52 protein-coding genes and 1 pseudogene (1 of these 53 running past the window's edge) are annotated in these 57,671 nt (G+C 29.3%); 40 read left to right on the top strand and 13 right to left on the bottom strand.

The window, feature by feature from the left end:
- Positions 1–3,354: the 3' portion of a BREX system P-loop protein BrxC gene (gene brxC, locus ACTNBA_RS09880; protein WP_441073779.1), read on the top strand. Its footprint begins 177 nt before the window's first position; 3,354 of the gene's 3,531 nt are visible here — the last part of the coding sequence; the start codon falls outside the window, past its left edge; its stop codon occupies positions 3,352–3,354.
- 38 nt (positions 3,355–3,392) lie between these two features.
- Here the strand turns inward: brxC and ACTNBA_RS09875 are convergent, their stop codons facing one another.
- The 4 genes from ACTNBA_RS09875 to ACTNBA_RS09860 form a co-directional block, all read right to left on the bottom strand.
- Positions 3,393–3,533, bottom strand: coding sequence for a FeoB-associated Cys-rich membrane protein (locus ACTNBA_RS09875; protein WP_346884983.1), 141 nt, complete (start codon positions 3,531–3,533; stop codon positions 3,393–3,395).
- 13 nt (positions 3,534–3,546) lie between these two features.
- A complete protein-coding gene (feoB, locus tag ACTNBA_RS09870; protein WP_441073777.1) occupies positions 3,547–5,571 on the bottom strand; it encodes a ferrous iron transport protein B in 2,025 nt (674 codons plus the stop codon).
- Positions 5,572–5,658: 87 nt separating this feature from the next.
- Complete coding sequence (locus ACTNBA_RS09865; protein WP_035131429.1) at positions 5,659–5,880, bottom strand: FeoA family protein; 222 nt, start codon at positions 5,878–5,880, stop codon at positions 5,659–5,661.
- 21 nt (positions 5,881–5,901) lie between these two features.
- Positions 5,902–6,111, bottom strand: a complete 210-nt coding sequence (locus ACTNBA_RS09860; protein WP_035131427.1) for a FeoA family protein — start codon at positions 6,109–6,111, stop codon at positions 5,902–5,904.
- Between the two features lie 230 nt (positions 6,112–6,341).
- Here ACTNBA_RS09860 and ACTNBA_RS09855 point away from each other — a divergent pair, with 230 nt between their 5' ends.
- Entirely contained in the window at positions 6,342–6,704 is a 363-nt protein-coding gene (locus ACTNBA_RS09855; RefSeq protein WP_150845477.1) for a metal-dependent transcriptional regulator, read from the top strand.
- Positions 6,705–6,795: 91 nt separating this feature from the next.
- Here ACTNBA_RS09855 and ACTNBA_RS09850 read toward each other — a convergent pair whose 3' ends face one another.
- Both ACTNBA_RS09850 and msrA read right to left on the bottom strand, forming a co-directional pair.
- Positions 6,796–8,142, bottom strand: a complete 1,347-nt coding sequence (locus ACTNBA_RS09850; protein WP_441073775.1) for a [Fe-Fe] hydrogenase large subunit C-terminal domain-containing protein — start codon at positions 8,140–8,142, stop codon at positions 6,796–6,798.
- A 26-nt stretch (positions 8,143–8,168) separates the two neighbouring features.
- Positions 8,169–8,735: a peptide-methionine (S)-S-oxide reductase MsrA gene (gene msrA, locus ACTNBA_RS09845; RefSeq protein ID WP_441073774.1), complete on the bottom strand. Its 567-nt coding sequence runs from the start codon at positions 8,733–8,735 to the stop codon at positions 8,169–8,171.
- A 197-nt stretch (positions 8,736–8,932) separates the two neighbouring features.
- On the opposite strand from msrA, the gene ACTNBA_RS09840 reads away from it, so the two are divergent.
- From ACTNBA_RS09840 to nagB, 3 genes are all read left to right on the top strand, one after another.
- On the top strand, positions 8,933–11,011 hold the full coding sequence (locus ACTNBA_RS09840) for a tetratricopeptide repeat protein (protein ID WP_441073773.1): 2,079 nt from the start codon (positions 8,933–8,935) through the stop codon (positions 11,009–11,011).
- Between the two features lie 182 nt (positions 11,012–11,193).
- Positions 11,194–11,598, top strand: a complete 405-nt coding sequence (locus ACTNBA_RS09835) for a prepilin-type N-terminal cleavage/methylation domain-containing protein (protein ID WP_346880305.1) — start codon at positions 11,194–11,196, stop codon at positions 11,596–11,598.
- A 355-nt stretch (positions 11,599–11,953) separates the two neighbouring features.
- Positions 11,954–12,697 (top strand): glucosamine-6-phosphate deaminase, encoded by a 744-nt coding sequence (gene nagB / locus ACTNBA_RS09830; protein WP_441073771.1) that lies wholly within the window; start codon positions 11,954–11,956, stop codon positions 12,695–12,697.
- Positions 12,698–12,763: 66 nt separating this feature from the next.
- On the opposite strand, the gene ACTNBA_RS09825 is transcribed toward nagB, so the two are convergent.
- Positions 12,764–13,981, bottom strand: coding sequence for a 6-phosphofructokinase (locus ACTNBA_RS09825; RefSeq protein ID WP_441073769.1), 1,218 nt, complete (start codon positions 13,979–13,981; stop codon positions 12,764–12,766).
- Between the two features lie 257 nt (positions 13,982–14,238).
- On the opposite strand from ACTNBA_RS09825, the gene ACTNBA_RS09820 reads away from it, so the two are divergent.
- The 5 genes from ACTNBA_RS09820 to ppaX all read left to right on the top strand — a co-directional run bounded on the left by ACTNBA_RS09820 (position 14,239) and on the right by ppaX (position 20,154).
- Positions 14,239–15,231 carry a WG repeat-containing protein gene (locus ACTNBA_RS09820; protein WP_441073767.1) on the top strand — a complete coding sequence of 331 codons (993 nt, stop codon included), beginning with the start codon at positions 14,239–14,241 and terminating at the stop codon, positions 15,229–15,231.
- Between the two features lie 96 nt (positions 15,232–15,327).
- Entirely contained in the window at positions 15,328–16,269 is a 942-nt protein-coding gene (locus ACTNBA_RS09815; RefSeq protein WP_441073765.1) for a dipeptidase, read from the top strand.
- 132 nt (positions 16,270–16,401) lie between these two features.
- On the top strand, positions 16,402–18,669 hold the full coding sequence (locus tag ACTNBA_RS09810) for a VIT and vWA domain-containing protein (RefSeq protein WP_441073763.1): 2,268 nt from the start codon (positions 16,402–16,404) through the stop codon (positions 18,667–18,669).
- Between the two features lie 117 nt (positions 18,670–18,786).
- Positions 18,787–19,518 (top strand): hypothetical protein, encoded by a 732-nt coding sequence (locus ACTNBA_RS09805; RefSeq protein ID WP_441073761.1) that lies wholly within the window; start codon positions 18,787–18,789, stop codon positions 19,516–19,518.
- Between the two features lie 6 nt (positions 19,519–19,524).
- On the top strand, positions 19,525–20,154 hold the full coding sequence (gene ppaX / locus ACTNBA_RS09800; RefSeq protein ID WP_441073758.1) for a pyrophosphatase PpaX: 630 nt from the start codon (positions 19,525–19,527) through the stop codon (positions 20,152–20,154).
- A gap of 212 nt (positions 20,155–20,366) precedes the next feature.
- On the opposite strand, the gene ACTNBA_RS09795 is transcribed toward ppaX, so the two are convergent.
- The gene (locus ACTNBA_RS09795) at positions 20,367–21,623 is read right to left on the bottom strand and encodes a D-alanyl-D-alanine carboxypeptidase family protein (protein ID WP_441073756.1); all 1,257 of its coding nucleotides are present in this window, start codon (positions 21,621–21,623) and stop codon (positions 20,367–20,369) included.
- 174 nt (positions 21,624–21,797) lie between these two features.
- Here ACTNBA_RS09795 and ACTNBA_RS09790 point away from each other — a divergent pair, with 174 nt between their 5' ends.
- The 3 genes from ACTNBA_RS09790 to ACTNBA_RS09780 all read left to right on the top strand — a co-directional run bounded on the left by ACTNBA_RS09790 (position 21,798) and on the right by ACTNBA_RS09780 (position 23,476).
- Positions 21,798–22,409: an NUDIX hydrolase gene (locus ACTNBA_RS09790; RefSeq protein WP_035131399.1), complete on the top strand. Its 612-nt coding sequence runs from the start codon at positions 21,798–21,800 to the stop codon at positions 22,407–22,409.
- Positions 22,410–22,470: 61 nt separating this feature from the next.
- The gene (locus ACTNBA_RS09785; RefSeq protein WP_441073754.1) at positions 22,471–23,070 is read left to right on the top strand and encodes a hypothetical protein; all 600 of its coding nucleotides are present in this window, start codon (positions 22,471–22,473) and stop codon (positions 23,068–23,070) included.
- A 193-nt stretch (positions 23,071–23,263) separates the two neighbouring features.
- Positions 23,264–23,476 carry a hypothetical protein gene (locus ACTNBA_RS09780; RefSeq protein WP_035131397.1) on the top strand — a complete coding sequence of 71 codons (213 nt, stop codon included), beginning with the start codon at positions 23,264–23,266 and terminating at the stop codon, positions 23,474–23,476.
- A 142-nt stretch (positions 23,477–23,618) separates the two neighbouring features.
- On the opposite strand, the gene ACTNBA_RS09775 is transcribed toward ACTNBA_RS09780, so the two are convergent.
- Together ACTNBA_RS09775 and ACTNBA_RS09770 are read right to left on the bottom strand one after the other, a co-directional pair.
- Positions 23,619–23,996 carry a hypothetical protein gene (locus ACTNBA_RS09775; RefSeq protein WP_346878836.1) on the bottom strand — a complete coding sequence of 126 codons (378 nt, stop codon included), beginning with the start codon at positions 23,994–23,996 and terminating at the stop codon, positions 23,619–23,621.
- Positions 23,997–24,031: 35 nt separating this feature from the next.
- On the bottom strand, positions 24,032–25,510 hold the full coding sequence (locus ACTNBA_RS09770) for a nicotinate phosphoribosyltransferase (protein WP_441073752.1): 1,479 nt from the start codon (positions 25,508–25,510) through the stop codon (positions 24,032–24,034).
- Between the two features lie 300 nt (positions 25,511–25,810).
- Between ACTNBA_RS09770 and ACTNBA_RS09765 the strand changes: the two genes are divergently transcribed.
- The 9 genes and pseudogenes from ACTNBA_RS09765 (at position 25,811) to ACTNBA_RS09725 (ending at position 33,982) form a co-directional block, all read left to right on the top strand.
- On the top strand, positions 25,811–27,826 hold the full coding sequence (locus ACTNBA_RS09765; protein ID WP_441073750.1) for an ATP-dependent helicase: 2,016 nt from the start codon (positions 25,811–25,813) through the stop codon (positions 27,824–27,826).
- 70 nt (positions 27,827–27,896) lie between these two features.
- Positions 27,897–28,616: pseudogene (locus ACTNBA_RS09760) on the top strand (tyrosine-type recombinase/integrase).
- 85 nt (positions 28,617–28,701) lie between these two features.
- Positions 28,702–29,793, top strand: a complete 1,092-nt coding sequence (locus tag ACTNBA_RS09755) for a type I restriction endonuclease (RefSeq protein WP_441073748.1) — start codon at positions 28,702–28,704, stop codon at positions 29,791–29,793.
- Positions 29,794–30,058: 265 nt separating this feature from the next.
- Complete coding sequence (locus tag ACTNBA_RS09750) at positions 30,059–30,757, top strand: hypothetical protein (protein ID WP_441073746.1); 699 nt, start codon at positions 30,059–30,061, stop codon at positions 30,755–30,757.
- Between the two features lie 17 nt (positions 30,758–30,774).
- Complete coding sequence (locus ACTNBA_RS09745) at positions 30,775–31,098, top strand: hypothetical protein (RefSeq protein WP_441073744.1); 324 nt, start codon at positions 30,775–30,777, stop codon at positions 31,096–31,098.
- A 32-nt stretch (positions 31,099–31,130) separates the two neighbouring features.
- Entirely contained in the window at positions 31,131–31,652 is a 522-nt protein-coding gene (locus ACTNBA_RS09740; protein WP_441073742.1) for a hypothetical protein, read from the top strand.
- A 40-nt stretch (positions 31,653–31,692) separates the two neighbouring features.
- Complete coding sequence (locus tag ACTNBA_RS09735; protein ID WP_441073741.1) at positions 31,693–31,857, top strand: hypothetical protein; 165 nt, start codon at positions 31,693–31,695, stop codon at positions 31,855–31,857.
- Between the two features lie 60 nt (positions 31,858–31,917).
- Positions 31,918–32,421: a helix-turn-helix domain-containing protein gene (locus tag ACTNBA_RS09730; protein ID WP_441073739.1), complete on the top strand. Its 504-nt coding sequence runs from the start codon at positions 31,918–31,920 to the stop codon at positions 32,419–32,421.
- 88 nt (positions 32,422–32,509) lie between these two features.
- A complete protein-coding gene (locus ACTNBA_RS09725) occupies positions 32,510–33,982 on the top strand; it encodes a hypothetical protein (protein WP_441073737.1) in 1,473 nt (490 codons plus the stop codon).
- A gap of 155 nt (positions 33,983–34,137) precedes the next feature.
- Here ACTNBA_RS09725 and ACTNBA_RS09720 read toward each other — a convergent pair.
- A protein-coding gene (locus ACTNBA_RS09720) for an IS3 family transposase (protein WP_441073735.1) occupies positions 34,138–35,324 on the bottom strand; the annotation gives its coding sequence in 2 pieces (ribosomal slippage) (positions 34,138–35,045 and positions 35,045–35,324; 1,188 coding nt in all).
- A 343-nt stretch (positions 35,325–35,667) separates the two neighbouring features.
- Between ACTNBA_RS09720 and ACTNBA_RS09715 the strand changes: the two genes are divergently transcribed.
- The 3 genes from ACTNBA_RS09715 to ACTNBA_RS09705 are packed head-to-tail and all read left to right on the top strand — an operon-like array spanning position 35,668 to position 39,469.
- On the top strand, positions 35,668–36,852 hold the full coding sequence (locus tag ACTNBA_RS09715) for a M20 metallopeptidase family protein (protein WP_441073733.1): 1,185 nt from the start codon (positions 35,668–35,670) through the stop codon (positions 36,850–36,852).
- A 22-nt stretch (positions 36,853–36,874) separates the two neighbouring features.
- Positions 36,875–37,831, top strand: a complete 957-nt coding sequence (locus ACTNBA_RS09710) for an RluA family pseudouridine synthase (RefSeq protein WP_441073731.1) — start codon at positions 36,875–36,877, stop codon at positions 37,829–37,831.
- Between the two features lie 12 nt (positions 37,832–37,843).
- A complete protein-coding gene (locus tag ACTNBA_RS09705) occupies positions 37,844–39,469 on the top strand; it encodes a putative polysaccharide biosynthesis protein (protein WP_441073730.1) in 1,626 nt (541 codons plus the stop codon).
- A 71-nt stretch (positions 39,470–39,540) separates the two neighbouring features.
- Here ACTNBA_RS09705 and spoVB read toward each other — a convergent pair whose 3' ends face one another.
- Complete coding sequence (gene spoVB, locus ACTNBA_RS09700; protein ID WP_441073728.1) at positions 39,541–41,043, bottom strand: stage V sporulation protein B; 1,503 nt, start codon at positions 41,041–41,043, stop codon at positions 39,541–39,543.
- Positions 41,044–41,357: 314 nt separating this feature from the next.
- On the opposite strand from spoVB, the gene ACTNBA_RS09695 reads away from it, so the two are divergent.
- The 13 genes from ACTNBA_RS09695 to ACTNBA_RS09635 all read left to right on the top strand — a co-directional run bounded on the left by ACTNBA_RS09695 (position 41,358) and on the right by ACTNBA_RS09635 (position 54,576).
- Positions 41,358–42,542: a PQQ-dependent sugar dehydrogenase family protein gene (locus ACTNBA_RS09695; protein ID WP_441073726.1), complete on the top strand. Its 1,185-nt coding sequence runs from the start codon at positions 41,358–41,360 to the stop codon at positions 42,540–42,542.
- Positions 42,543–42,678: 136 nt separating this feature from the next.
- Complete coding sequence (locus ACTNBA_RS09690) at positions 42,679–43,395, top strand: zinc dependent phospholipase C family protein (RefSeq protein WP_035131377.1); 717 nt, start codon at positions 42,679–42,681, stop codon at positions 43,393–43,395.
- Positions 43,396–43,568: 173 nt separating this feature from the next.
- Entirely contained in the window at positions 43,569–44,072 is a 504-nt protein-coding gene (locus tag ACTNBA_RS09685; RefSeq protein ID WP_150845503.1) for a hypothetical protein, read from the top strand.
- 5 nt (positions 44,073–44,077) lie between these two features.
- The gene (locus ACTNBA_RS09680) at positions 44,078–45,796 is read left to right on the top strand and encodes a B12-binding domain-containing radical SAM protein (protein ID WP_441073723.1); all 1,719 of its coding nucleotides are present in this window, start codon (positions 44,078–44,080) and stop codon (positions 45,794–45,796) included.
- A 238-nt stretch (positions 45,797–46,034) separates the two neighbouring features.
- Positions 46,035–46,361: a hypothetical protein gene (locus ACTNBA_RS09675; RefSeq protein ID WP_035131371.1), complete on the top strand. Its 327-nt coding sequence runs from the start codon at positions 46,035–46,037 to the stop codon at positions 46,359–46,361.
- On the top strand, positions 46,348–48,309 hold the full coding sequence (locus ACTNBA_RS09670; RefSeq protein WP_441073721.1) for a V-type ATP synthase subunit I: 1,962 nt from the start codon (positions 46,348–46,350) through the stop codon (positions 48,307–48,309). The genes ACTNBA_RS09675 and ACTNBA_RS09670 overlap by 14 nt, the downstream gene beginning before the upstream one ends.
- 24 nt (positions 48,310–48,333) lie before the next feature.
- Positions 48,334–48,807, top strand: coding sequence for a V-type ATP synthase subunit K (locus tag ACTNBA_RS09665; RefSeq protein ID WP_441073719.1), 474 nt, complete (start codon positions 48,334–48,336; stop codon positions 48,805–48,807).
- A 17-nt stretch (positions 48,808–48,824) separates the two neighbouring features.
- Positions 48,825–49,427 (top strand): V-type ATP synthase subunit E, encoded by a 603-nt coding sequence (locus ACTNBA_RS09660; protein WP_441073717.1) that lies wholly within the window; start codon positions 48,825–48,827, stop codon positions 49,425–49,427.
- Positions 49,428–49,442: 15 nt separating this feature from the next.
- Positions 49,443–50,444, top strand: coding sequence for a V-type ATP synthase subunit C (locus ACTNBA_RS09655; protein WP_441073715.1), 1,002 nt, complete (start codon positions 49,443–49,445; stop codon positions 50,442–50,444).
- Positions 50,437–50,745 (top strand): V-type ATP synthase subunit F, encoded by a 309-nt coding sequence (locus tag ACTNBA_RS09650; protein ID WP_035131363.1) that lies wholly within the window; start codon positions 50,437–50,439, stop codon positions 50,743–50,745. Before ACTNBA_RS09655 ends, ACTNBA_RS09650 begins: the two co-directional genes overlap by 8 nt.
- Before the next feature lie 17 nt (positions 50,746–50,762).
- Positions 50,763–52,538: a V-type ATP synthase subunit A gene (locus ACTNBA_RS09645; protein WP_441073713.1), complete on the top strand. Its 1,776-nt coding sequence runs from the start codon at positions 50,763–50,765 to the stop codon at positions 52,536–52,538.
- Positions 52,531–53,913 carry a V-type ATP synthase subunit B gene (locus tag ACTNBA_RS09640; RefSeq protein ID WP_035131359.1) on the top strand — a complete coding sequence of 461 codons (1,383 nt, stop codon included), beginning with the start codon at positions 52,531–52,533 and terminating at the stop codon, positions 53,911–53,913. Before ACTNBA_RS09645 ends, ACTNBA_RS09640 begins: the two co-directional genes overlap by 8 nt.
- 3 nt (positions 53,914–53,916) lie before the next feature.
- Entirely contained in the window at positions 53,917–54,576 is a 660-nt protein-coding gene (locus ACTNBA_RS09635) for a V-type ATP synthase subunit D (RefSeq protein WP_346893130.1), read from the top strand.
- A gap of 50 nt (positions 54,577–54,626) precedes the next feature.
- On the opposite strand, the gene ACTNBA_RS09630 is transcribed toward ACTNBA_RS09635, so the two are convergent.
- Positions 54,627–55,070, bottom strand: a complete 444-nt coding sequence (locus tag ACTNBA_RS09630) for a bis(5'-nucleosyl)-tetraphosphatase (protein ID WP_441073710.1) — start codon at positions 55,068–55,070, stop codon at positions 54,627–54,629.
- A gap of 421 nt (positions 55,071–55,491) precedes the next feature.
- On the opposite strand from ACTNBA_RS09630, the gene ACTNBA_RS09625 reads away from it, so the two are divergent.
- On the top strand, positions 55,492–56,784 hold the full coding sequence (locus ACTNBA_RS09625) for a GNAT family N-acetyltransferase (protein ID WP_441073708.1): 1,293 nt from the start codon (positions 55,492–55,494) through the stop codon (positions 56,782–56,784).
- A 17-nt stretch (positions 56,785–56,801) separates the two neighbouring features.
- Positions 56,802–57,587: an aminoglycoside adenylyltransferase domain-containing protein gene (locus ACTNBA_RS09620; protein WP_441073706.1), complete on the top strand. Its 786-nt coding sequence runs from the start codon at positions 56,802–56,804 to the stop codon at positions 57,585–57,587.
- Positions 57,588–57,671 lie beyond the last annotated feature (84 nt).

Below are 57,671 nucleotides of genomic sequence, written 5' to 3'. Positions count from 1 at the left end.
TTAGATAGTACTGATAGGATTGGAGTATGGATTTCAGGATTTTTTGGTAGCGGTAAATCTCATTTTTTAAAGATTTTATCCTATGTTTTATCTAATGAAACCATAGGAAATAAAAGTGCTTTAGATTATTTTTATAGTAAGGAACTACAGGATTCTACCCTAAGGAATATGGAGCTTATAAAGAACCAATCTACAGATACTATCCTTTTTAATATAGATTCTAAGTCTGACTCGAATTCAGAATCCCATAGGGATGTTATTGTTAATGTACTTAATAGGGTTTTCAATGAAATGCAGGGTTTTTGTGGATCTATGCCTTGGATTGCTGATATGGAAAGACAGATGACTGAAGATGGGATATATGAAGATTTTAAAGAAGTGTTTCATCATATATCAGGAAAACCTTGGACTCAGGGCAGGGAAGATTTTTATTATGAACAGGATGCCTTAATAGAGGCTTTATCAAAGGCTACTAAGATGAGTGAAGATGCTGCAAGAAACTGGTATAGTAAATGTGAAGAAAATTATTCTTTAACTATAGATAAGTTTTCTTCTAGGGTTAGGGATTATTGTGATTTAAAGGGAAATAATCATCATGTGGTATTTTTAATAGATGAAATTGGCCAATATTTAGGAGAAGATACTCAGCTTATGCTAAATCTTCAGACAGTGGTGGAGGATTTAGGTAGCAAATGTGAAGGTAGATGCTGGGTTATTGTTACATCTCAAGAGGATTTAGATGTTTTTACTTTAGGTAAAGGCAATGACTTTTCTAAGATTCAAGGAAGGTTTAATACAAGATTGTCATTATCTTCTGCTAATGTGGATGAAGTGATTAAAAAACGTATTTTGAGAAAGAAAACTCAGGCAATGGAGATGCTACAAAGTCTATATGAGGAGAGAGAATCTTTTATTAGAAATCTTTTAACCTTCACCACAGATACTGTGGACATGAAATTATATAAGGACATGGATAATTTTGCACAGGTTTATCCCTTTGTACCTTATCAGTTTAACTTATTACAACATGTTTTTAATGGCATAAGAAGCCATGGAGTAGCTGGAAGAAGTTTGTCTAAAGGCGAGAGAAGTTTACTGGGAGCGTATAAGCAAGTTGCAGTGGAGTATATGGACAAAAACATAGGAACCTTAGTTCCATTCTCAGCTTTTTATAGTACTATAGAAACTTTTTTAGACCCTTCTATTAGAACAGTTATTGGTTATGCTGAAAATAATGAAAAGCTAAATAGCTATGATGTTAAAGTCCTTAAATTACTATTCCTTATAAAATATGCCAGAGGAATAAAGGGTAATATTGATAACTTATCTACTCTTTTAATAGATAATATAGAATCCTCAAAGAAAGAAGTTAAGGAGCAGGTGCAAGAGTCATTAAGTAAACTTATAAGAGAAACTTTGGTTGAAAAAAATGGTGATGAATTTGTATTTTTAACAATTCAGGAACAAGAGGTAAATAAAGAGATAAAAAATATGACAATTGATAGTGGAGAGATTGCTCAAAGGATAGGTGAGATAGTTTTTGAACATATATATGAAAATTCTAAGTTTGCCTATTCTAAAATTTATTCTTTTAGTTTTAATAAGTTAATAGATGAAAAAGTAAGAGGCACTAAAAAAAATCCTATAGGAATTAGGATTATAACTGCTAATTATAATTTAGTAGAAGGGGTTAATAAAAATTATCTTAAAGAATTATCTGATAGGGAAAATAATGTGATAATTGATATATCAAACCAGGATAATTATATAGAGGAAATTGAAAATATACTTAAAATAGAGGGATATTTAAGGCTTAAAGGTACCCTAATATCAACTATTCACATGGAGGATATTAAGACTAAAAAAACTAAGGAAAGAGAACTCAGGTTAAAAAGGGCTAAATTCTTAATAGAGGAAGCTTTAAGGTGGTCAGAGATATATGTAAGTGGCTCTCTTTTAAATATTAAGGTAAAAGGTTTGGTGAGTAGAATCAATGAGGGATTAAGAACCCTTGTAGATTCAAGGTTTAACAAAATAAACTACATTACAGAGTTTATAGATAATAGTAGGGAGCTATATAATATAGTGGAAGCTGATACTCGTCAAAGAACTATAGAAGATAATGAGGAAAATAAATTAGCCTTGGAGGAAGTAAATAATTATATATTAACTAGTACCATGAGAAGTATTAAATTAACGGTTAAAAGCATGTTAACTAAATTTTCAAGTCCACCCTATGGTTGGAAGGAGCTAGATATTCAAGGTATACTCCTGAAGCTATTTAAAAAGCAATATATAAGTATTATATATGCTAATGAGGTAGTGTCTTCTAATAATAAGGATATAGTAGATTACCTAGTTAAGGGAGAGTATGAAGAAAAGGTTATAGTTATTAGTAGAGAAAAGGTACCTAGTAAATATATAGATGCAGCTAGGGAGTTAATTAAAGAACTCTTTGGAGGAGGCACTATACCTAATGATGAAGAACTTCTAATGAAGTATTTCAAAGAATTAGGCAAAGAAGAATTAAATAAGATTAAGGATATGACTTTTAATTATTCAATAAATAAAGGTTATCCTGGAAAAGAAATTGTGTTTCTAGGTGAAAAGTTATTTCAAAGTATACTTAATATAGATGATATCCAAGAATTTTTTAAGTATGTCTATGATTTAGAAGAAGAATTCCTAGACTATATAGATTATGTTGATAATATAAAGGGATTTTTTTATAGAAAAGAAAACAATACAGTTGACTTAAATGAAAAGGGAGAGCAGAGAATAATCTTTGATGCTGCTATAGACATCCTTAATTCCTTTGAAGAAAATAAGGAATTTATATATGATTCTGAAATAGAAGGACTAGTAGAAGAACTATATGGTATTTTAAGGATGAAAGATCCATATAACAGGATTCCTCAGCTACCACCACTTATAGGAAAGTATAATAATAGAGTGTTAGATCTATTAAATAAAGATATAACTCCAGCAATAGAATTTATTAAAGCTTGTAAGGATGAAGTGATAGAAAACTTGAAGGGCTATGATTTCTATAATGAATTTGAAGGTAAAATCAATGAAAGCTTCGAAAACCTTACTAAGAAAACTCTATGTTCAAAGAGTTTTCCAGTTATCTTATCAATGTATAAACTTGGAGAGAAACTAAAGTTAAGGTGGTTAAATGAAATTATTAAAGAAACTGGAATAGAAAACATTGCTAAAGTACTTAGTGTTAGGGAATTGGTTAAGGATGAAAAGAGTATAAAAAATCATGAGGACATAGAATTATTATTAGAAAACTTAAGAAAGCGATTAAAAGAAGAGTTTAAGGAAGATACAACAATAAGATTAGTTTAAAACATAAGAAAAGCTGAGGAAATTTCCTCAGCTTTATTTTATCTATGACACTTGCTAGCCTGGGAGCAACCTGAGCAACCACAGCCACAACCGTCACCTTGAGATTGTTTCTTAAATTGTTTTACTGATACTAATATCATAGCACCTATAACTACAGCACCGATTAAAAATGTTGCCATAGTAACACCTCCTTTATAAAAAGATTAAGCGTCCAACTTGATATATTATTAAGGAAACCACATAGGCTAAACCTGTTTGATATCCTATAGCGATAAATGTCCATTTCCAAGAGCCCATTTCACGTTTTGTAGCACCAATAGCCGCAAAGCATGGAGCAGCTAGTAGGGTGAACGCCATGAAAGAGTAAGCACTAACTACATTAAATAGTTGTCCCATAGTTGAAACTAAGTTAGGGTCACTTTCTGTTAGTTCAGCACCAAGTCCGAATAGTACACCAAAGGTAGCAACTACATTTTCTTTAGCTAAGAATCCTGTTACAGTAGCAACGGCAGATTGCCAGTTACCAAATCCTAGAGGTGCAAATATAGGAGCTATTACGTTTCCAATGGAAGCTAATATACTATCTTGCGCGTCTACCATTTGTAAAGACCAGCTAAAGGATTGTAAGAACCATACAAGACCAGAAGCTACAAAGATTATAGTACCAGCTTTTATGATAAAGGCTTTTCCTCTGTCCCACATGTGAATAAGAAGGCCTTTTAGGCTAGGTATTCTATATTGTGGCAGTTCCATAACAAAAGGAGCTGGATCACCTTTGAATAGCTTAGTTTTCTTAAGGATTATTCCTGAAAGTATAACCATGGCTATACCTAAGAAGTACATTGATGGTGCTGCCCAAGGTTGATTAGGGAAAAAGGCACCAGCTAGTAGCGCAAATACTGGTAGTTTAGCACTACATGGAATAAATGGAGTAAGCATTATAGTCATTTTTCTATCTTTATCATTTTCAATGGTTCTGCTTGCCATAATAGCAGGAACACTACAACCAGAACCTATTAACATAGGGATAAAAGATTTACCGGAAAGTCCAAACCTACGGAAGATCCTGTCCATGATAAAAGCTACACGAGCCATATAACCACAGTCTTCTAGTAAAGATATTAAGAAGAATAATACCATTATTTGTGGTACAAATCCAAGAACGGCACCAACACCACCGATAATACCATCTACAATTAGTCCATGTAACCAGTCAGCTACCTGCATATTCATTAACCAGTCAGAAACATTCCCTTGAATGAGCTCAGCAAAAAGGGTGTCATTTACCCAGTCAGTAGCTATAGCTCCAATAGTAGTAACTGCAATATAATATATACCTAGCATTACTAGTGCAAAAATTGGAAGGGCAAGCCATCTGTTAGTCACAACTTTATCTATTTTATCTGAAGTAGTTAAATTAGAATTATTTTTCTTCTTAACACAGGAGGTAATTATTTTACCTATGTAGTCATAACGTTCAGTGGTAATAATACTTTCTGCATCGTCATCAAGAGATTCCTCATAGTTATTAATTAAATTATATAATTTATCTTTTGTATTGTTATCTAGTTTTAAATATTCTAGAACTTTTTCATCTCTTTCAAAGAGTTTAATATAAAACCAACGTGGATTTTTTATTAAAGAATTTCCTTTTAATAGTTTTTCTATGTTACTTATAACTTCTTCTGTATCCTTACTAAAGGTATTTAATAAGGTAACCTTTGGAGTACTTTTACCAATTTCTACAGCCTTATCAGATAATTCCTTTAGACCTTTTCCCTTAAGGGCAGAGGTTTCTAATACTTCACATCCAAGTGTTTTCGAAAGCTTTGAAGTATTTATCATGTCTCCATTTTTATTTACTACGTCCATCATATTTAAGGCTATAACTACAGGAATTCCAAGTTCTACAAGTTGAGTTGTTAAATAAAGATTTCTTTCAATATTTGATCCATCAACTATATTAATAATCACATCTGGTCTTTCATCAATCAAGAAATTACGAGTTACAACTTCTTCTAAGGTATAAGGTGATAGGGAATAAATCCCTGGTAAATCAACGATAGTTACATCCTTATGTCCTTTTAATTTTCCTTCTTTCTTTTCTACAGTTACTCCAGGCCAGTTTCCTACATATTGTGAACTCCCTGTAAGTTCATTGAAAATTGTGGTCTTACCACAGTTTGGGTTTCCAGCAAGAGCTATTTTTATACCCATTTTAATCCCCCCTAAATGTTAGCCAATGCTAACTTACTAATGAAAAATATACAGAGATTTAACTCTGTGAAAATTTTAGATTTAAAACTATTCAACTAATATTTTTTCAGCATCAGATTTTCTAATAGAAAGTTCATATCCTCGAATAGTTATCTCAATAGGATCTCCTAAGGGAGCTATCTTCCTAAGATGAATAGAAGAGCCTTTAGTAACTCCCATGTCCATAATCCTACGTTTTACAGCACCTTCACCTTGAATTTTAAGTACTGTAACAGTCTGTCCTGGCTTTACATCCTTTAATGTATTCATAATTACCTCCTAAAATAATTCCTATATAATAATCCTATTTGCCATAGATTTATCTATTGCAATACGGCTATCTTTAACATTAATAATTATATTTCCACCTAACTCTGAAATAAGAGTTATACTTTCGCCTACAATAAATCCTAGGCTTTTTAAAAATCTCACCGTTTCTTCTTTACCATTAATTTTCTTTATAAAAACTTTTTCTCCAGATTTGGCCATAGTAAGTGGCATATAAATCCCTCCCTTAAGTATGCACAAGCTAACTAATATTGAAAAACATAAGTTAGCTTTAACTAACCTATATTTTGAGTTTACTATAAATGATTTATGATGTCAACTGAAAATGAGAATAATTTTCATGTATTGGGTTATTTTAAATAAGTAAAGAATAATTTTGGAAAGTTGAATGAATATTTAACCTATGATAAAATAGGTTAAAAGAAACTATACAGGAGATTATTATGAAAATACATGAATCCGGAGAAAATTATTTAGAAACTATTTTATTACTTCAGAGAAAAAAGGGATCTGTACGTTCTATAGATATAGCAAATGAATTAGGTTATACAAAGGCTAGCATTAGCAGAGCCATGGGCATACTGAAAAAAGCTGAATATATAACCATGGAACAAGGAGGGGAGATAACTCTCACAGAAAAAGGAATGAAAAAGGCCAGTGAAATATATGAAAGACATACTCTCATCACTAAATATCTCATGGACACTTTAAAAGTATCTAAAGAAGTAGCTGATGGAGATGCCTGCCGCATAGAACACATTCTAAGTAATGAAGCCTTTGAAAAAATGAAGGAATTATATAAATAAAAAAATTGAGCATCCACTTATATTAAAGTGGATGCTCAATTTTTGTGAGAGATAAATTAATCTAGTAGGAAGTTTCATAGAGATAGTGTTTTTAAAAGTCTCTATGAAATATTTCAGTTTTGTTTTCATCTTTGTAATCTTCTATGGTGAATATGCCAATGGCATCTAAGATTCCATTCATTACTGGGCTATCGTAGGCAACTTTATATTTAGAGTTATCTGCAAAGGTATCTACGGCAATTTTAGAATTATCTTTAGGGACAATAGCTTTTGGCCCACCAACGCATCCACCTACACATCCCATTCCTTCAATGAAGTTTCCTTTTATAATACCTTTTTGAAGATCTTGTAATATTTCCTTACATTCTTTTATTCCGTTACCTTGAATAGGAGTTACAAGTTTATATTTTTCAGGGAACATTCTTTCTATGCAATCTTCAATGGCAATTGAAACTCCACCGGTACGTGCATAAAGCCTTCCACCTCGTGATGCATATTCCATGGAGGTAGTGCCTTCAAGGGTTTCTGGAACTACATTAAAGGCTTCAAAAATCTCTTGTAATTCTGCAAAAGTAAGAACAAAATCAATGTCACCAATCAAGTCAGGAGATTTAACTTCTGCCTTTTTTGCTACACATGGTCCTATAAATACTACCTTTACATCTGGGTTTAATTTTTTTAACACCCTACCAGCTGCAATCATTGGAGATACAGTAGGAGATGTATGTGGCAATAAATCCTTATATACTTTTTTTATCATGCCAACCCACATAGGACAGCAGCAAGATGTAATCATAAAATCAGATTTTGTTTTAACGTGAGCATCAAATTCAATGGTTTCTTTAAGGGTAAGCATATCTGCAAAGAATGCTACTTCCACCATATCAGTAAATCCAAGAGATTTAAAAGCAGTTCTAAGCTGTTCAATGGTGCTATCTCCAAATTGACCCATTATAGCAGGGGCTACAGCAGCTACTACAGGAGTATTTTCCTTTAAAAGTTTAGCAAGAGGCATAAATTCAACAGTATCTAGAATGCTTCCAGTTGGACATCCTTCCACACAGAACCCACAATCAGTACATTTATCATTATCTATATAAGTACACTTAGTTTTTTCATCATATAAAATAGCATCAAAGGGGCAGCTTTCTTGACATTTTGTCTTTCTATCACAATCTACTTTACACTCCATTTTACATAGTTTAATTTTATTAACAATTTTATGATCTGATTCATAATTATTTATGGCTTTTTTTAAATCTTCTATGTAATTATTACTAAAGGACAAATTCACTCCACAGAGAGAAGAAATTTCCGCAGCTAAGACTTCTTTATCAACTGTGTTATCCTTTAATAATTCTTCAATAACATTCTCTAATTTATCATTATAGTAGGCATTGATAAGGGTTTTAAATAATTCACTATGTTGTTTTTTCATAACAGCACATCCAATCTTAAAATATTTTAGTCTTCATATATTTTATAATAATCATCACCCCAATATTTTGCTATAAACTCATCTCTTCCAGATATATTTCTATCCTTTTTATATTCTGTAGGATGGGTTTTATAAAATTCTTGATGATATTCTTCTGCTTCATAGAAGGTTGATGCCGGAAGAATCCTAGTAACTACTTCTTCGGGGAATCTACCTGAATCATTTAGAACTTTTTTAGATTTTTCAGCAATTATTCTTTGATTCTCATCCATGTAGAAGATAGCAGCAATATAGGAAGAGCCTCTATCTTGAAATTGACCTTCATCATCCGTTGGATCTATCTGTCTCCAAAAGGCATCTAAGAGCTTTTCATAGGAGATGATAGTAGAATCATATATAATTTTAATAGCTTCATAATGACCTGTACCTTGAGATTTTACATCTTTATAGGTAGGGCTTTTAAGTTCACCTCCAGTATACCCAGAAGTAACACTTATAATTCCATCTAATACATCAAAAGGGGATACCATGCACCAAAAGCAGCCACCAGCAAATATAGCAGTTTTGTAATTTTCACTATTAATATTCTGCATTTTCAATTGCCTCCTAAATTTTGTTTTTAATTATATATTACCATATTTTAAAGAAATATATAGTAATTATAGTCCATATGAAATATAAATAATATGACAATATATGAAAGTTAATCATTTATTAATTTAGATTTATATCCATATATGGTAAAATTGAATATGGATGCGTAGGGCTTATCTTATGTTTAGGAGGGAATATGGATTACAACAAATTTAACATAGAAGAAAAATATGATAATTATAATAATATAACCAAGGTAGAAGCTGAAAAGATACTGTTAAAATTAGATAGTGTGATAGATCATGATAAAGGATATGATTATTACATATTAAAGGGAAAGATGCTCCTTAAGCTGGATAGAATGAAGGATGCTTTTCATACCTTAGAAAAGGCTATGACCTTTAATAAAACTGATGAAGTTTATGACCTTTTATCCTTTGCCTATTACGAGGAGGAAGATTATGAAAAAGCACTTTATTATATAAATTTATCCTTTGGAATAACAGTAGATGAATATATTTATAATCATAAAGGAAAAACTTTAGAAAGATTAGATAGGTTTGAAGAAGCTTTCGAAACCTATTATGAAGGACTTAATTATGCTCTCTCTAGTTATAGTAGTTATGGAGATGTAGAGATATTTGGTGAAAATTTAGCTAGACTAGGGGGAATTTTAAAAAATCAATATTTAGATAACATAAAGAAATTTATAAATATAAGAGATTATTATAATCTTTATGAAAACTATATGAAACTTCTTCAAGTTATTCTTAAGGAAGAAGAAAACGATCACTATCATAGTAGTTCTGAATATGTAAGTGTAAAATATCTAGAGTTAGTTGAAGAAGGAAAATATATTTTAATTGATAATGATTACTTTTTAGGGATGATTAATATATATAAAATTCTATATCAAATAGAAAGCAATTCAGAGTATGAGGATAGGGAGTACATTAATAAAACCTATATAGATAATAAGGTGAGGGACTTTATTGATGCTGTTATGGAAAGAACTTCACTTACTAAGGATGTAGATATAATTTTAACGGTTTTAAATGAAGTTATAGGCATTAAAAATAGAGATTACTATGATTACTTGTATCATAAAGGTTTTATTTTTATGAAACTAAAAAGATATGATGAGGCATTAGAAGTATTAGATGGCATAACTAGAGATAAGAAATCACCTTATAATATAAAAGTTCAAAGCTATGAGTGTATAATTAAAAAAATGTATGAAGCTGAAGATATATATAAGGGAAATTATGATGAGTATAAAAAAAGTATGTCAGATCTCCTTAGAGATGAAATTCATAGGATAAAGGAAGATGAATATTTAACTTTAGATGATAGATGTGACAGAATAATACACAACTGCAAGAGGGCTATTAATTTAGAACTAGATAATGATTTTTGGTATGATTATATAGAAGTGTTATCTTTGGAATTAGGTGAGGAATATGAAGTTATTGTAAAAAACCAATCAGTATACAAAGTGATACAAAATTATAATAAAGCCATAAATATATATGATAGGCTCATTGAGGTGAAAAGTGATGGTCCCCATGGGTATTATAGAAAAGGAAGGGCAATTGTATTAGTGTTGAGACTTTTAAATAGCTCTAAAACCTCCTTAAAGGATTTAGTTGGAGTTCATAATTTAGACTGTTTTTCTTATTCAGAGGTTATATATAATCTTAATAAGGCTATTAGTTTAAAAAGTGACAATGGTAAATACTTTAACCTTTTAGCAAGAACTCATTTTGAGATTGGGGAATATGAGAAGTCCATGGGATATATGGAACAAGCACTTACCCTAGCACCTAATGATTTATATATGAATTTAAATAAGGTGTGTATTTATATTAGAAGATATAAGTACACAGAAGCAGTGGATTATTTATTTAAGATGTCCTATAAAGATATGAATAGAGGTACCGTAAGAAAAACTTTTCTTTCAAGAAAGGAAATTCTTAGTTTCTTAATGGGTATATTTAATTTATATACAAGGCAAGATAAAATTTACTATATAATAGCCTATTATTTTTATGCTATAGTTGATTTTCAATATGATAAAGCCTTAACCTTTATTAATAATGCTATTGAGATGTCTGATGATGAAAGATACTACTTGCTTAAAGCTAAAATATACTTTAAAGATGGAAAGTTTAAAGAAGCATTAAAGTGTGCAGAAGAAGCTATAGTTATTGACGATCATTATGATGAAGCTTTTCTTATAAAAGAAAAATGTAATGAAAAATTAACAGATAATTAGTATATAAATATTGTAAACATCTAGGATTGAAATAAAGCCTAGGTGTTTTTATTTATGAAGAAAATATATTTATAATTATAAAAATATAAAACATTGTATAAAAATGTATTTAATGGATAACATAGTTTATGTACATAAATTGTTACATAAATTCTTAAATGAAAAAAGAAAGGAGGAATAGTGTGAATAAGAAAATTAATAGATCTAAGAAAAAGGGATTTACCTTAATTGAGTTACTAGTAGTTTTAGGGATAATCGGTGTATTAGCCTTAGCAGTAGCACCAACAATGGTATCTAAGGTTAGTGAAGCTAAAGAAAAAACAGATGTTTCAAATGCTAATGCCATAGCTATGGCAGTTAAAACCGAGATAATAGAGGGAGATATAAAAGCTTCAGGACCTATTGATGAAAGTGATATAACGGAAATAGGTAATAAATATTTTGATGGTAAATTTCCAACATCACAATCTTTAAAAACTAATTTTACTGTAGCTTTAACTAATAATGTAATTACTGTTACAGCTGGAAAAGGAACACAATTTTACCCTGAGTATATATTAGGAGCGGATGATAAAGATACAGAATAATAGATATATAACCTAGTAAATTAATCTTAAAATATATCTAGATAATACATAATTAATGATCTGAACCCTAATAAAACGATATATTTTACAAACTTCTATAATATATAAAATATAAGAGAGTGGATTTTAAACATTTTTCCTATTAGCTATTCCTGAAAGTAGTTCATAGGAAGGTGATGCAATTATTTTCCGCTCTTTTTTTATTGGCATAAGTTACGAAATTAAATTTTATATTAAAATTTATTTATGTAATATATGTTATAATAGAATATATATTCTATTATATACTAAATTAAACTTAAGGAGAGCATACAACCTATTTGTAATTGAACTTAAGCACAGAGGAGGAATAAAAATGAATGTTATTAAAGCAGAAGATTATGAAAGTATGAGTAGAAAAGCTGCCAATATAATTTCTGCTCAAGTTATACTTTACCCAAACTCTGTATTAGGACTTGCCACTGGTTCTACTCCGTTAGGAGTATACAAGCAGTTAATTGATATATACAATGATAGAGAATTGGATTTTTCAAAGGTACATAGTGTAAATTTAGATGAATACTATGGTTTGGCACCAGACCATAATCAAAGTTACCATTCTTATATGAAGAAAAATTTCTTTAAACATATTAATATGCCGTCAAATAATATTAATATACCTAATGGACTCGCTTCTAATATTGATTTAGAGTGTAGTAGATATGATAAATTAATTTCAGATTTTGGAGGCATTGATCTTCAACTTTTAGGTATAGGTCATAATGGACATATAGGGTTTAATGAACCGGGAGAAGTCTTTGAAAAGAACACTCATAAGGTTAAGTTAAATAAAAGGACTATTGATGCTAATTCAAGATTCTTTAATAGTATTGAAGAAGTGCCTAAGTATGCCATTACTATGGGAATAAAGGCTATTATGCAGTCAAAAGGAATTCTTTTAGTAGTAAATGGAATTAGTAAGGCGGACATTTTGTATGAAGCTCTTTTAGGAGCAATTACACCAAAAGTTCCTGCTTCAATATTACAATTACATCCTAATTTAACTGTTATCGCAGATAAAGATGCTCTTTCTACCATTGAAAAAAAGGCGAAAATTTAATTTATAAAAGGAGTGATTTTTATTTAAAATCACTCCTTTTAATATAGGCAAATTAAATTGTTAATACTATTTTGTTATGAAAGCATATTTTGGAAGACCGTTTTCGTATTGAATTTTTGGTTCTCCCATGATTAGAGGTAGTGTATACTCATAAGCTTCTTTAGTTACATTGTTACCTTCTTCATTGATCCATTCCTTAGGGAAATATTTTATTGAGTTTGCTACCTTTGAAGTGTGCACTGCAAAGGTTTCTGATTTATATGGAGCATTAGAAACTCTCTCAATACCTATCATATAACCGCTTTCACCTTCTGCAGAGTATTTTAATGCAGCAAATCCACAATTAAAGGCTTCATCAATATCAGTTTGAGAAGCAAAGTGCATTGCGCAACGTTGCATAGTTGAAAGTTCTATGGCTCTTACTTTTTTGCAAACTCCATTTTCAGTGATTACATTTTTGATATAACTACAAACTCCACCTAATTGAGCGTGACCAAATTTATCTAGACCAGTACCACCCATTTCACCAAGGAAAGTACCATCTGCAGTTCTTATTCCTTCAGAAACTACTACAATTACAGAATTTTTTTCTTCTAATTTTTTAGCCACATCTTTTAAAAATTTAGCTTCATCAAAGGCAACTTCAGGAAGATAAATTAAATCTACCACTGGTTTTCCATTTAATGTAGCAATACAAGAACTTGCAGCTAGCCATCCTGTATCACGGCCCATTGCCTCTATAACAAATACATTTTTTGCAGTATAAACACTAGCATCTAGTTTGTTTTCTAGGGCTATAGTTGATATAAACTTAGCAGCACTTCCAAAACCAGGAGTATGATCCATTACTGGAAGGTCATTATCTATGGTTTTAGGAACTCCAAAGAATTTTACAGGAAGGTTATGCTCCTTTGCATAGTTACTAAGTTTATGAACTGTATCCATGGAATCATTTCCGCCAATGTAGAAGAAAGTATCAATTTCATGCTTCTTAAAAATCTCAAAAAGTTTTATGTATTCTTCTTTGTTATCTTCATAGGTTTTTAATTTGTATCTACAAGATCCAAGTCCTGAAGATGGTGTATAAATTAATCTGTCAATAACTTCACTGTCAATCTGAGAAAGATTTATTATATTTTCATTTAAAATTCCCTCAATACCGTTAATTCCTGCATATACATTGTCAAAATAGTGTAGTTCTTCATTTGCTTTAAATACTCCCATTGCGCTGGCATTTATTACAGATGTAGGACCACCAGATTGAGCTACTATACAATTTTTCATATATTTAACACTCCTTTGTATTGTGTAGAGATATCTACACTTATTATTACATCTTTTTAATTATAATATAAATTATAATTACTAACAATTAGTATAATTAAATAGACATTGTATTAATAATATATAAGGTATGAAATAATAGTTTTTAAATAGTTAAATATATAGAATAGGTTATCTTTAATTAAGATAATATAAGACTTTTTATTCGTATAAATGGTATAATATTCATATATTTAAAAAGCAAAGGAGAAAAGATTATGAAAATGTATCCCGTTGAATTAGATAATAAATATGGTTATATAGATGAAAGTGGAAAAACTATAGTTCCTTTTATTTTTGATTTTGCCGATGAATTTGAGGATGAAATGGGCTTTGTAGAGGTAGATGGATTATGTGGTTTCATAAATAGACAAGGGGATTATATAATAGCTCCCAAATATGATGATATAAATTATTTTAATGAAGGCATGGCTTTAGTTGAGTTAAACCATAGATATGGATATATAGACTTACAAGGCAATGAGGTAATAAAAGTAAAATATGAAGAAGGAAAAGGATTCACTGAAGGACTTGCAGCAGTGAAAATATTAGGAAAGTGGGGATATATCAATAGACATGGCAATATGATTATACCACCTACCTTTGATGATGCTAATGAGTTTGAAGAGAATGGCCTCGCTATAGTTAGAAAAGGTGAGAACTATGGATATATAAATGGGGAAGGTCAGTGTATTAGCGGATTTATATATGAATATGCTAACAATTTTAATGAGGGTTTAGCCAATGTGGGATTAGAAGGTAAAAATGTATATGTGGATGAAAACTTTAATATAAAGATAGAAGGAAATTTTGATTTTACTAACGAATTTCTTAATGGCCTTGCAGCTGTATCCCAAGATAATACATGGGGATATATTAATAATTCTGGTGACTTTGTTATTGAAAAAAGATACAGCTGGGCAGATAATTTTAATACAGATTATGCAGCAGTTTCCATAGAAGATAAATATGGATTTATAGATAGAAATGGGAACATAATAATACCTATAGAGTATGATAATGTTCTTGAGTACAGTGAAGGTCTATTTTCTGTTGAAATTAACGAGAAGTGGGGTTTTATAGATTTAAAAGGTCATATAGTTATAGAGCCTAAATTTCATGAAGTAGATAACTTTTACAATGGAATATGTAAGGTTATAATAGATGAAAAAGAAGGATATATAAATAAAGAAGGAGAATTTATAATATAGATAATAGGGATAGAATTTTAATATTTATGGTAATAAATAACTTGTAAATTCGTAATTTAATAGAAGATATAGTCTTAGAATTAAGGGGGATATAATATGAGTATAATTGATTTACATTGTGATACAATTTGTCATTTAATAGATAATAAGGATATGGAATTAAAGAGAAATCATCTAGCTATTGATTTAGAAAAATTAACAAAAGGTAATTCCTTAGCACAATTTTTTGCCTTGTTTATTGATCTTAATGAGCATCCTAAGGCATTTAATAGAGCCATGGATATGCTAAATAAATTTTATGAAGAATTAGAAAAAAATAATCATGAAATATCTGTAGCAAAAAATTATGAGGATTTTAAAGTGAATAAGGAGGAGGATAAAATATCAGCTTTCTTGACCATTGAAGAAGGTGAAGCTATAGAAGGCTCTCTTAAGAATTTAAGAAATTTTTATGACCTAGGAGTTAGACTTATGACATTAACCTGGAATTATGAAAATAGTATAGGTTATCCAAATTGCAGAGAAGAGTTTCGAAATAAAGGGTTAAAAACCTTTGGATTAGAAACCCTTGAAGAAATGAATAGGCTAGGCATGATTATTGACGTTTCACACCTATCCGATGGAGGGTTCTATGATGTGGCAAGATATAGTAAGAAACCTTTTGTAGCATCACATTCAAACAGTAGAGCTGTATGTAATCACAGCAGAAATTTAACTGATGATATGATTAGAACTCTCAGTGAAAAGGGGGGCATAACTGGCATCAACTTTGAAAAATCTTTCTTAATAGAAGGCGGAAGTAAAAGTGCTGTTGAAGATATGGTTAAACATATAAATCATATTTGTAATGTTGGGGGTATAGATGTACTATCCCTTGGTAGTGATTTTGATGGAATAAATCCTAAAAACCTAGAAATTAGTAATATGGGAGAGATAGATAAACTCATAACTGCATTACAAAAAGAAGGATATCATGAAAGTCATATAGAAAAAATATTATATAAGAATGCTTTGAGAGTAATAAAAGAAGTTATGTAGTACAATATAATTTATAGAAACTTTTATATTAAATTATATGACTATGGCTAAGTCCCTAGATAATAATTTATCCTTCAGAAGGAGGAAAACGCCTTCTGAAGGAAATGTAGATAACATAAAAGGAGTGAGGTTATGGAATATGAAAAGTTACAGAACAATATTTCTAAGGGAGAAATATTGTTAAAAAAGGTAGATATAGACGGTAATATTTGTGGAGAGTTTGTTGAATTTACAATTAGCCATGTTTATGAAAATATAGGTGAAGATGATGTAAAAGGAATTTATACCTTCCCTATACCAGATACTGCTGTTATTTCAGGTTTTGAAGCAAATATAGGTGGCAGTGTTATAAAAGGTAAAGTAGAAGATAAAAAAGAAATAGAGAAAATTTATGAAAATATTGGAGAAGATTCAGGAAGTAAACTTATATTAGAAGAACTAAATAACAACTATTTTAAAATGTCAATTGGAACAATTTTAAAAGGTGAAACTGTAGTTATAAAGATCTCTTATATTGAAGAGCTAGTATATGAACATTCCAAGCTTAAGTTAATTATACCTAAGATTGTACTCCCAGAAAATCCATATAATGAAGAACAAAGTCAACAAGAAGACTATAAATTATCTTTAAATCTATTAGTAGAGACCTTTGAAAGTGCTAAATTTTCTTGTAATACTCATAAAATTCAGGTAGAAGAAGAAGAGGATGATGATAGCAATTTATACAAAATAACCCTTCAAGGTGAAGCGCAAATTCTGGATAGTGCTATGACAATTTATTTAGAGGAAAATTCCAGTGAAACAAGTGGAATTATATATGAGAATTATAGCGAAGACAATGGAATTGTATATTTGAGATTTCTACCTGAAATTGAAGAGGATGTAGAAGAGAAAAATGGAAACTATATATTCCTTATAGACATATCAGAATCCATGGAAGGAGATAAGTTAAAGGAGGCCAAAACTGCTTTACACTTATGTCTTAGAAATTTATATAAAGGTGATACCTTTAACATAGTTGCTATGGGTGACACCCTAAAGCATTTTTCAGAGAGTAGAAGAGTTGAATTTAATGATGAAAATTTAAAGGAAGCATCTAAGTGGATAGATAAGTTAGCTTGTGAAAATGATGCTAATATATTTGATGGAATAAAATATGCCTTTTTAAATGAAGATAAGGGAGAAGAAAATACTATCATTTTATTTACTGATGACGTAGTGGATGATGAGAAAGATATCCTTGATTATGTAGAAAAAACTTGCGTAGGAAGCAGAATTTTTCCTTTTGGAATAGATGCCTCTGTTAATACCTATTTCATCAATAAAATAGCAAGAATCACCTTTGGAAAAGCAGAATTTATTAATAGAAGTATTAGAATAGAAGATGTAATCTTAAATCAGTTCAATAGAATAAGAGGACTACAAATAACAGATATTGAAATTGATTGGGGTGGAATGAAGGTTGAGAAAACTTACCCTAGAACCATAGAATATATGTATGATGGAGAACCATTTTCAATATTTGCTAAGATGGATGGGAATCTAGAAGGTATTGTTACTCTTAATGGTATGGTTGGAGATAGAAGAATACAACGAAGAATAGTTCTAACTAAATTAGACTTAGAGGTTAATGCAAATTTAATTGAAAAGGTTTGGTATAAGAAAAGAATAGAATCTTTAGAGAATAGAATCGTCTATGAACGTGGAGAAGTTCATGAGGCTATGAAAAATAAGATTATAGAGTTATCTACTGACATTGGAATTATAAGTGATGAAACATCCTTTATTTTAATAGAAGAAATTTATGAACCTGTACTGGGAGGAGTTATGAGAAAATTCTTACCAGTTAACATAGATTTCAATAAGGGTGATACAAATATAATTTCTCCGAAGTTCTACTATAGTCAAAGTCTAGATGAATTGCAGTTAGAAAATTTAATGGATGAGGGTATAGATAAATCAGAATTCCTACGTGTGTTAGCAACACAACAATTAGCAAGTGGTGCCTTTGGTAAATCTGTAGAGGATACTAAAATAGATAAGGTTATATATACTGCTAGAAGTATAGTAGCTTTTACTCACCACGGTGAAGGTATAGAAATATATAAAAATCTACTAACTAAAGCTGTAGTATATCTTGTGGAAAATTATGAAGAATTTGTAGAGGATGAAGATGTACTAATCTTGACATATGTTGCTCTTAAATCTTTTGCAGATAAGGTAATAGTTAAAGATAATAAAAAGACAAGGCTTTTAAATGCAATAAATTCCTTAGAAAGTCATATTGAAGAATTAAATATTGATATAAGTAAGATTAATGAGGAAATATTAAGAAGTATAGAAGGCGCAAAAGAAAAAGATCAATTAAGCAGACTTATATATAAATCAATAAAATATTAAGTTAGTCTGTGTTAAAATGCTCTAAATATTAGATAAGCGCTGAGCATGTAATATAATTATAATGCATGCTCAGCATTTTTATAGAAAAATCTATTTAAGGAAGGTAGTACATACTTAATGATTGACACTGAAGTTAACAAAAATGATAAAGTGAATATGAGAGATTTTATAAAGAAAGATTTTTGCAGAAGACATAAAATTATTGTGCTAAATTCTATAGATATTTTGACATTAGAAAATATTTCTAACCTTATAAATATATACGATGGTTATGTATTAAAGGGGTATTTAGTAAATGCTATACCAAAGGGTATTAAAGTATCCTTATCCAATAGGATGACTTCAAGTGGTGGAAAGACTATCTTTTCAAAAAGAGGAAGAGAATGTACCTATGAGATTAGAATAAGTAATAGAGTCATAAAAGAATATATAGAAGATAATAGAAGTAAATTTGTATGTGGAATAGAAGCTAAGGATGCACTAGAAGCTCTTATGCTTATTTTAGAGCATGAGCTTTGCCATGTCATAGAATTTAGTGAGTATGGAAGCTCTAATTGTAAAGGTGAAAGATTTAAGAATCTAGCCTTTAATTTATTTGGACATACAAGTAGTTATCATGAAATATTAAAGAGTAAAGATGCCTTAAATAAGACCATAAATAACTCATTTGTTAAAGGACAAGTTGTTCAATTTAAATACAAAGGTATATTGTATGAAGGAATAATTAGCAATATTAATAAAAGAGCTACAGTGATGGTGAAGGATATAAAGGGTACATATAGAGATAACCATGGATTGAGTTATTCAAAGTGGTACATACCGCTAAAATTACTTATAAATAAGGAGTAGAAAGATATGATTAAAGCAATACTGTTTGACCTAGATGGTACAATAATAGATACCAATGAATTAATATTGACTTCCTTTAATTATGTATTAAATAATTATTTAGGATTAAATATAGGAAAGGAGGAAATTGTAGAATCCTTTGGTATACCACTTAAAGATGTATTGAGTGAATATGATAAAGAGAGAGCTGATGAATTAGTTGATGAATACATAAGATACTGTCTTAATTGCCATGATAAATACATAAAATCTTATAATCACGTGGAAGATGGGCTATTAAAGCTAAAAGATAAGGGATTAAAATTAGCAATAGTTACATCTAAGAAAAGGGGAACAGCTTTAAGAGGACTTAATTGTTTTGATTTAGAGAAATATTTTGATGTAATAATTACTCCAGAAGATAGTAGGAAACATAAGCCAGATGGTGAACCAGTGTTAAAAGCTTGTGAAGTCTTAAAAGTTAACCCGAGTGAAACTATAATGGTAGGAGATAGCCATAATGATATATTATGCGGAAAGAATGCAGGAGCAAAAACTTGCCTAGTAAATTATACTGCACTAAATATAGAAAAGATTAAAGCACATAATCCTGATTATATAATAGATAAAATTGAAGACATTATAAAGTTTATTTAATATTATAAGTTTTTACTGCAAAAAATAATCATAAGTATCATTGTCATAATTGAAAATGTCAAAATAAAAAAGTGTAAAATTTAAATTTAACTTATTATGATAAATAAAATTATTTAGTAAATAGAAAAACACCTATATATGTAAGATTACAAATATTTACACACGAAAAAAAGATTCCCTATGATTAATATTAACATAGGGAATCTTTAAAGCTATCTATATATACGATTTCTTTTTTTTCTGCGTTTTTTGTTTATTTTAGATATTATTAGTATTACTAAAGATGCTATTATTATTAATACTAATAGAGCTAATACATAATAAAGGATATTACTTTTTATTATATCCATATTGGATAGTCCAGAATATATATCATATTGTTTTTCATATCCCTTTATATTAACAGTAGCTTTACCAATAGATTTATCTTTACTTAAAGTCCAAATATTTACCTTACCTACTTCAGAATTAAATTCTGGTTCTAAGTCTGTTGGATATAATGAAATATCCTCATGAATAGTAACTGGAACTTTAATTGCTTTTTTAGGTCCTATAAGAGGTAAAATTTTATATTCCATAGTAACTTCTGAAATTTCAGTGTTCTTAGCTTTGAAGACTTCTTTTTCTGCATTGAAGCCATAATTGGCTAGGTTTGTAGTATCTTCAAAAACCTGAGTGTCTACTGGAAAATTATAATCTGAACCTAATACCACCGTTGCTAAAGTATGTCCATTCCTTTGATATAAAGCTGCTAAGCATCTTCCTGACTTTTCTGTATAACCAGTTTTTCCACCAATGTTTCCATCTATACCTATAAGTTTATTTCTATTTTCAACTATTGATGATGGTCCATTAGTAGATTTTACTTCTGATTCCTTTTTAGACATAGTTTCTCTAATCCACTCATTACTGTAAACTGCATTTAATAATAGGGATAAATCATATGCTGTAGTATAGTGATCATCAGTGTTATCATCAAGGCCATTAGGTGTTACAAAATTAGTATTGGTCATACCTAAAGCTTTAGCTTTTTCATTCATCATTGTAATGAACTTTTCCTTTGTTCCACCAACATTTTCAGCAACCATATAAGCAATATCATTACCTGAATAAAGAAGTAGTATGTCCATAGCATCTTTACCGGTAAATGTATCTCCAGGTGTTACTGGATGAACATTAAGTCCATAAGAATAAGGCTCTTCTTTTAAGGCTGCAGCTGGATAAGTAAGTAAATCGGTTTTACTTTTATTTTCAGCTAATAGTAAAGCAGTCATCAGCTTAGTAATACTGGCTGGTTGTTTCTTTTCATCGATATTTTTAGAATAGATTATTTCCTTTGTTTCTAAGTCCATAACAATAGCAGAAGTACCAACGATTTCAGGTTGAGTTTCTGCAATGGCTATAGTTGAGAAAGAAAAGGTAAATACTAAAGTAAAAAATACCCATAATGATAAAATTCTCTTTTTCACAAGTCATCTCTCCAATTTTATATTTTAGAATTAAATAAGTCCTATCTAGTATAACATTTACTGTAATTTTCAACAAGGACAAAGAAAAAATATGTTATTAATAATATGTTATATTTTTATTATCTAATATTGTGGTATGCTATATATAAGATATTTAGAAGGAGCAGTGAACTGATGACAAATATAAATATTGATAGAATAAATGATATTTTTAAAGATAGGGAGTCCACATCTATACAACCTATGAAAAAAGCAGCAGTGATGATTCTTTTACAGGTTATAGACGATGAGGTTTATATAATTTTTCAAGTTAGAGCTAAAAAATTAAATAGTCAGCCTGGAGATGTTTGTCTACCTGGTGGAAAGGTTGAAGAAGGAGAGTCTTTTAGAGATGCTGCAATAAGAGAAACCATGGAAGAGATGAATATTAAAAAAGAAGATTTTGAAGTTATTGGTGAAATGGATTATTTCTTATCACCATACCTCATGATAATGCGTCCCTATATCGCTAAACTTAATACAAATAATATTAAGTTTAATACAAGTGAAGTTGATCATATATTTAAGGTACCAATAAAATTTTTTATTGATACAGAACCATTACTATATAAAATGGATATTGGCCCAATAAATCAAGATGGATTTCCCTTTCATTTAATAAACGGAGGTAAGGATTATAAATTTTCAAAGGGGGTATTAGATGAATACTTTTATCAGTGGAATAATTATGTAATTTGGGGTTTTACAGCTCATATTATAAAATCTTTCATTGATATCATAAAATAGTAATTACATCCATATAAATAAGTAAAGAAAATATTTAACTGCCTTAGGAGGTGTAATATGTATGGTAAATAGAACTTCTGTAAGCATATTAATACAAGATATGATGAATAAACTTGAGGAAATTGGTATTCACAGTATTCTTGTCAGATCTAAGGAAGAAGCTAAAAATTTTATTATGTATCATATAGATATTGGAACTCAAGTAAGAATAGATGATTGTTTAGAGTTAAATGATTTAAACTTAGAAAAAGCTGTCATAGAAAAAGGTGGTACCATATTAAATAATGAAGTAGGGAATTTAGATTTCAAAGAGGGTAAAAAAAGACCCTCAACTATTTCCGAACTAGATTTATATGGTTGTAGCCACTTATTGGACGAGTTCACTGAATTTTCTCATTATATCACTGACAATGAAGATTTGTTAAGTTGTATTTATGGAATAAAAAAAATAGCAGTCATTAATATAGGCTTAAATAATAAGATTCCTAATGAGCTACTTCCTATATATGAAAAAATAATGAATATTGATAGTGAAAAGATTATTAACCTTAAAAATCATATAGCAAAAAAAGAAGATAGTAATTTGAATATCCATAATACTCAAAGAAATGTAGGACATAAAAATATAAATATTGACATAAGTGTAGTTTTCATAGGATAAATTTATATATATATTTTAGTAGTTGTAGTATAACTCCACTATTTTTTAAAATACTAAAATTATATTTAAAAAATAGTGGAAAATTCTTAAATATAGAAAACCCCTCAATAAATCCACTAAAAATACTTTATTTTGTGAAAATTCTCATTTATAATTTAGGGTATTAAATGTGTATTTATTGGGGGTGGTATGCTTGGTTAAGTGTGATTTTTTATCAACTTATGATGAGTATGTAGAGTGTTCAAAGGACTGTGCCCTTTATAATTGGGCTGAAAATAATAATAAGTGCCCCTTTAAAGAGCTTAGCAGCAAGGGGAGCAAAATAAAAAATCTCTATGATTATGATTTGTACAAGGAGGATAAGTCGTTGCCTATATCTCTTTTATACAAAGACAGCTACTTATAATTAAATTGTTTTTAATATGGATTTTTTATAACATAATATCTATATTAAACTCCAACCAAATTAAACTAATCCAAGTGTGTTATTTAGTATATTTCAATAAACATATAAATCTCCCAGCCTAGGCTAGGAGATTTTTTATTAACTATTTTGATTTCATACTACACCCTGAACATGATGTGCAATCCTTTGACTTTGATCCACATCCACCACAGCCCTTAGATTTATTAGTAAGCGAAGGTGTTGCTTTTAGGTAGAGAGAATCTTTCTTCAGTACAATAATTATTTCATTAAAGTTACTAGATAAATCTTCACTATAAGCAATATTTAACCCCTGTATATCTTCAATAACATTGTAGTTAATGGTATTATCTAAAATTATATCAACCTTAGAATTTTTACAACATCCACCATTTTCAGGTTCTTTTAATGCTATACAATCATATTCATCATGAAATTCCAGTAGTTTAATAATAAAATCAAAGGCATCATTAGAAATTTTTATTTTAAGTTTCTTATTCAATAGATATCATACCCTTCATAGATAGTATATTAATATTATTCTTCATATATTGAAGAGTATTCGTGTAATAATGATTCTTTTAAATTCCATAAGTTTTTAGATAAGTCTACATAGTATTGGTGAGGATTTTGTAATCTTCTTATCTCTGACCATAGACTAGCTTTTTCCTTACCACAAAATTCTCTTATCTCCATTACAGAAGGACTTTCGTAAGTACATTTACCCTTATCAAATATTTGTACCATGAGATTTTTTATATTATAATTTTTGATTCTTTTTTTCTTCCAAGTGTAGTTAGGATCAAACAACTGCAAAGGCTTATTATTGTCAAAATTCTCATCATTTAAAGCAATTAAATCTGCAATAGCTTTATTTGTTTTCTTATCATAAACTCTATAAAGAGATTTAAAACCTGGATTTGTGATTTTTTCTACATTTTCACTTATCTTAATTTTAGGGATAATGGTTCCATTTTTTTCAATGGCAACAAGCTTATAAACGCCACCAAATACAGGTTCACTTCTTGCAGTGATCAATCTTTCACCAACACCAAAACTATCTATTTTAGCACCATTTTCAAGAACAGCTTTAATTATAAATTCATCTAAAGAGTTAGAAATTGTGATTTTTACATCCTCATAGCCAGCTTCATCTAGCATTTTTCTAGTTTCTATAGAAAGATATGCAATATCGCCACTATCAATTCTTACAGCCTTAGGTCTTTTACCCATAGGTTTTAAGATTTCATCAAAAACCTTTATAGCATTTGGAATACCTGATTTTAGAACATTATATGTATCTACTAAAAGTACAGTATTATCTGGATAAGTTTTAGCCCATGCTGCAAAAGCTTCATATTCACTATCAAAAAGCTGAATCCAAGAGTGTGCCATAGTTCCAGTTACAGGCACATTGAATAATTCATCTGCCATAGTACAAGCAGTAGCATTACATCCACCAATAATTGCAGCTCTAGCTCCATACAAGGCACCATCATAGCCTTGAGCTCGTCTAGAACCAAACTCCATTACAGGTCTACCACTAGCAGCTTCACAAATTCTTGCAGCTTTAGTAGCAATTAGAGTTTGATGATTTATTGTTAGTAGTATCATAGTTTCTATAAACTGAGCTTCCATAACTGGACCCCTTACAGTTACAAGTGGTTCATTAGGGAATACTGGGGTACCTTCTGGAATAGCCCATACATCACAACTAAACTTAAAGTTAGCTAAATAATTTAAAAATTCTTCACTAAATAAATCTTTACTTTTTAGATATTCTATATCTTCATCAGTAAATTTAAGATTAGTTAAATATTCAATTAATTGTTGAACTCCTGCCATTATGCAGTAGCCACCACCATCAGGAATTTTCCTAAAAAACATGTCAAAATAAGCTATGGTATCATCTGCTTCAGTATTTAAATAACCATTAGCCATTGTAAGCTCATAAAAATCTACTAACATGGTAAGATTTCTTTGGCTTCTTAGGTCAAGTCTAGTAATTGTATCCATTTTTAGTTCTCCTCACTTATATAAACCATAAACAGAGTTATTTGCTTCAGGGGGAGTTATTTACTCCCACTGAAGCTTAGAAATCGTTATCCAGGGACGTATCAGCTCTTTACTCCCACTTTAAAGAAGATGAGAGTATTAGAGCTGGTAGTCATCGGATAAAATTTTATAAAATCTCCATAGGTTAACATTTACATCCTATATATCGTACCATAAGAAAACTTTCATTTCTATAGTATATGGACAAATAATATGGTAATATTATTTAATTGAAAGTATGTAAAAGGAAAGATTTATATTATGATAAAAAACAAAAATAACACTTTAAGTGAAGAACAGTTAACAGCCATTAACTGTACAAATGAAAATATAATAGTCAGTGCAGGTCCTGGAAGTGGGAAAACTGTAGTTATTGTAAATAGAGTTTATGAGCTTATAAATCAGAAAAACATATCACCTAAAAATATAGTTATAATCACCTTTACCAAGGCAGCAGCAACTAATATGAGAAATAGGTTCCTAGCCATAGATAAAAATAAGGTAAGTCCTTTCTTTGGAACCTTTCATGGACTTTGCTATAAAATACTAAAGTCCTATTATGGAGAAATTAATATAATAGAGCCCTTTGAAAGTTATAGAGTAGTAAAAAACTTTTTAACTGCCTATGTGGAGGATGTTAGTGAAGATAGGGTTAAGGAATATGTAAATGCTATATCCATCTATAAGTGCAAGGGAGAATATAATAGAGATGGAAATAATCAAATTGATAAAGAGCTTTTAAAAAACTGTGTAAATTTCTATGAATCCTATAAAAAGGAAAAATCCCTCCTTGACTTTGAAGATCTACAGTTAATGTGTAGAGATTTATTTATTAAAAATAGCGCCATATTAAATTCATATCAAAATCAATTTAAACATATATTAGTTGATGAATTTCAAGATAGTGATGATGTACAAGTGGACATATTAAAGCTTTTAAATAAGGATAATAACTTATTTGTAGTAGGGGATGAGGACCAATGTATCTATAGTTTTAGAGGAGCTAATCCAACCTATATAGTAGACTTTAAAGATATATTTAAACAAGGTAAAACCTTATATCTATCTACAAATTATAGGTCAAAGCAAAATATAGTAAGATTATCTATGAAGTCTATAAAAAATAATAAGATTAGAACCTCAAAGGATATCAGAGCCAACAAAACTGATGATGGAATAATAAAGGCTCAAGGGGTTCGTGATGAAACAGCTCAAGGTACATATATAAGTGATTATATTCTCAAGGTAAAGGAAAGTGATGATAATAACTTTAATAACTTTGCAGTTCTTTATAGAACTAATATAGAAAGTAGAAGTATAATTGATAGTTTTATTAGAAAGAAAATTCCCTTTACCTTGCTAGATAGACAATATAATTTTTTCTCTCACTTCATATGCCAAGACATATTAGCTTATCTAAAGTTAAGCATATATCCTCTAAACATGGATAGCTTTACTAGAATAATAAATAAACCCTATAGGTATATAAGTAAAAATAGTATAGAAGAAGTTAAAAAGAGCAATAGCTTAGGCAGTATCTTTACTAAATTAAAAAACTTAGATAGTACCCCAGTGTTCCAACTAAAAATATTAGATAAACTTGAAAGGGATATTTCTAGCTTAAATAGAATTTCACTACCTTCTGCCGTAGAATTTATTATAGGAGACTTAATGTATCATAAACATCTAGTGGAATATGCACAGAAATATAAATTTTCCATAGAAGATCTAGAAAATGTGTTAAATGAGTTTAAAGAAAGCGTGAAGGGATTTAAAACTATTAAAGACTTCTTAGAACATGTAAATACTGTAGAAGAGGAAACAAAGAAAGCTAGCTCTAGAAATAAGGATAAAAATGAAGGCGTAATTCTTAGTACTATTCACGGTGTTAAAGGAATGGAATTTGATACGGTATTTATGATTAACACAGTAGATGGAGCTATTCCCTATAAAAATAATGATATAGAGGAAGAGAGAAGACTATTCTATGTAGGCGTTACTAGAGCTATTAACAACTTAATATTTCTTTTTCCCCAATTTATAAGAGGTGAAAAGAAAAATAAATCTCAATTTCTATGTGAGTGCCAGTTAGAAGAAGAGATACTAGAAAGAGTTAAATTTAAGGTTGGAACAACTGTAACCCATAAATTTTATGGAACAGGTACAATAACAGCCTTAGAAGAAAGTAATATCTCTATTAAATTTTCTGATTTGGAGAGAAAATTTGACTTTGATGTCCTTGTAACCAATGGGCTTATAGAGGTCTTTGAGGAATAGAGGATAATAAAAGGCGTATAGAACATAAATTCGTTCCATTCATTGTAAAGATTAAATTCTGATTAGATGAATGGAGCGATTTTTTATGTCAAAGTTTAAATTAAAGACAATAAGAGCTGACAGAAATGCAAAAAAAACTATTAAAGAGTGTTATGAAGAGTACATGGATTACTGTAAAAGTATAGGTCAAAGAGGAGGAACTTTGAATAGTAAGGAGAAATTCTGCAAATATGAATTAGTTATTATTGTTAATCTTGATGATAGTATCAACTTTTTATTAGGAACAGGATGCAGGAGTACAACATTATTAAATGTAAAGGTAAAAGACATAGATTTTAGCAATAAAAGTATTCTATTTAGACATATGAATACTAAAAAACAAGTTACTGTAATCTTATCTAAGATTCTTAGAGTATTATTAAATGAGTATATTGCTATAATAGGATTAAAATAAGACGATTATTTATTTCCAAAATTAGATGGAAATAAAATGAGTTATGATACACTACATCAAAATCTAGTAAATTATTTTAAGCATTACAAAGTAAAAATTAGAGGTATAAATACTTTTAGAAATACATTCGTAACTTTATTTATTAAAAATGGTGGAGATATTTATAGACTTAAAGTTTTACTCGCTCATAATAATATAAAAACCACAGAAAGATACGTTAATCTATTACCTTTAGATTTCTCAGAAGATTTATTGAAATATACTCCCCTTGATGTGCTTTCCAAAGATAATAAAAAGTTAAAGATTAATAGAAAAAGCAGAAAGGGAGGGAAATAATTTTACATAAAAGTTTGAAATTTCCAACACGCGGATGTATTTTTAAATTAAATATGTATTATTTTGAACTTTAGGGGGAATAAGGATGGATTTTTCTGATAAATTAAAACAGTTCTCTAGGAGAGCAGAAATGATAAAAGGTACACTTTTGACTGAGGAATCAACAAAAACAGCTTTAATAATGCCCTTCTTTTCATTGTTAGATTATGATGTATTTAATCCAATGGAATTTATACCTGAATTTAATGCTGATTTTGGAATTAAAAAAGGTGAAAAAGTAGACTATGCAATAATGAAAGACGGTAAACCTATAATACTTGTTGAATGTAAAGGTGTAAATGATACTCTTACTAAACATGATGCACAATTATTTCGCTATTTTTCAGTAACCGAATCTAGGTTTGCAATTTTAACAAACGGTATAATCTATAAATTTTTTACTGATTTAGAAGAAAGTAATAAAATGGATGATACACCATTCTTAGAAATTAATATACTAGATTTAAATGATATGGAAATATTAGAATTAAAGAAATTTTCAAAAGATGTATTTGACATAGATACTATATTTAATACTGCTTCAGAGTTGAAATATAGTAATTTAATTAATAATCAACTTAATAGTCAACTAGAAAATCCTACGGATGATTTTGTAAGATTCTTAATTAATGACTTTTACCAAGGCGTTAAAACTCAGAATGTTATTGAAAAATTCAAACCTATTGTTAAAAAATCAATGCAACAATTTGTAAGTGATTTTATGAATGAAAAGATAAAATCTATATTAAATAATAATAAACCCGTGCAAGAAAAAGAAAGTGAATTAGAAACGGATGAAATTGAATGTGATAAAGAAGAAAATACTCCTAATATAGTTACAACAGAGGAAGAATTAGAAGCATTTAATGTAGTAAGAAGTATACTAAGTGAAGTTATATCAGCCGACGATATAGCAATTAAAGATGTTGAAAGATATTGTGGAATTTTATATAAAAACAATACTAGAAAATGGATTTGTAGATTTTATTTTAGTGGCAGTAAAAAATCTATTGTTATTTCCAATGAAGATAAATCAGGGACAAGGTATTATATTAATTGTGTAACTGATATCTATAATTATAAGTCCGAATTAATAGCTTCAGCACAGAAGTATATAGAACAAACTGTATCAATATAAGACATGGGCTAAAAGGCTACAGAGGAATATAGGAGTAGGTACTCGAAACAAGCCAAAGGGAGAGAAATCTCTCTTTTTTTACGGTCATAGATAATATTTATATAATTGTACTATATTAAAAGATATATATTGAGAGTGAAAAGTATTGAAAATGCTATATTTTAAAATACGAATAAGTATTAGAGGAATACGAGGAATGGAGTATACCAATATTTAAAAATATGTTAATATTATGATGTAATTATAAATATTGGGGGTATTTTTTATGAATAAGAAACTATGGGAATTCAATAGACGAACTTTAAAGATTTCTATTGTAGTTTTGGTGGTTTTAGTAGTTTTAATAAGTAAACCAATTAAAAGGCATATTAGTGTAAAAGCTGATTATAAGAGGAGTTTAGAAAATTATGAATTCATAGATTTTTTTAGTTCTTCAGGGAGTAAAGATAGGGAACTAACAATAAAAGTAAATGAGAAGTATAATGAATTAAGCGATAATGAAAAATTATCTGATTTAGAAGAAATATATAATAGTATTTCTAGTGTATCGATAAGAAATTATGATTCAGAAATCAGCGTCGATTCAATACTAGATAAAAAATTGATAGTTAAAAATAATGGGAAAATAGAAGAATATAATTATAAAAATATAGATGATTTAGGAGAATACAAGCCTATAACATTAGCAGAACGTGAATGTTCTATTAAACAAAGTAATGATTCAAAAATAAGTGATACTGACATATGGGTATATACTCAATATGTAGTTAAAAATAACCTTAAATCGCCCAAAAGTGCTGACTTCCCAACTATAAAAGATGTACAGATAATAAGAAATTCTGATTCAATAATAGTAAAATCATATGTAGATGCAGAGAATTCTTTTGGTGCAGAAACAAGAAGTAATTTTACAGTAACATTGAGTGCAGATGGTCAAAAAGCTATTAATGTACAGATAGATTAATTTAGGGGACTTATAAAATGAAGGTAGGAATGAGAAAACCAAGTATAAAAAAATCTATAAAAGCAAGGACAACAGGAAAGGCAAAGAGAGCTGTTAAGGGTGCAGTTAATCCTCTCTATGGTAAAAAGGGAATGGGATGGGTTAATGACCCTAAAAAGGCGGCTTATAATAAAGTATACAATAAAACAACTATAGGAGTTAAAGATATTGCCAAAGCTACATTTGAAGGAGAAGGAAATAGTTCTAGTTCAAATAATGTATCGAGCGGTGTAAATGGTTGTGGCTGTGGTTGTCTGGCTTTTGTAATAATTATGTTTATATTAATATTTATTATATTTTAAAACAAATACAAAGGGAGTAGATGGAGGATTGTATGTGGTGGATACTGATAATTATAATTTGTATAGGTATTTGGATTAATATTTCAGAAATTAAAAACAAAAATAATAAAATTAAAAAATACGAATCGAATGGCGAAGGATATATAACAGAATTTAAAAATATTAGTTATATAGGCGGATTTAAAGATTTAGGGGCTTGCACTTGTGAATTAGAGATATTCTTTAACAAAATAAAAATGACTACTGCGACTATTATTGACGCAAAATGTATATTAGATGAAAGAATTATAAATTTTAATGATATTTTAGATGTAAGTATTCAAAGTGATATGCAGATTCAAAATCAAATATCATTAGGAAAGATGATATTTTTTGGAGCATTTGCGTTTGCATCACCAAGCGAAAAAACAATTATTAATGAATATGTTGTAATAAATTTAAATTACAATGAAAGTAATATAAATTTAATTTTTAAATCAATAGAATGTTCGACAACACAATTTGTTCATATTATAAATGAGGCAAGGAATAAGTTTAATAGATATAATAGCTAAATTATTTAAATAATTTTAACTTGAAGGAGTTATTAGTAATATGTATTTAGAATTAAGAGAAGATAAATTAAATAATAGCTGGAAGTTATATTTAACTCATAATAAGTTAGATAAAGATGGCTTTAAAAAACTAATTAAAGTTACTGAATTTAAAGATTGTATGGATTTAAAAGATGCTCAAAAAACAAAGCAGAACAATGGATAAAAAATATTAGGAATAGAAATATGAATTAACCCATAATTAGATATTAGAGGAGCTATAAAAGTGGAGGATACAAATAGTGCTTTTGAACAGAGATTAAAGAAATACAGAGAAAGTAAAGGTCTTTTAAAATATGAATTTGCTAAAAAGTTAGATATAAGTGAGAGCTTTTACAATATGATAGAAAATGGTAGAAAAAATCCATCAAAGAATTTCTTAATTAAATTAGTTGCAGAAAGTAAGAAACCAGAGGAATTTTGGTTATATGGAATTGAAGAGAATAAATATACTAATATTAAAAAGAATGAAGGAATATTTACAATAGTCCATGTGCAAAAGAGTTTAAATAAAAGTACGAATTATATAGATTATGTATGTGATACACCAAGAGAAGTTTTACTATTAGTAAATACATTAAGAATGTTTGCTAGTCCAGTAGATGAAAATAGTTATACAATTATATATACAGATGGGAAAAAAGAAATTAATTATAACTTAGAAGACATAGAAAAGCTAATTGAATATTCCTTAGAAAGTGAAAGTAAAATATTAAACAAAAAGGACTAACCTTAATAGGTAGTCCTTTTTTATTTTGTATATAAATTCAATATTATGTCAATTAATTAAAAGAATAATTATATGAGCGGTGAAAAAAATGGAAAATAAATTTGAAATAGAATATGAAAATGAATTTGTAGATTATTTATTAATTAATAAAAAAGATTATTTTAGTTTTGATATTGTAGGTTTTGAAGTAAGATTTAAAGTATGTATGAAAGCTATAGATATCTTTGGCATGGATGAATATTATTACCATATAATCGAAGTTAAAAGGGGAGCTATTGATGAGGATGATTATAATAATCTAGAGTGCATAATACGTAATAATAGATATAATAAACCATTTAAAGGCTTATTAATTGGAACAAAAGGAAATAAAAAAGTAGAACGTATGTGTAAAGAAAATGGAAATATTGAATGTATGATTGTTGAAGATGTTATTTATAAAAAGAAAAACGATATATTGAAACCTAGCAAATTATCAGATAGAAGTGGTTGGGTAAAATCATATAGTAATTTATATGAAAAATTATTTATATGTACAAATGGATATAAAATATGTAATTATGATATTTCGCACAAAGAAATTAATATTAAATTTGAAAGTTATGACAATAATGAAATATTATTAAAGATAACAAAAAATGGAGTTCATATATTTAAATTTATTAGGCACGAAATTTTTAAAGATAGATGGATTGAAGAATCTTTTCAATATCCTTGTCCTCTGTATTATATAGATGAATATTTATTTGTAAATTATTACGCGTATAAAATTAAGCTTATGAGATGTATATACTTTAGTGAAAAAAATTTATGTAATCACTATAGAGCGATATATAATGTGATTAATCCATTAAAAAAATACATAAACATTGATTATATAAAGTTTTATGATACCAACAAGTTATTAGTTACAGATACAGAGTTTTTAGGTATACGTATATTTGAATTTAAACCATATAACAGATATATTATTATACCAGAATTATACTCAAATATTGTTAGAGACAATATAGATAAAATTGAAAAATGTATAGATACCAATGAATATAATACTATTAATATTATTGAGTGTTGTTATATTTTTATTGGCAAAAAACTATATAAACCTGAAATAAAAATTGATTTTTATAAAGAGTATCTAACTATTGAGTTATCAATTAAGTTAAAAAATGGAAAGGGATTTGAAAGATATTATGATATAATGAATAAAAAAAGTGATTTTAATAAAAAAGCATATAAAAAAGAATTTTTCTTAATTTGTAATATTTATTTTATATTAGACTTTGAGAAATACATAAAAAGTAAAATGGATGAATATAATTGCAAAATTGATGATTATTATTTTGATAGTTATACAACTTCTTTATATAAGTATTCCACTGAAGATAAAATAAGGAAAAATAAAAACGGTATATATAAGGATAAAAAGTATTTAACATTAAGAAATATTATAGAATTAAGTGGAGATGAAATGAAGCGAATATACAAAGAAGTTATGGAAGAGGAATATAGTAGAGTAAAAGTATTAAAAAGTAAGAGTATCGATAATGACTTAAATTAAACCTTTTTAAAAACTTAATACACCTCAAAGCCTGAATATGAGTACAACTAGTTAAATAGTTCTATAGTTTAATATTAGTATAGGTATATATTTAACTAGTTTCCTAGTGATAATTTGGACTTAGGTCAATAGTTTGGACACATTTTTATAAAGTTTTATAATATGTTTTTACATTGATTTTCTTTCATCTGAGGAGTCATATAACCGATTGCTCCATGAATTCGCTTTCGGTTATACCATGCCTCAATAAATTCAAATATACTTAATCTTGCTGAATAAAAATCATAATATCTCATATGATTGACTAATTCTTTCTTTAATATAGAATTAAATGATTCAACACAAGCATTATCGTAAGGACAACCTTTGCGACTATGAGATTGTATTATTTCATATTTTTTTAGCTGTTCTATGAAAGCGGAGCTAGTGTACTGGCTACCTAAGTCAGAATGAAAGATTACTTCACCTTTTTTAGGGTGTTGATTTACATATGCATTATTTAGTGCTTCAATAACAAGATCAGCATCCATAGTCCTTCCAAAAGAGTGTCCAATGACTTTTTTGCTACACAAATCTAAGACTGCTGCTAAATAGCACCAACCATCCTTTATTGTGTGTATATATGTTATATCACCTGCCCATTTTTCATTTATGTTTTCAGCGCTAAAATCTTGATTTAATATATTGGGTTTTTCTTCTACCTTTTGAGAACTACGTGTCGGCTTAAACTTTTCTGTAACAATAGAACATATACCTAGTTCTTTCATTTTTCTTTGAACTCTTTTTATACTAACTTCGAATCCATTATCGCATAGTATTTGATGAATCTTTGGAGCTCCATATCTCCTTTTGCTTTCATTATAGATCTCCATTATTTTCTCTTTCAAAATAGTATTCTCTAATTCTCTTTTAGAAATTTTTTTATGGAAACTCTCATAATAAGTGCTTCTAGGAATTCCTAATACTCTACATTGAAGTTTAACTGGATACTTATCTTTATGAGTATAAATAAATTTAATTATAGCTTTTGTTCCTGCGTGAATATGGCAATAGCTTTTTTTAATATTTCATTCTCCATGGCTATGCGTTCATTTTCTTTTTTTAGTCTTAATATCTCATTTTCATTCTCTTTTAAGGTCTTTCTATCTGCCTTTGATATTTTAATTAACGGCTTAGATGAAATTTTCTTACTACCACCTTGAGCTTTGTTCACCCAATTATTTACACTTGCATAGTTAATGCCATATTCTTCGCATATTTCTTTTACTGGTTTTCCAGTATTATATACTTCTACAATCATCTTTTTAAATTCATCAGTATATCTCTTTCCTGTTTCTCTCATCTGAACACACCTCTCTATTTATATTTTAAATGTTTTATTTGAAATGTGTCCATAAAAATATACTAGCACCAATTATCCATAGGCATATATATAAAATGTTATATATATTCATAGTTATAGACTAGAAGAAGGATTACAAATTAATTGACATATATTGTTGAGAATGACCCATAAGATTTTACTTAGCTGAAACATATTTTACTATAATATTGAAAGGAAAGCTTTTCTGTTATATAATGGTTTGAAGTACAATATAGTTAAGACTTCTCTTAAATAGACTTCAAGTCTATTATTTTTTTGTATATTTGTATATAATATATAATTATCAGTAAGGAGGTTTCAGATGAACTTTATCCATGAAGCTAAACAAATAAGTGAAGAATTAATTTATATAAGAAGAGAATTTCATGAAAATCCAGAGTTAGATTTTGATTTATATAAAACTTCTGATAGAATAAAAAATTTCTTGAGGAATGAGAATATAGAATTTTATTCTTGCGCAGGTACAGGTGTTGTCGCTACTATATATGGAGAAGCAGATAGTAGTAATGGAAAAACTATAGCTATAAGATGTGATATGGATGCACTACCTCTCCATGAAAAAAATAGTCACTGCTATATTTCTAAGATGGATGGAAAAATGCATGCCTGTGGCCATGATGCACATATGACAATGGTACTTGGAGCAGCTAAACTTTTAAATAACCATAGAAAAGAGTTAAAAGGAAACGTAAAGTTTATTTTTGAACCTGCTGAAGAAACTACTGGTGGAGCTAAGATTATGATAGAAGAAGGAGCATTAGAAGCTCCTCATGTGGATGCAATAATTGGATGTCATGTAGATGAAAGTCTTGAGGTGGGAACTATTGGACTTAAGCAAGGAGTAGCTTATGCTGCTTCAAATCCTTTTACCATTACTATTTGTGGTAAAAGTTCTCATGGTGCAAGTCCCCATAAAGGGATAGACCCTATAGTAATTGCAGCTCAGGTTATAAATGCTTTACAGTTATTAGTAAGTAGAGAGACTAGTCCAGTATCACCAGGGGTAATAACTATAGGAACTATAAATGGAGGTACAGCAGCCAATATTATACCAGATAAGGTTACTATAACTGGTATAATTAGAACTATGAACCTAGAGGATAGGGAATACATGAAAAAAAGATTAAAAGAATTGGTAACCATGCAGGTAGAAAGTTTAAGAGGCACCTGTGAAATTACTATTGATGAAAGTTATCCATGTTTATATAATGATGACGCTATGTATAATATATTTTATGATAATAGTGTAGCTCTATTAGGAAAAGATAAGGTTAAAATATTAAGAGAACCTACTATGGGTGTAGAAAGTTTTGCATACTTTTCCCTTAAGGTTCCAGCTATGTTTTATCAATTAGGATGTGGAAACCTTGAAAAAGGAATAGTATATCCTCTGCATAGTAGTAAATTTGATATAGATGAGGAATGTCTACAAATAGGAGTAGCAGTTCATTGTAATATGGCTGTAAACTATCTTAACAAACTATAAGAAAGAAATATTGGAGGACAATATGAATAATATACAAATAGGTGCAAATGAAGCCGGTCAAAGATGCGATAAATTCCTTAGAAAGTTACTGAAAGATGTCCCATTAAGCGCTATATATAAGGCATTTAGAAAAGGTGACATTAGAGTAAATGGTAAAAAAATAAAAGAGCAATATGTTTTAGAAGAGGGAGACACCATAGAAATAAGATATATAAAAACTAGTGGTGAAAAAAAGAAATTTGAAAGAATAGAAAATAATCTTAAAATTACCTATGAAGATGAAAATATACTTATGGTAGAAAAGTGGCCTAATTTATTAGTTCATAGTGATACAAAGAATGGGGAACCAACTTTAACAGACTATGCCTTATCTTATCTCTATGACAAGGGTGATTATGAACCAGAAAAAGAAGTAACTTTTACTCCTGCTCCATGCAATAGATTAGATAGAAATACCTCTGGGGTAGTTATATTCGGAAAAAACTTCAAATATCTAAAGGCTCTTAATGAAGCTATAAGAGAAAGAAGTATTGAAAAATACTATATGGCTCTAGTACAAGGAAGAATAAAGGATGGAACCTATACAGGATATATCTTAAAAAATGAAGATGCAAATATTTCTAAGGTATATAGGACTGAAGTTCCAAACAGTAAAGAAATTGCTATGGAAGTTAAAACTATTCAAAGTTGTGGTACTTTTTCCCTAATAGAAATTAACTTACTTACCGGAAGAAGTCATCAATTAAGAGCTCACTTATCAGAGCTAGGAAATCCTATAGTTGGAGATTCTAAATATGGAGATAAAAAGCTTAACAGCTTCTTTGTAAATAGATATGGTTTAGATTTTCAATTCCTATATGCATATAAAGTAATATTTAAATCAAACTCAGAGGAGCTTGAATATATGAAAAATAAAACTATAGCAGAATCTTTACCACCAGTATTAAAGAAGATAAAGAATGATGTGTTTAAGTTTTAATGGAGGGGTAATATGAATGACAGAACTGAGGGGGCTCAGAACTCTGTAGCTAAAGGCTTTATGGTACTCACCATATCTATGATGTCAGTAAAGGTGTTATCGGTAGTTTATACACCTTTACTTAAGCAAATTTTAGGATCAACAGGTTGGTCAGTATACTATTCTACATATACAATTTTTTCTTATATATATATTATAGCTAATTCAGGTATACCTGTAGCCATTGCAAAGTTAGTATCGGAACTTGAAGCAAAGGGAAACTACAAAGATGCAATAAAAACCTTTAGAGCATCTAGGACTTTGCTTATACTCTTGGGGCTTATCCTATCCGTATTTATGTTTATATGGGCAAAACCCTTAAGTCTAGCTTTTAATAGCCCTGAATCAATATTAGCAACTAGATGGCTTGCACCAGCATTATTATTTACTTCAATAATGGGTGCATACAAAGGTTATTTTCAAGGTATTGGAAACATGACTACCACAGCAGTATATCAAGTAGGAGAACAAATTCTAAATATAATATTTAGTTTATTATTTGCTTATCTACTTATAGGAAAAGGTGTATCCTATGGAGCTGCTGGCGGAACTATAGGTACAGTGGTTGGAGCTATTGGAGCATCTTTATACTTTATATTGGTATATAAAAAATATGCAGCTAATCATATTCATAAAAAAAATGAACCTGGGGTAAATAGATTAAGCAATAAAACCATTGTTAAATCTATATTAAAATATGCATTTCCAATAACTATAGCTTCTGCACTGCAAAACTCAGGAACTATAGTAGACTTAAAAATTGTAAAGTCTAGACTTTTATCTACAGGATTAAGTCAAGAAACTGTGAATCTTCAATGGGGATATTTAGGTCTTTACAACACTCTTATGTCAATTCCTATGGCAATTATTGGGGCTCTAGCTATTGCTCTTGTTCCTGCCATATCTAGAATCCATGCCCTAGATAATAAAAAAGGTCTAAGATTTAATATTAAATCTTCCTATAGGGTTACTTTTATGATAGCTATACCTTGTGCTGTGGGATTAGGAGTTCTATCTATGCCTATTTTAAGAATACTAGGCTATGATAAAGAGGTATCACCCTTATTAATATGGGGAGCTTGGGTTTTAATCCTATATGCTATCACATTAGTTCAAACTTCTATTTTGCAGGGAATGGGTAAGGTAAACGTAGTAACTATATTTTCTGTAGTTGGAATTTTAGCTAAAGTTGTTGTAAATTATATATTAATAGCAATGCCTTCCTTTGGAATCCTTGGAGCTATTTGGGGTAATGCAGCCTGTTATTTAGTAATGCTTATATTATTCCAGTGGCAAATAAATGACTCTATTGACGGAAGGATACACTTGCTTCCTTGTTATATAAAACCTTTAATAGCTGGATTAGCTATGGGGATAGTAACATTTTTCTCATATAAGATATTTAATGGAGTTCTAGGATTAATTTTCGGTGGTTATATATTAAACTTATTTGCATCATTAATAAGTATAGCATTATCTGCTGGAGCCTACGGAATAGTGTTAATATCTATAGGTGGTGTTAAAAAGTCCGATTTAAATTCACTACCAAATAAAATTACAAAACTTATACCTAAAAGAATATATAAAAAGTTAAAATAAACAGATTATTAATTTATTTTAAAATAGAACCTAGAACTTAGTATCTAAAAAACTAAGTCCTAGGTTCTATTTTATGAACTTTTGCGTATTAAAAAACTTGATACAAAGAATAAGGAAAAAGCAACTACAATGATAATTATAATTTTAGGAATTATAAACATATTAGGAATTATAGAACTTATGATGGTTGTTACTAAGTATACTAAAACTGTTAGTAACACTAGGATTAATATTTCCCAAATAGGAAAAGATAGCTCTATCACTTGTCCAATATAATACAGATTTATTAAAAGGCCTATAATAGAGGTTACAATTAAGGAAATTCCATATCCATAGATATTTATGCTAGGAATACCTATAAGTATAAATATTAGAACTAACTCAATCAAAGCTGTAGCAATGGAGCTTAAAAGGATAACCTTTTGTTTCCCTATACCATTTAAAATACTATAGGTACAGTAGTGACAATACATAAATGGAGCTGCAAGGGAAGCTATCTTTATAAAGCTACCTAAGTCACTTCTATCAAAGAATACTTCACCTAATAAATTAGGACATACATAGCAAATAATTACTGTAGAAACCCCTAACATAAAACAAATTTTAATTACTTCATTTACTCTAGAATTTATATTAGAAAAATCCTTTTGACTTATTTTTTTAGATATATCCGGAATTATTACTGTAGACAAAGATACAACTATAACTAATGGGAAGTACACAATAGCAAGAGCCATACCATTAAATTTACCTATTATCTCAAGAGCACCTATGTGATCAAAACCAGCTGCAACTAACCTTATGGGTACTAAAAGTGTAGATACACTTTGAAGTGCTGTAGTTAAAAAGCCATTTATAGCTAAAGGAACAGCAATAATTAGTATGTTAAATAACAATTGAAAGCTGTTATCTGGTCTTACACTATTGGTATAGGGAATCTTTTTAATACTTCTTTTATAGAAAATATAGAGAAATACGAAACTTATTATTTCACCAATAGTAAATGAAAGATAGGTTGCCGCTACTGTATTTTCGATGGTTTTAAGAGATAAATAGTAGATTACTCCTACTAATATCACCATTCTAACAGCTTTTTCTAATATATCTATAACTGAAGGGGTTATTACTTGACTTACTCCATAGAAATAACCTTTATATACGCAGGATATAGCAATAAAAACAATAGCAGGAGAAGCTATCCATAAGGAACGTATTGCTCTAGGGTCTTTAATAATATAATTACAGATTATTGGACTAAGTATAAACATAATACCTGCTATAAAAATTGACCAAAGCACTATAAAAACTAGGGAAGCATTAACAGTTTTATGTAAATCTTCAAATCTACTAGTACCCAGGTAAGCAGAAGTTTCTCTTGAAATTGCAGCAATTATTCCTCCACATACTAAACAACAAAATAAATCATATATAGGCATTATCAAACCATAAAGTCCAACTCCCTCTGGTCCTAACTGTCTTGATAGTATAATAGAAAACATAAATCTCAATACACCCATGGCTAAATTAGAAAGAGTTAACACAAAGGTATCTCTATAAAAAGTATCTTTACTCATCTTTATTACCTCCAATTAGGCATCTGAAAATAAATAACAAGTCAAAGATGAGAAGTATATTTTGAGTTAGACAAGGAAACAGGTTCCGCAGATAGTAGCACTATCTAAGGGTTCTGTTGACACAGTATAACACAAAATAAACGAGCATTCTGACTTATTTATTTTTTGAAGATGCCTTAATATAATAATACTTATGAAGGTAGATTAAAGATTATTCTCTAACCATATATTTTTATCTTATATTTGATTTAATGTAATTTAATTAAGAATATTTAAATATATATTAGTGTAAATAATATTTAAATGGAGGAACTATGAAAAAAATAATTGGATGGATTTTGCTTATAATATTAGCTATTAGTTCTTTATTAATAGTAAAAGATAAAAATAATATATATAACATAGGGGTTAAAAACTCAGAAGTTGATATGAAAATTAGATATAAGGGATTAAAGAATGCCATAGATTTTACTAGTAATGATAAAGGATTATATGTTGCTTTTGAAAATAAAATAATGGCTATTCCATCAACTGGAGAGCCTTATACTTTAATTGAAGACAAAAACTATAACATTACCACCCTTGAATGTAATGGAGATAAACTATACTTCCTTACTAATAACGAAATACTCAGCGTGGATATAAACAATGGAAAGTTAGAACAATGCTTATCAAACCTACCTAATAAAGGAGATTATAGTAAGGTTTTAATAAGAGGATATAAGGACTATTTATTTATTTCAATTGGAGCTGCAACTAATTCAGCTGTAGTTGGAAGTGATAACCAATGGATAGATAAAAATCCAACTGGTTATGATATATCACCTTTTAATATAGTATTAAATAAAAATGAAAAAGGAGCCTTTGTACCACAGGGAGCTTCTAATGAAGACAACGAGGTTATAAAGGGTGAATCCATAGGCAATTCATCTCTGCTAATTTATAATATTAACACCAAAGCTATTGAAACCTATGCATGGGGAATAAGAAATATAGAGGGACTAGATATAACTCTTGATGGTAGAATCTTTGCTACCATAGGAGGCTATGAAAATAGAGGATTAAGACCAGTAGAAAATGACAGTGATTATATCTATGAACTAAAAAAAGGTTATTGGTATGGGTTCCCAGATTTTTCTGGAGGGGATCCTCTAGATTCACCAAGATTTCAAGGTGAATCTAATATAAAAAATCCTACATTGTTAAAAAAACATCCTATGTCACCACCTGCACCTGCTTATCAACATAATGATTTAAATAGTTTAAAATGGATTGCAATAGATGATACAGGGAAAATTAATGGACAAAATACCTTGCAACTATATTTTTATGATTGTAATAAAAATAATATAATGTGCAGTGCTGTAAATGGTGTTCCAAATAAATTAATAACTTTAAAGGAAAATTGCACGGTATCTAATATGAAGATTTTTAAGGATGAGCTATATATATTAGATGGTAACCATGGATTTATATTTACCTTAGCTATTAGAAAATAGGCTCCTATATATATAATTTCCATATAAATACTACATTAAATTTAATAGATAATAAAATAATATGGTTAAATTGGAGTATAATAATATATATCTCAATGATTATTTTATTATCCTTAAAGAATCGTAGGTGTATTACATGAAGAGATTGGAAAGAACTTATAATAGAACTATGACAGCATTTATAAAAGTTGCAAACCCTATAAAAAAGAGAATAAAAAAGACAGAATGTATAGTCCATAAATTTATAAATAAAGAAGCTCTTCGTTTATTAAAGCAGGAGGGTTATACTGAAGAGTATCATTTCTTTGTTAAACATTTGTTAGATTTGAATAAAGGTGTAAAATGGGCTGATGCAGATTTGAAAAGTACTAATCATTTCTATCATCATGAGAAGGGAATCGGTCTATATGGATTTTCAAATGCTAAAGTAGAATGTGTAAAGTATTATAAGGCATCGGTGTTTTACGGTGCAAATTCTGATATGAATAAAGCTCTATTTTTATTAGGTGCTGCTTGTCATTTAGTACAAGACTCCACAGTGCCAGCTCATGCTATGAAAAACTTGAAAAAACATAAACCTCTGGAAAGTTTCATAATAGATAAAGTTATTAATGGATATAAAATTCCTTTAAAAGATCCTATAATCACTTATGGAAGTCCTGAAAAATATGTTATTGAAAACACAAAGTTTGCTGTTAAAACCGCTAAGTCCTTTGAAAGTATAAGAATCAAAGAAAATCGGTTTAATGAAATTGCAGATGTGATATTACTTAGAGCTTGCACAACAACAGCAGGATTACTCATTGATTTTTATAATACCTTAAAGATTATAGAATCTAAAAGTGAAGATTAGAGCTATATATAATGTAAGAACTACCACGAAAATATATTGGTAGTTCTTTTTTTTAGGTACTATAACTGTAATTTTCAACATAATCTTATTTTTTCTTATGCAATAGTAAAAATAAAGGAATTTACAAAATTAAAAAGAATATTATCAATAATATAAAAATATGGAGGTGTGAAATGGAGAGCTTATTTGTAAGTTTAGAAAAAGAGGTTTTTAGAGGTAACGTATTGGATATTACTTATGGAAACCAGGGTATAATATATAAGGCTAATAAATATTATGATAATTTTATAGATGTTAATTATTTGGAGAATGCACCTTCTAAATCCTGTGATAATGAAGGGTATTATGATAGCTGTATAGTATTTTTTACCTTAAATAAAATTAAAACCCATAGACAAAAGCTAAAGCTTTTTGATAATATATATAGATTAATGAAAAATAATGGATATGTTTATATTTGGGATGTGGAAAAGGAGCCATTAAAGACATTACAAAAAAATATAAGGGTATCATTGCCTGATAAAAGTATGAAGAATTTTCAAATAAACTTACTTAACTTATTCACTGATAATACTTCATCAAAAATTATAGACGGACTAAAGAATTATTTTGATATTGTAGAAGCAGTATCTTCCAATGGTACCTTTAGGATTGTGGGCAGAAAGAAAGGATGTTAATAAAAATGAAAGTAGTTTTAGTTGCAGTAAATTCAAAGTATATACACAGCAATTTAGCAGTAAGATATTTAAAAGCATATACAAAGGATTTAGATTATAATTGTCACACTATGGAGTTTTCTATAAATGATAGAGAAGAAAGAATAGTTGAAGAAATACTATACGAAAAACCAAATATAATAGGATTTTCCTGTTATATTTGGAATATTGAGTTTGTTAAAAAGGTATCAACTTTAATAAAGCTTATAGACAGTAATATTGAAATTATATATGGAGGCCCAGAAACTTCTTATAATCCTATTGAGTTTTTAACAGAAAATGTAGGTGAATATTTAATTGAAGGAGAAGGTGAAGAAACCTATAGAGAATTAATTAATTTTAAAATAAATATTGAAGTTAATGGAGATAATAATAATTGTGAAAATATTAAGGGATTATACTACAAAAGTAAGGAAGGCATTATATATGGAGGTAATAGACCATTAATGGATATGAACAATATAGTATTTCCTTATGAGACTGATGACGACTTAAAAAATAAAATTGTATATTATGAAGCTTCTAGAGGATGTCCTTTTAATTGTAAGTACTGTCTATCTTCAACTACCCATGGAGTAAGATTCTTAAACATAGATAGAGTGTTAAAAGAACTACAATATTTTATAGATAAAAAAGTTAAATTAGTTAAATTTGTTGATAGAACCTTTAATTGTAATAAAGCTTTTGCAAATGCTATATGGAGTTATCTAATTGAAAATGGAGAGAATACCTGTTTCCACTTTGAAGTATCTGCAGATCTATTTAGTAGTGAATCAATAGATATACTTAGTAAAGCACCTAGTGGCATGTTTCAATTTGAGGTAGGTGTTCAAACCACCAATAATGAAATATTAAGAAATATTAATAGAACTATAGAATTTTCAACTATTAAAGAAAAAGTATTAGAGCTAAATAAACTAAAGAATATTAAGCAACATCTAGATTTAATTGCAGGGTTACCTGGTGAAGACTTTAACTCCTTCAGAAAATCCTTTAATGAAGTATATGAGATTAGTCCAGAGGAGTTACAATTAGGATTTTTAAAGCTTTTAAAAGGTTCTCAAATGAGGGAAGAAAGTGAAAAATGGGGAATGGTTTATTCACCTTATCCACCTTATGAAATTCTAAAAACAAAAAATATAAGTTATGATGAATTAATTATACTAAAGAAAATTGAGCATATGGTCGATAAGTATTTAAATAGTGGTAAGTTTTATACTATATTAAATTTCTTTAAAAAAAGTAATAAATTCAAAGATATATTCGAATTCTACTATGAACTATCTAAATTTTATGATGGCAAGGGATACTTTAGACGCAGCATAGCATCTGTAGATTATTACTCTCTCTTTGTTGAATTTAATGACTTTATCAAAGCTGGTGAGAAAGAATTATTATTAGACATAATAAGATATGAGTATTTCTCATATAATAACACAAAGTGGATACCTGACTTTCTAAGAATAGAAATGAGTAAAGTTGAAGAGAGAAATATAAAAGAATACATTATGAATAAAAATTCTATAGATAATATAAATAAAATAAGTGTGTTTAAATTTAATCATAATATACAAAGTTTTATTGAATGTGGAGAAATAAAGAAAACCTTAAATTATATTGCCTTTATAAATAATCACATTAAGGAAAGAATATTTATACAGGAAAGTGAATTAAAAGTTCAATAAAATGTCAAGTAAAATCTTTGTTATTTTAAAAAGTACAATATATTAATTTTTTGTATTGGTATATTGTACTTTTTAAGAAAACTGATATAATAGATTTTAATATATCTTTTAAAGAGTTGAACTAACCCATGTTATAAGTTATCCAATACCACTTAGTTATTATGGTTACATAAGTGCAGAAATTAGACTTAATACAAGTGGTTATATATATAATTAATACTTAAAAGGTGGTGATATTTTGGCGCTAGAAGCAATTAGTAAAATTCAACAGGCCGAATCTACTGCAAAGGATATATTAGAGAAAGCAGTAGAAAATAGCAAACAAATAATTAGTGATGCTCAAGTTAAAGGCAATGAAGAGTACCATGCTATCATTGAAGATGCTACAGAAAAAGCAAAAAAAATGAAAGAAGATGCTCTTAATAAAGGAAATGAGGAGTCACAACCAACCTTAGCTAAAGGGGATGAAGAAGTTAAAAATATAATTAATACTTCTAAGGAAAAGATTGATTTAGCTATTAATTTAGTAATTGAGAGGATAGTGAAGTTCAATGGCAATAGTTAAAATGAATAAATTTATGCTCTTAGCCTTTGAAAATCAAAAAAAATCTTTGCTTGAGAAACTGCAATCCTTCCAAAATGTACAATTCCTAGATTTAAGTAAAAATGAAAGTAGTGAATTGAATCAATTAAAAAGTGATAGTGCAAGCAGTGAAATTTCTGAAGTAGAAGGTGAATTATCAAAAGTAAAATTTATCATTGAGCTTTTGAGCACATTTAGTGAAAAGCCTAAACTACTAAAAGACCTAAAGGAAGGAAAAAAGAGCTATAGCTATGATGTGTTAGAGCAGATTACAAGTACCTCTCATTGGCATGAGGTATATAGTGACCTAAAACAAAAAGATAATAAAATAAACATGAATCATAATTATATAACTAAATTAAAGGCCAATATAGAAGAGCTAAAACCATGGGAATCTTTAGACACCTCAGTAGAAAGCATAAATGTACTAAAAAAATCTAAGGCTATACTAGGTGAAATTCCACAAGGGAATGTAGATTCTTTAAGGCTTAAGTTAGAGGAAACAACTAAAAACTACTACTTTGAAGTTATTAGCAGCATAGGTAGAAACAGCTACATAATGGTGATAGCTCACAATGATGACTTAGCTGATATAGAACAACTGCTCAAATCTTCAAGCTTCAGTAAGATTGATATTCAATGTGATGGAGTACCTAAAGAAGTTATAAAAGAGTACAAAAAAACCATTGAATCAATAAATACAGAAAATAATTTTATTCAAGAAGGTATGAAAGAACATGTTAATAAACTAGAAGAATATAAAGTAGTTTACGAATACTACAGTTCTTTATTATTAAGATTAAAATCTACCGAAAATTTCCTGAAGAGTAAAAACATTGTGGCTATAGAAGGATACTATCCTTCCGAATTGCATAATGACTTTCAAAGCACATTGAAAAGTATTTTAGGTGATGATTATTATTTAGAATCAGAATCCGCAGAAGGTGACGATGTACCTGTTAAATTAAAAAACAATAAAGTCTTTGAATCCTTTGAAAATATTACTTCTATGTACAGTGTACCTAAGTATAAGGAGATTGATCCAACACCACTGTTAGCACCTTTTTACATATTCTTCTTTGGAATGATGCTATCAGATGCTGGATATGGCCTTGTGATGTTTGTAGGTACTTTAATTGCACTTACTACTTTTAATTTAGATGAGGACACGAGAAAATCTATAAAGATGTTTTTCTTATTAAGTATTTCTACTATATTCTGGGGCATCATGTATGGTAGTTATTTTGGGGATTTTATCAAGATAGCTCCTCTATGGATGAAACCGGATAGTAATGTAGGATTACTAATGATTGTCTCTGTAGTAATGGGACTAATTCAAATTTATGTAGGTCTTGGAATTAAAGCATACATGCAAATAAGAGATAAAGATTACTTTGGAGCCTTTGCAGACGTTGGATTATGGTATATTACCCTAACTGGTGCTATTATTTGGGCATTAAGTGCTTTTGTAGATTTAGCTTCTCTTGGAGTTCCAGCTGTAATAATTGCTATAGCAAAATATGGTACTATTGCTGGAATGGTAGGAATTGTACTTACTAACGGACGCCAAGAAAGTTCTATAGGTGGTAAGTTAGGCCAAGGATTCTATGCTCTATATGGAATAACATCCTATGTAGGTGATTTAGTTTCTTATACTAGACTTGCAGCTTTAGGACTAGCAACAGGATTTATCGCTTATGCATTTAATATTATGGTAAGTATGGTATCAACTTCATGGGCTACAATTATATTTGGTGTAGCAATATTCGTAGTAGGCCATGTATTTAACTTATTTATCAACGCATTAGGTGCCTATGTTCACACATGTAGATTACAATACCTTGAATATTTCGGAAAATTTTATGAAGGTGGAGGGACATCCTTTGAGCCTTTAAAATATAATTCTAAATATTTTAAAATATCAAAATAGATAAATTAGGAGGAATAAAATATTATGATGGATTTTTTAATGGGAAACGGTGGAATAATTATAGCAGCTTTAGGAGTTGCTCTTGCAGCAGCATTACCAGGGATAGGATCAGCAAAGGGTGTTGGTATAGTTGGTGAAGCAGCAAGTGGACTTTTAGCAGAAGAACCAGAGAAGTTTGGTAAAGCCTTAATTCTTGAATTACTTCCAGGTACTCAAGGATTATATGGATTTGTTATAGCACTTTTAGTATCTTTACAATTATCACCAGATATGTCTTTTGGTCAAGGGTTTTATCTATTTGCAGCTTGTCTTCCAATAGCTATAGCAGGATGGAAATCAGCTATATCTCAAGCGAAAACAGCAGCTTCAGCAGTTCAAATTTTAGCTAAGAGACCAGAGCACAACACAAAAGGTATTATATTGACTGTTATGGTTGAAACTTATGCACTTTTAGGATTTGTAATGTCTCTTCTACTAGTAATGAGTGGTAACTTTTAATTAAGGAAGTGAATAATATGTCTAATTTGGATAATCTTACTTCTAAAATTATAAAGGATGCAGAAGTAAAAAAAATTGAAATTTTAAATGAATCTACCGTTAAAGCTGATGAAATAATTAAAAAGAAAACAGAAGAGGCCAATAAAAAAGCTTCTTCTATTTTACAAAAAGCTGAAATGGAAAGTAAAACTATAAAAGAAAGAATTATCTCAAAAACTGATTTAGAAATAAGAAATAAAAAATTATTAGCAAAGCAACAAGTTATTGAGAAAGTGTTTGAAGCAGCTAAGGAAAAACTAAAAGCTATGAATGCAGAAGAATTCACTAAATTTATAAAAAACTCTATTATGGCTTTAGACATCCATGGAGATGAAGAAATAATTATAAACCCAGTAGATAGAGATAAGCTTCCTGAAAAGTTCTTAGACGAGGTAAATAAGTCCTTGATATCTAAGGGCAAATTAGGAAATTTAAAATTCAACGTTAAAACTCATGAAATTGATGGTGGGTTTATCCTTAGTAAAAATGGAATTGAGATAAATAATTCCTTTGATGAACTTGTGAACTCACTTAAATATGAATTAGAGTATGAAGTTGGGAAAATATTGTTTACAGAATAGTAAGGAGGTATTTAAATGGACAGAATGGATTTTACCCATGCTGTAGCTCGATTAAGGGTAATGGAAAAAAGACTCCTTGATAAAAATAAAATTGAGAGATTATTAGATAGTGATGGACCACAGGAAGTTTTAAAGATATTACAGGAAACTACTTATGGTGAACTTATTAATAATATAGATTCAGTTTATGATTATGAAAAAATCCTTAAGGAAGAGCTAGTGAATCTTTACAGCACTTTATATAAAATATCTCCTGTAAAAGAAATTATAGATATTATGAGTTTAAGATATGATTATCATAATATTAAAGTTTTATTAAAGGCAAAAGCCTTGGGCAAGGATTTATCTAATATTTTAATACCAATAGGAACAATTCCTTTAGATACTCTTAAAAACTGTATTTTATCTGATGAGCTAAAATCCTTAGATAAGCAAATTCAAAAAGTTATCACTAAGGTAGAAAAAGAGTTTGAGGTTAATTCAGATCCTCAAGTAATAGACACTCTTTTAGATAAATACATGTTTGAAGGTATGATAGAAAAAGCAAGGAATATAGATGTTCAGTATATAACTAGATATGTAAATGAGTCTATAGATATTACTAATATAAAGACTATGCTTAGAGTTAAAAAACAAAATAAAGATGGTAGATTCCTTGAAGGTGTATTAATACCTGGTGGAACTATAAAGCATAACTTTTTTATAGAAGGAATAAATGAATCCCTAGAAATCTTTACTAGTAAAATATCTAGAACCCCTTACTCAAAGGTACTACATACCATCTTAGAAGAATACATGGCTACAGGTAGCATTTCATCCTTAGATGTACTCTATGATAATTATATTATGGATCATGCAAAGGAAGCTAAGAGAGTTAACTTCGGACCAGAGCCTATCATTGCATATATAATTGCTAAAGAAATTGAAATTAAAATAATTAGAATTATTATGGTAGGAAAGATTAATAAGGTTGCTACTGAAGTTATCAGAGAAAGGTTGCGTGAACTATATGTATAAGATAGGTGTAGTTGGAGATAAAGATTCAATACTAGCATTTAAGGCCTTAGGAATTGATGTTTATCCAGCAGTTGAAGCTGAAGAAGCAAGAAAAATTGTAGATAAAATGGCTTTTGAAAATTATGCTGTAATATTTTTAACTGAGCAATTAGCTCAGCATTTAGAAGAAACTATTGAAAGGTATAATAAGAAGCTTATACCTGCAATTATACTTATACCAAGCAATCAAGGCACACTAAATATTGGTAAACAAAAAATCAGCGATTATGTAGAAAAAGCTGTTGGAGTAAATATCTTATAGAAAGGTAGGTAAAAAACTTGAAGAATGGTACTATTGTTAAAGTTTCAGGTCCATTAGTAGTTGCTAAGGACATGGATAATGCTAATATATTTGACGTTGTAAAAGTTGGTGAAAAGGGACTTATTGGTGAAATCATTGAAATGAGAGGCGATAAAGCTTCCATTCAGGTTTATGAAGAAACCTCTGGTATAGGACCTGGAGACCCAGTAATTACAACAGGAGAGCCACTAAGTATAGAACTTGGACCAGGATTAATCGAAGCTATGTTTGATGGTATTCAAAGACCACTTAATGCTTTGCAAGAAGCTGCAAATTCTCATTTCCTTAAAAAAGGTGTTGCGGTTAAATCTCTAGACAGAACAAGGGTTTGGGAATTTAATGCTACAGCAAAGGTTGGAGATGAGGTAGAAGCTGGAGATATTATTGGAACAGTTCAAGAAACTGCCGTAGTTCTTCACAAGATAATGGTTCCTAATGGAGTAAAAGGAAAGATTAAAGAAATAAAATCAGGTAACTTTACTATAGTTGAAACTGTTTGTATCGTAGAAACCGAAAAGGGTGATAAAGAGTTAACCCTAATGCAAAAATGGCCAGCTAGAAAAGGAAGACCTTATGCTAGCAAGTTAAAACCTATTGAGCCAATGATTACAGGACAAAGAGTTATAGATACATTTTTCCCAGTAGCTAAAGGTGGAGCTGCAGCGGTACCAGGACCTTTCGGAGCTGGTAAAACAGTAGTTCAACACCAGATAGCTAAATGGGGAGATACTGAAATTGTTGTTTATGTTGGATGTGGTGAACGTGGTAATGAAATGACAGACGTTCTTAATGAATTCCCAGAACTTAAAGACCCAAAAACTGGTGAAAGCTTAATGAAGAGAACAGTACTTATTGCTAATACTTCAAATATGCCAGTTGCTGCCCGTGAAGCTTGTATCTATACTGGTATAACTATAGCAGAATACTTTAGAGATATGGGATACTCAGTTTCTATAATGGCAGACTCTACTTCAAGATGGGCTGAGGCTCTAAGAGAAATGTCCGGTAGACTTGAAGAGATGCCTGGTGATGAAGGATATCCAGCTTACCTAGGATCAAGACTTGCAGATTACTATGAAAGAGCTGGTAAGGTTATATGTTTAGGAAAAGATGGTAGACAAGGAGCAGTTACTGCTATTGGAGCCGTATCTCCTCCAGGTGGAGACTTATCTGAACCAGTTACTCAATCTACTTTAAGAATAGTTAAGGTATTCTGGGGACTAGATGCTCAATTAGCTTATAAGCGTCACTTTCCTTCAATAAACTGGTTAAGTTCATACTCATTATACTTAGATAGTATAGGTCAATGGATGGATGATGAAGTAGCATCAGATTGGTCTCAACTAAGAATTGAAGCTATGACACTACTACAAGAAGAAGCTAGCCTTGATGAAATTGTTAGATTAGTAGGTATAGATGCACTATCTGAAAAAGATAGATTAAAATTAGAAGTTGCAAAGTCTCTTAGAGAAGACTATTTACAACAAAATGCTTTCCATGAAATAGACACTTATGCTTCACTTGGCAAACAACATAAAATGCTAAAATTAATTCTATTATTTAGAAAAGAAGCTGAACGTGCTTTAGAAGCTGGAGTTTATCTAAACAATATATTAAATTTACCTATGAGAGATAAAATTGCAAGAAGTAAATATATTGCCGAAGATAATATTGACACTATCAATAACATCGCTGAGGAATTAGTAGTAGAAATTAATAGATTAATTAGCGAAGGAGGGGTTCTAGATGCTTAAAGAATACAGAACTGTTACAGAAGTTGTAGGACCTTTGATGGTTGTTGAAGGTGTTGAAGGCGTTAAATATGACGAATTAGTTGAAATAGAATTACAAACTGGAGAAAAGAGAAGAGGTAAAGTTCTAGAAGTTAATGGTTCTAAAGCAATGGTTCAACTTTTCGAAGGTTCATCTGGAATAAACTTAAAAGGTACTAAAGCCAAATTTCTAGGAAGACCTCTAGAACTTGGAGTATCTGAGGATATGTTAGGAAGAATATTTGATGGTATGGGAAATCCAAACGATGATGGTCCTAGTATTATAGCTGAAAAAAGAGTAGATATAAACGGTGAGCCAATTAACCCAGTATCAAGGGATTATCCATCTGAATTTATTCAAACTGGAATTTCTGCTATAGATGGGCTTAATACATTAGTTAGAGGTCAAAAACTACCTGTATTTTCAGGTTCAGGACTTCCACATGCACAATTAGCTGCTCAAATAGCACGTCAAGCTCAAGTTCTTAACTCAGATTCTAAGTTTGCCGTTGTATTTGGAGCTATAGGTATAACTTTTGAAGAAGCCCAATTCTTCGTAGATGAGTTTAAAAAGACTGGTGCTATAGATAAATCAGTACTATTCATGAACTTAGCTTCAGACCCAGCTATCGAGAGAATAGCTACCCCAAGAATGGCTCTTACTACAGCTGAGTATTTAGCTTATGAAAAAGGAATGCACGTACTTGTTATATTGACTGATATAACAAACTATGCAGAAGCTCTAAGAGAAGTATCAGCTGCTAGAAAGGAAGTTCCAGGTAGACGTGGATATCCAGGATATCTTTATACGGACCTATCTACCCTTTATGAAAGAGCTGGAAGATTAAAAGGTATAGAAGGATCTATCACTCAAATTCCGATTCTTACAATGCCAGAAGATGATAAGACTCACCCAATTCCAGACTTAACTGGATATATAACAGAAGGACAAATTATTCTATCTAGAGAGTTATATCAAAAGGGTATAATGCCTCCAATAGATGTATTACCTTCACTATCAAGACTTAAAGATAAAGGAATAGGTAAGGGTAAAACTAGAGAAGACCATGCAGATACTATGAACCAATTATTTTCAGCATATGCACAAGGTAAGCAAGCAAAAGAATTATCAGCAATTCTAGGTGAATCTGCTCTTTCAGATGCAGATAAAAAATATGCTAAGTTTGCTGAGGCTTTTGAAAATGAATATGTTTCTCAAGGATTTAATACAAATAGAAGCATAGAAGAAACTTTATCTCTTGGATGGAAGCTTCTAACCATACTTCCTACTACAGAGCTTAAGAGAATTAGAGATGAATACCTTGAAAAGTATATGCCTAAGGGAGATGAGGCATAGCATATGGCAAGATTAAATGTCAATCCTACTAGAATGGAGCTATCCAAATTAAAGAAAAGACTAGCTACTGCAACTAGAGGGCATAAACTTCTTAAAGATAAACAAGATGAATTAATGAGAAGGTTCATAGATCTAATAAAATACAACAATAAGCTACGTGGTGAAGTTGAAGAGAAACTTCAAGGTGCCTTTAAGGATTTTCTTATGGCATCAGCAGCTATATCACCTGAGTTCTTGGAAGAAGCTATTTCTTATCCTAAGGAAAGCATATCTTTAGAGCTAGCAGAAAAAAACATAATGAGTGTAAATGTACCTGTTATGAACTTTGTACGTAAGCTAGAAGGAGATTCAGGTAGTATATATCCTTATGGATTTTACAGTACTTCCTCAGAACTTGATAATTCTATAGAACAGCTTTATTTAATTCTTCCTAAGCTTCTAGAACTTGCAGAAGTAGAAAAGTCTTGTCAGCTTATGGCCGATGAGATTGAGAAGACAAGAAGAAGGGTAAACGCTCTAGAATATATGACAATTCCTCAGCTTCAAGAAACAATTAAGTATATTAAAATGAAGCTGGATGAAAATGAAAGAGGTGCTTTAAGCCGTCTAATGAAGGTAAAAGATATGATGGAAAAAGCACAGGCTGCAGCTGAGCAGATGTAAAAGAGGTAACCTCCGGGTTACCTCTTATTTTAATTTCTGTTTACTTAAATTCACTCACATAAAAATTGGTTAGTCTCACTAAGGATTCTTCGCCCACTTTCATAGGTTAATAAGCTCTTAGCTTCCTCATAATTACACCATCTATAATCCTCAATTTCTTCTACTTGAATTTTAATTAAACTATTATCAGCTTCTCCTAAAAACAATACCACTTCTTTTTCAATAAAATTATCAATATTATATTTATCTGTAGCTCTAAATCCATCAATTAAGTTAACTTTCAGTCCACATTCCTCAAAAACTTCTCTTAATGCTGTTTCTTCTTCTGTTTCTGAATATTCCATATGGCCTTTAGGGAATCCCCAATAACTATCAAGTCCAATACTTTTTAAAAGCAAATATTTAATTCCTTTATTTGAGGTTTTATATACTACTGCTCCACATGATTTTTCATAGCTCATATTCTCATCCACATTATTAATTAAAATATCCATTATTTTATCTCCTTAATTAACTTTTCTATTTCATATATAGAGCCAACTTCTATAAACTCTATATATGTCACTTATCTTTTTCCAAAGTTTTCTTGGGTTAACTTTACTGCTAGCTCCTGAATTTCTTCTGCTGTTGTATTATAAGGATTTATTGAGTTTTCTAATATATTTTTAGTTCCTTCTATAGGGTTATTATAATAATACTCTAGTACAGTATCTCCTAAGTCAAATAATATACTTAAAGGCTTTTCAAAAAATCACAACCTCTATGAAAATAATTAATTTGAAAATATATGAATATTATACACTAACTTCAATATTATTATTATAAATTTATGAATTATATTTATATAAATGGTATAATATAACTACTATTTTAAAATATATTCAATAAAAAATATGATTAAAAAGGAAATAGGTTATGAATATTATTAAATGCCAAAAACAAGATCTATCAAGTATTTTTGATATAATTTCTAAGTGTAAAACTCATATGGAAAGCCATAACATCTATCAATGGAATGAATTTTATCCTAGCTTAGATATTATAGAAACTGATATTATTAGTGGTAATTGCTATTTGTTAAAAGACAACGGACTATCTATAGCATATTTCGCCATAGATGAAGAGCAACCCTCAGAGTACAATAACATAAATTGGATTACTCAAGGTGAAAAAGTATTGGTTATTCATAGGTTAGCTGTACTTCCTGAATATCAAGGTATGGGAATTGCAAAGAAAATATTAAAATTCATTGAAGAGTTTGCTGATGAAAATAAATACACATCTATAAGATTAGATGCTTATAGCGAAAATAGAAAAGCACTTAAATTATATGAGAATCATGGATATAAAAGAGTAGGTAAATTATATTTTCCTAATAGAGAAGTTCACTTTTATTGCTATGAGAAGAAGGTAAAAAACACGCCCATTCCAGAGATTTTAATTCCTATGTTAAATGAATATGATAAATCCCTAAGAGATAACTTTCCTAATAAGATATTTGGTATATATATTTATAATTCAGTAGCACTAGGTTGTTTTAGTGAGAAAACAAGCGATATAGATTTTATAACAATATTAAATGAGGAATTTGAAAATGAAGATATTGGTACCGTAGAAAAAGTCCATAGGAAAATAAGTAAAACTTTTGAATATGGTAATAGGATGGAAGGCATGTATATAACTAAGGATAAAGTAGGTAAGCTTAATTCAGAAATAAGCCCTTATATATACTTTTGTGATAATATTCTTCATTACTATGGCTATTACGATATTAATTATATTACTTGGTGGACACTAAAGTATTTTGGCATACCTATAAATTGCTCTGATGTTAACAGTTTATCTATAGAAGTAGATTGGTGTAGTATTATAGAAAATATGAACTTCAATTTAAATAATTATTGGAAGGATAAATTAAGTGAAAATTATATATTTCTCCAGGATGAATGGATTGAATTCGCAGTTGCAACCCTATGTAGAATACTATATACCTTAGAAAATAAAGCTATAACTTCTAAAGACAAAGCTTTAGAATATGCAATAACTACTATACCTAAGGAGTATAGTTTAATTATAAAAGAATGTTTAAGACTTAGGAAGCGAAATTCTGATTTATCCTTTTACAGATCAACATTTGAAAGAGAACACTCAGTTAAAGACTTCATCAAATTTATTATAGAGATCTGTAATGAAAAGTATAAGTTATAGGAAAGGAATTGTATAAAATGCAAAATATAAAAACCATATTAGATAGTATAGTAGAAAGCTATAAGACCATATTAAAGGATAACCTAATAGGAATCTATATTCATGGTTCTTTAGCTATGGATTGTTTTAACCCTGATATAAGTGATATAGATTTTTTAGTAGTAGTAAAAGAAAACCTAAATGCCAATGATAAAAGAAAGCTTGTAGATATTTTATTAGAACTATCTAAAGATGGACCAGGAAAAGGTTTGGAAATGAGTGTGCTTTTAGAAAAGGATGTTAAGAACTTTAAGCATCCAACTCCATATATACTTCACTATTCTAATGCATATAAAACAACTTATGAAGCTAATCATAGCTATTTATGTGAAGATGGAGAAGATCCAGATTTAGCTGCTCATATTACAATAACAAGAGCTAGAGGGATTTGTATATATGGTAGCTCCATAGAAGATATATTTTCACCTGTACCAAGAAAAGACTATTTAAAATCAATTTATTTTGACATAGCAAATTCTAGAGAAGAAATTATAAAGTTGCCTATGTATACTATTCTTAATCTTTGTAGAGTTCTATATTATCTTAAAAAAGACGTTATTTGTTCCAAAAAAGAGGGGGGACAATGGGCATGCTCTAATCTTCCGAAGGAGTATATAAAGACTGTAGAAAAAGCTTTAAACTGCTATGAAGATGGAGAAGAAGCTAATTTTAATGAGAAAGGTCTAGTGAACTTTGCAGATTTTATTATGAACAATATAGATAACTATTTTAATAGTGAGACTAACTATATGAAGTCAATATAATTTTTATATAAATTTCTTAATTGTTAGTGTCCTAAAAATTTGCATGACAAATAAAGCAACTTGAATGTTGCTTTTAAAAAAAAG

This window comes from Clostridium sulfidigenes (assembly GCF_052067195.1).
Lineage (GTDB): Bacteria > Bacillota > Clostridia > Clostridiales > Clostridiaceae > Clostridium_J > Clostridium_J sulfidigenes.
The sequence above is the reverse complement of the archived record's forward strand: the minus strand, read 5'-3'. Positions and strand labels throughout refer to the sequence as shown.

What these genes read in the sequence shown, in the direction of transcription:
- ACTNBA_RS09875 (WP_346884983.1), bottom strand. Translation starts at nt 3,533, where the DNA reads ATGGCAACATTTTTAATCGGTGCTGTAGTTATAGGTGCTATGATATTA.
- feoB (WP_441073777.1), bottom strand. Translation starts at nt 5,571, where the DNA reads ATGGGTATAAAAATAGCTCTTGCTGGAAACCCAAACTGTGGTAAGACC.
- ACTNBA_RS09865 (WP_035131429.1), bottom strand. Translation starts at nt 5,880, where the DNA reads ATGAATACATTAAAGGATGTAAAGCCAGGACAGACTGTTACAGTACTT.
- ACTNBA_RS09860 (WP_035131427.1), bottom strand. Translation starts at nt 6,111, where the DNA reads ATGCCACTTACTATGGCCAAATCTGGAGAAAAAGTTTTTATAAAGAAA.
- ACTNBA_RS09855 (WP_150845477.1), top strand. Translation starts at nt 6,342, where the DNA reads ATGAAAATACATGAATCCGGAGAAAATTATTTAGAAACTATTTTATTA.
- ACTNBA_RS09850 (WP_441073775.1), bottom strand. Translation starts at nt 8,142, where the DNA reads ATGAAAAAACAACATAGTGAATTATTTAAAACCCTTATCAATGCCTAC.
- msrA (WP_441073774.1), bottom strand. Translation starts at nt 8,735, where the DNA reads ATGCAGAATATTAATAGTGAAAATTACAAAACTGCTATATTTGCTGGT.
- ACTNBA_RS09840 (WP_441073773.1), top strand. Translation starts at nt 8,933, where the DNA reads ATGGATTACAACAAATTTAACATAGAAGAAAAATATGATAATTATAAT.
- nagB (WP_441073771.1), top strand. Translation starts at nt 11,954, where the DNA reads ATGAATGTTATTAAAGCAGAAGATTATGAAAGTATGAGTAGAAAAGCT.
- ACTNBA_RS09825 (WP_441073769.1), bottom strand. Translation starts at nt 13,981, where the DNA reads ATGAAAAATTGTATAGTAGCTCAATCTGGTGGTCCTACATCTGTAATA.
- ACTNBA_RS09820 (WP_441073767.1), top strand. Translation starts at nt 14,239, where the DNA reads ATGAAAATGTATCCCGTTGAATTAGATAATAAATATGGTTATATAGAT.
- ACTNBA_RS09815 (WP_441073765.1), top strand. Translation starts at nt 15,328, where the DNA reads ATGAGTATAATTGATTTACATTGTGATACAATTTGTCATTTAATAGAT.
- ACTNBA_RS09810 (WP_441073763.1), top strand. Translation starts at nt 16,402, where the DNA reads ATGGAATATGAAAAGTTACAGAACAATATTTCTAAGGGAGAAATATTG.
- ACTNBA_RS09805 (WP_441073761.1), top strand. Translation starts at nt 18,787, where the DNA reads ATGATTGACACTGAAGTTAACAAAAATGATAAAGTGAATATGAGAGAT.
- ppaX (WP_441073758.1), top strand. Translation starts at nt 19,525, where the DNA reads ATGATTAAAGCAATACTGTTTGACCTAGATGGTACAATAATAGATACC.
- ACTNBA_RS09790 (WP_035131399.1), top strand. Translation starts at nt 21,798, where the DNA reads ATGACAAATATAAATATTGATAGAATAAATGATATTTTTAAAGATAGG.
- ACTNBA_RS09785 (WP_441073754.1), top strand. Translation starts at nt 22,471, where the DNA reads ATGGTAAATAGAACTTCTGTAAGCATATTAATACAAGATATGATGAAT.
- ACTNBA_RS09770 (WP_441073752.1), bottom strand. Translation starts at nt 25,510, where the DNA reads ATGGATACAATTACTAGACTTGACCTAAGAAGCCAAAGAAATCTTACC.
- ACTNBA_RS09765 (WP_441073750.1), top strand. Translation starts at nt 25,811, where the DNA reads ATGATAAAAAACAAAAATAACACTTTAAGTGAAGAACAGTTAACAGCC.
- ACTNBA_RS09755 (WP_441073748.1), top strand. Translation starts at nt 28,702, where the DNA reads ATGGATTTTTCTGATAAATTAAAACAGTTCTCTAGGAGAGCAGAAATG.
- ACTNBA_RS09750 (WP_441073746.1), top strand. Translation starts at nt 30,059, where the DNA reads ATGAATAAGAAACTATGGGAATTCAATAGACGAACTTTAAAGATTTCT.
- ACTNBA_RS09745 (WP_441073744.1), top strand. Translation starts at nt 30,775, where the DNA reads ATGAAGGTAGGAATGAGAAAACCAAGTATAAAAAAATCTATAAAAGCA.
- ACTNBA_RS09740 (WP_441073742.1), top strand. Translation starts at nt 31,131, where the DNA reads ATGTGGTGGATACTGATAATTATAATTTGTATAGGTATTTGGATTAAT.
- ACTNBA_RS09735 (WP_441073741.1), top strand. Translation starts at nt 31,693, where the DNA reads ATGTATTTAGAATTAAGAGAAGATAAATTAAATAATAGCTGGAAGTTA.
- ACTNBA_RS09725 (WP_441073737.1), top strand. Translation starts at nt 32,510, where the DNA reads ATGGAAAATAAATTTGAAATAGAATATGAAAATGAATTTGTAGATTAT.
- ACTNBA_RS09715 (WP_441073733.1), top strand. Translation starts at nt 35,668, where the DNA reads ATGAACTTTATCCATGAAGCTAAACAAATAAGTGAAGAATTAATTTAT.
- ACTNBA_RS09710 (WP_441073731.1), top strand. Translation starts at nt 36,875, where the DNA reads ATGAATAATATACAAATAGGTGCAAATGAAGCCGGTCAAAGATGCGAT.
- ACTNBA_RS09705 (WP_441073730.1), top strand. Translation starts at nt 37,844, where the DNA reads ATGAATGACAGAACTGAGGGGGCTCAGAACTCTGTAGCTAAAGGCTTT.
- spoVB (WP_441073728.1), bottom strand. Translation starts at nt 41,043, where the DNA reads ATGAGTAAAGATACTTTTTATAGAGATACCTTTGTGTTAACTCTTTCT.
- ACTNBA_RS09695 (WP_441073726.1), top strand. Translation starts at nt 41,358, where the DNA reads ATGAAAAAAATAATTGGATGGATTTTGCTTATAATATTAGCTATTAGT.
- ACTNBA_RS09690 (WP_035131377.1), top strand. Translation starts at nt 42,679, where the DNA reads ATGAAGAGATTGGAAAGAACTTATAATAGAACTATGACAGCATTTATA.
- ACTNBA_RS09685 (WP_150845503.1), top strand. Translation starts at nt 43,569, where the DNA reads ATGGAGAGCTTATTTGTAAGTTTAGAAAAAGAGGTTTTTAGAGGTAAC.
- ACTNBA_RS09680 (WP_441073723.1), top strand. Translation starts at nt 44,078, where the DNA reads ATGAAAGTAGTTTTAGTTGCAGTAAATTCAAAGTATATACACAGCAAT.
- ACTNBA_RS09670 (WP_441073721.1), top strand. Translation starts at nt 46,348, where the DNA reads ATGGCAATAGTTAAAATGAATAAATTTATGCTCTTAGCCTTTGAAAAT.
- ACTNBA_RS09665 (WP_441073719.1), top strand. Translation starts at nt 48,334, where the DNA reads ATGATGGATTTTTTAATGGGAAACGGTGGAATAATTATAGCAGCTTTA.
- ACTNBA_RS09660 (WP_441073717.1), top strand. Translation starts at nt 48,825, where the DNA reads ATGTCTAATTTGGATAATCTTACTTCTAAAATTATAAAGGATGCAGAA.
- ACTNBA_RS09655 (WP_441073715.1), top strand. Translation starts at nt 49,443, where the DNA reads ATGGACAGAATGGATTTTACCCATGCTGTAGCTCGATTAAGGGTAATG.
- ACTNBA_RS09650 (WP_035131363.1), top strand. Translation starts at nt 50,437, where the DNA reads ATGTATAAGATAGGTGTAGTTGGAGATAAAGATTCAATACTAGCATTT.
- ACTNBA_RS09640 (WP_035131359.1), top strand. Translation starts at nt 52,531, where the DNA reads ATGCTTAAAGAATACAGAACTGTTACAGAAGTTGTAGGACCTTTGATG.
- ACTNBA_RS09635 (WP_346893130.1), top strand. Translation starts at nt 53,917, where the DNA reads ATGGCAAGATTAAATGTCAATCCTACTAGAATGGAGCTATCCAAATTA.
- ACTNBA_RS09630 (WP_441073710.1), bottom strand. Translation starts at nt 55,070, where the DNA reads ATGGATATTTTAATTAATAATGTGGATGAGAATATGAGCTATGAAAAA.
- ACTNBA_RS09625 (WP_441073708.1), top strand. Translation starts at nt 55,492, where the DNA reads ATGAATATTATTAAATGCCAAAAACAAGATCTATCAAGTATTTTTGAT.
- ACTNBA_RS09620 (WP_441073706.1), top strand. Translation starts at nt 56,802, where the DNA reads ATGCAAAATATAAAAACCATATTAGATAGTATAGTAGAAAGCTATAAG.